Source organism: Endothiovibrio diazotrophicus (genome assembly GCF_054657215.1).
In genome coordinates, this window is sequence record NZ_BAAHXB010000005.1 from 1 (window position 1) to 56,109 (window position 56,109).

A 56,109-nucleotide genomic window follows, 5' to 3' on the forward strand; every position below is an offset into this window, starting at 1 on the left:
GGCTTGCCGGACGTCGGTGCCGAGGTAGCGCTCGCCGGTGTCCGGGAGGGTCCCGTTCCATACCGTGGTGTCGAGCATCTCCGGGATGAAACCGGGGGCGGTGGAACGACAACGGGCCGCGCAAGCGGCCCGCTGAAATAGGCATCGTAATGAAGAAGGGGCCGCCGTGGCCCCTTCTTTCGTCAGCCTGCGTGGCTCTGAAGCATCGCGTAGAGCTTGTCCTTCAGCGAGACGCGCTTGAACTTCAGCTCTTCGGCGTGTTCGTCGGTGATCGGGGTGCCTTCCTGTTCGATCTTCAGGATCTCGGCGTCGAGGGCGGTGTATTCGTCCATCAGCGCGGCGAATTCCGCATTTTCTTCGTGCAGGCGGGTGATCAGCTCGGCGTGCTCCGGGAACTCGTGGGGCAGGTCGTGGCGCTCTCCAAACATGAATGCCTCCTAAGTGTGGCGGGGGGGAAACGGATTTTGCTATTTGGTGTATGGTCGTCGGGAATTTTTAAAAGCAAGTTTAGACCCTGACCGGTTACGATTGACAGCAGTTTCACCCCAACTTCCCATTTTTTCCGCCGTTCAACACGAGAAGGACTCATGCCCCGCTATACCTCCGATGCCATTCGCAATCTCTCCCTGGTCGGCCAGAGCGGCTGCGGCAAGACCTCCCTGGTGGAGGCGCTGCTCCACGCCGCCGGCGCCCTGTCCGCTGCCGGTTCGGTCGAGCGCGGCAACACCGTCTGCGACTTCGACCCGCTGGAGAAGCGCTACCAGCACTCGCTCTCCGCCGCGGTGGTCGGTTTCGACCACGACAACATCCACGTCAACCTGATCGACACCCCCGGCATGGCGGACTTCATCGGCCAGGCGATCGCCACCTTCCCGGCGGTGGAGACCGTGGCGGTGGTGATCAACGCCCAGTCCGGCATCGAGCCGGTGACCCGGCGGATGCTGGAGTGGGCGGCGGCGCGCAAGCTCTGCCGGATGATCATCGTCAACCGCATCGACGCCGAGGGCGTCGACCTGCCGGCACTGGTTGCCGCGATCCGCGAGGAGTTCGGCGCCGAGTGCCTGCCGATCAACCTTCCCGCCGATAGCGGTTCGCGGGTGGTCGATTGTTTCTACAACCCGGAGGGGGAGGCCGACTTCTCCTCGGTCAGTGATGCCCACGGCCAGATCCTCGATCAGGTGGTGGAGGTGGACGAGGCGATGATGGAACTCTACCTGGAGCAGGGGCAGTCGCTCTCTCCCGAGCAACTCCACGACCCCTTCGAGCAGGCGCTGCGCGAGGGGCACCTGGTACCGGTCTGCTTCACCTCGGCGCGCAGCGGCGCCGGCATCAAGGAGCTGCTCTCGCTCTGCGAGCGGCTGATGCCCAACCCGCTGGAGGGCAACCCGCGCCCCTTCCTCAAGGGCGAGGGGAGCGCCGCCGAGGCCTTCACCGCCGAGCCCGACCCGCAGAAGCACGTGGTCGCCCACGTCTTCAAGGTGACCGCCGACCCCTTCGTCGGCAAGTTGGGCATTTTCCGCATCCATCAGGGGACGGTGACCAAGGAGAGCCAACTCTTCGTCGGCGACGGGCGCAAGCCGTTCAAGGTGGGCCATCTGTTCAAGCTCCAGGGCAAGGAGCAGATCGAGGTGGACGCCGGCATCCCCGGCGACATCTGCGCGGTGGCCAAGGTCGACGAGCTGCACTTCGACGCGGTGCTCCACGACTCCCACGACGAGGACTTCATCCACCTCAAGCCGCTGCCCTTCCCGGTGCCGGTGTTCGGCTTGGCGGTGGAGGGGGGCTCGCGGGGCGACGAGCAGCGCCTCTCCGGTTCGCTGGAGCGGCTGGTGGACGAGGACCCCTGTCTGGTGCTGGAGCACGACGTGCAGCAGAACGAGCTGGTGCTGCGCGGCTTGGGCGAGCTGCACCTGCGGGTCGCCCTGGAGCAGATGAAGGAGCGCTTCAAGGTGGAGGCCTCCACCCGCCCGCCGCGCATCCCCTACCGCGAGACCATCGCCGCCGCAGCCGAGGGGCAGTACCGCCACAAGAAGCAGACCGGCGGTGCCGGCCAGTTCGGCGAGGTGTCGCTGAAGATCGCACCGCTCGAGCGCGGCGCCGGCTTCGTCTTCAAGGACGAGGTGAAGGGCGGCACCATCCCCGGCCAGTTCATCCCGGCGGTGGAGAAGGGGGTGCGTCAGGCAATGGCCGATGGCGCGGTGGCCGGTTACCCGATGCAGGACATCGAGGTGACGGTGCTCGACGGCAAGCACCACTCGGTGGACTCCAAGGAGGTGGCCTTCGTCGCCGCCGGCAAGCACGCCTTCCTCAGCGCGGTGGCCAACGCCAAGCCGCTGGTGCTGGAGCCGGTGGTGAGCCTGGAGCTGGTGGTGCCGCCGGATGCGATGGGTTCGGTGTCGGGGGACCTCACCGGTCGGCGCGGCCAGGTGTTGGGCACCCGCGCGCTGCCCGGCGGCGATCTCACCATCGAGGCGCAGGCGCCGTTGAGTGAGCTGGCCGACTACGCCGGCAAGCTGAAGTCGATGACCGGCGGCCACGGCAGCTACACGTTGGAGTTCAGCCACTACCAGCCGGCGCCGCACACGGTGCAGCAGGAGCTGGCGGCGCAGTGGAAGCCGCGGGAAGAGGAAGATTGACGAAAACAGGCCGGCGCCGCTCTTGGGGAGCGGCGCCGGCCTGTTTTCGTGTGTGGGCATAGAAGGGCGGGCCGTGCCCGCCGCGGCGTTGAATCCCGGTTCAGCGTCGGTGCCGACGGAGAGGCCGCGGTGGGCGCGGCCCACCCTATAAAGCGAGGGTTCTTGGGTAGGGTGTGCCGACGTCAGGAGGCGCACCGGTCGGAAAGAACTTCGCGAATAGGCCGGTACAAGCCTTCAACGATGCGGGCTCCGGTCACCGTGGCGCGCACGGCGCGCCCTATAGGGCGGCCCGTGGCCGCCATGCGGAACGGGGGCACTTCGCGACAAGGCCGTACCCGTTGAGAAATGTCGCAACAGCTGACTCAGACATGGCTTTGCAAAAGCCGTTGCCACGCGGGATGATCGGCGATCCGCCCCAGCGCCTCTTCCAGCAACCCCTTGCCCGGCTCGGTGCGGTGCCAGGTGGAGGCCCCGGAGGGATGGGGCAGGGGGATCATGTCAGCGCTGAACCCTTCCAGATCGACCACGTGACGTGCCCCGATCACCTCGGTCAGCTTTTTGAACGCCACGAACCGCCCGATCGCCAGCTTCCCTACCGGGATGATCAGCTGCGGCTTCAGTATCGCCAACTCCGCCGCCATCCAACGGGCACAGCGGGCGATCTCCTCCTCGTCCGGCACCCGATCCCCGCCCTTCGGCTTCTTGCCGGGAAAACAGCGGCAGACCGCCGCCATGTAGACCCGCGAGCGGAACGCCTCCTCGTCCAGGCCGATCCCGGCGAACCATTTGAACAGCGTCTTCCCCGCGGTCCAGGCGAAGGGACGGCCGAACGCCCCCTCCTTCGGTCCCGGTGCCTGGCCGATCAGCATCACCTTGGAGACCACCGGCCGGCCGGTGACCACCGGGCCGATCATCGCCGGGCAGGCGGTGCAGGCGCGGAGGGCGGATTGGTGTGTTTCGAGTTGTTGGATGGTGGGCAAAATAGGTCCTTATCCTCGGTGTGTCGGGTGTCTTCGGTCACTTGTAGAAGCGGCCCCAAGGCCGCGATGTTCGGGAAGAATCGCGGCCTTGGGGCCGCTCCTACAGGGTGGCTACGATTAACGGCACGGTCATTTCCGCCTCGCTGGTTCCGCCGTGGACGCCCACATGGTGGAACGCCTTCTCGCCGGCCAGTTGATCCTTGATCACCCAGTTCTCCTTCATCATCAAGGTGTAGTGGCCGACCCGCTGCCACAGTCGCGGGTGTGGCTCGCCGAGGCCGAACCACCCCTCATCGATCAGCCGTTCACTCGCCACCGCCTCGCAGCAGTGGTCGAAGTGCTCACCCACGTAATCGAGAAAGCGCTTCTCCCGGCCCGGGTGGAGATAGCAGTAGGCGGCGCGCGGCTCCCCGCACAGCGGCAGGGCCAGGCAGTCGGCCAGCGTGGGATGGTCGGCGAGGTGGACCACCCGCTCCCGAGTGGTGTCGATGAAGCCGTGGTCGGCGGTGGCGATCACCACCGTGTCGGTGCCGGCCAAGGATTTCAGCAAGGCACCGAAGCCGCGGTCCAGCGCTTCGAACTGTTCGGCCACCTGCCGGCTCTGCGTGCCGTGCTCGTGGGCCAGGGCGTCGTACTCCGGCCAGTAGCCGTAGACGTACTTGCGTCCGCCACCGCCGCGCACCGCCCGCGTGACCTCGCGGAAGAAGCCGCCCATGGAGTTGAAGCGATGGAGCTTCGCCCTGCCCTGGTGGGCGCGGTTGAAGGGGGAGTCGGCGATCCAGCGCGGCACCACGCTGTGGCACTCCACTGCCAGGCGATCCATCAGCGGGGTGTGGCCGAAAAAGGCGGCGGGTTCGATCCCGTGGTCGGCGTAGCTGGTCTTGCGCGTCACCCGCGGCTGATAGGGGAGCACCGCCGCCACCCCGCCCAGCTCCTTGAAGTGGACGAACCAGCCGGTCAGCCCATGCTGCTGCGGCGCCTCGCCGGTGAGGAAGGTGGTGATCGCCGAGGCGGTGGTGGGGGGGAAGACCGAGTTCATGGCGCCGACGCAGCACTGCGCCAGGTTGCTCGCCGCCCGCTCGCGCAGCCAGTGGTAGCCGAGGCCGTCGAGCACCAGCAGCACCACGTTGCGGGTGCAGGCCAGCCGCTCCGACGGCAGTGCCGTCAGCGGCGCGTAGATCCCCTCGTCGCCGCCCAGGGCGGAGGTGAGGGAGGCCATCAGATTGACGATGGAGCGGCTGTGGTAGTCAGGAGGTGTCATTCCGGTTTCCTTCGAAGCTCGATTCCGGCCAACCCTTCGAAATCCGCATCCTGAGTCCATACGGTGGCGTGGTGAAGCCGACCGGCGTCCTCGCCCCGCCGTCGTCGCAGCCATTTGTGGACTTCGAGGATGCAGAGGGCGAGCCCTTAGGGCTCGCGAAAGAATAACTTCCTGTCTTGGGACGCCGATCCATTCCCTCCGGCGGCGTTGCACAAAGGGTTGCATACAACGAGCATGCGCCCCTTTGCGCGCCTTGCCGGAGGGGCGTCTCGACGCCCCAAGACAGGAAGTTATTCCTTCGCGAGCCCTTACAGTAGCACCTGTTCGATTCCGCCGCCGTTCACCCGGTTGATGAACGCGTTCTGCCGATTCTCCCCCATCAACCGCATGGCCAGCTCAATCACCACATAATCAGGGGTGAGTCCGCCCTCGTCCCGACAACGCGACAATCCTTGCAGACAGGCCAGGCAGGTGGTGAGCGGTTTCACCTCGGGCATCTCTTCGGCGTTGCCGTGCAGCGCATGGATCCCATTGGCGATCTCGCGGGCCTTGCGGTGACGCACCTGACTGGCGACGTCCGGCCGTGAGACGGCGAACGTGCCGGCCTCGCCGCAGCAGCGTTCGTACCGCACGGGAGCGCTCGCGGGGCGGTGAAGGTGGGATTTTTCGAGGGGCCTCGTCGGTCTTGTATGACGGCGTCATATTGCCTACGATTGCGGTGCGTACAGTGCCGGGAGGAGACGCCCCATGCGGATCAACGCACGGCTCGACGACGAGCATGCCGACAAGCTTACCTATCTGCTGGATACCGGCCACGGCAAGGTGACCGACGTGGTGAAGCGGGGCATCGACCTCTATTACGACGAGGTACGGCGACGGGAAGGCGCGGGTGTCCGCCGCCTGCTAGAGAGCGACTTCGTCGGCTGTGCCGAAGGGGATGAAGCGCTTTCCAGCCGTTACAAGGACGAACTCTCCGGCCAGCTCGGCGACAAGCATGGTCATCGCTGATACCGGCTTTTTCCTGGCGCTGGCCAACCGACGGGATCGGCACCATCCGGCAGCGGTCGAAGCCCTTGCCTCTCTGCGCGAACCCCTCATCACCACTTGGCCGGTCGTCACCGAGACGTGCCACCTGCTCGCCAACCGACTGGACGTTCGTGCCGAACAGCGCTTCCTGGCGCTGTTGGCCGACGGTGACGTTCAGCTCTTCGCGCTGGAACAAGGCGACATTCCCCACATCAACGCGCTGATCGAAAAGTATGCCGACCTGCCGATGGACCTCGCGGACGCATCGCTGGTCCTGCTGGCGGAGAATCTCGGGCACGGGCGCATCCTCTCCACCGACCAGCGGGACTTCATGGCCTATCGCTGGAAGAACCGCGAACCGTTCCGGAACCTGCTGCTTAGTGAGGAGAGATCAGGGTAACCGTAGGAAAGTGCCCTCGTACTCGTCGGGTGTCCCGCGTCAACAGCGGAAGACCGGTCACAGCGGCGTGGGCAGCGATGAAAAAGTCGGGTAGCGGTGCCCGTTTCTGCCCCTTGTCGCGACGGTAATCGAGGAAGACCTTGCCGGCGAGGAACAGCGCCTCTCTCGGCATTGCCAAGTGCTCAAGCCCGAATCCTCGGATGGTCGCCTCGACCTCTTCGATGGTCGCGAAGCCGATGGAGAGCTCACTGTAGACCATGTCGTTGTAGAACAGCGGCGCTCGCTCGGCCGCGGATTCGAGCTGGGAAAGGCTCCAATCCAACCAGTTCGCATCACCCTGCACCACATCCCGCAGGACGCAGGTATCGACCAGCGTCCCGCTCACTCCTCGCCTCGGGTGAGTTGCATGATCTCGTCGGTGGTCATGCGCACCGAGGCGCTCCCCACCAGATGGTGGAACCGGGTGGGGCGGCGATCTCCTCGTTTGACCAAAACCACCTTGTCGCCCTCCTCGATGAAGTCCACTTCACTGTGGGCGGTGATGCCGAGTCGCTCGCGGATCGCCTGGGGAATGGTGACCTGGCCTTTGCTGGTGACGCGCATGATGGTGCCTCAATGGAACGGTACGACAGTAAGAGTAATACTCTTACCAGTTGGTAGCCATTTCGCGACAAAATGGCCGACTTTCGGAGCTATCGACCGCGATGCCGCCCGAAAGGGGCCGACGCGGAAGTCCAACGGAAGGTACGCCTGGGCGACCGTCCACGGTTGACACCTCCTTGATCTTATCGTGGCGTCTTGTTGGTATGGCATATATTGCCAACCGGGCTACAATGGAATCTCCTTCAACCTCTACTGGAGCTGCTTTCCATGCCGACTCGCAACGTGGTGATCACCGACCAACAGGCGGAGATGGTTGAACGACTCGTCGCCTCGGGGCGCTACCAGAATGCCAGCGAAGTGTTGCGGGACGGGCTGCGCCTGCTGCAGAGCCGCGAGCAGCGGGAGGCGGCCCGGTTGGAGGCCCTGCGCACCGCCCTCGACGAAGCGGAGGCCGCCGTTGCCGCCGATGACCTGTACGACTACACCCCGTCACTGCTTGAGGAGATCGAGCACGAATCCTCCCTTTCGGCACAGGGGGCATAGGGTTGGGCCACGTGCGCCTCACCGGCCCGGCCCGTCGGGATATCGCACGGATACTTCAATGGAGTGGGACCCGGTTCGGAGAGTCCTCCCTGCTGCGTTACCGGCATCTGATCGATCACGCCTTGCAGGATCTGGCCGCAGACGCGGCGCGGGTCGGTGTTCGACCCATCGACGATATCCGTGCCGGATACTTCGTCTACCACCTGAAATGGAGTCGAAACCGCGCCGGCTATCCTCCGGTACGTCATCCCCGCCACCTCATCGCGTTTTTCATTGACCGGTCGGGCGTGGTGATCGTCGCCCGCCTTTTCCACGAACGCCAGATGCTCGAAGAGCATCTGATGGATGAGCCGCCGGGATGAGCGACAACCTTTCGAACCGCTTTCCATGCCGGCTCGTGACTCGGCCTTCGACCTCGCGGTGGATCACCGCCTACAGATTTTGGGCGCGCTCATCCTCTCGGTCACCGCCGAGAGCGGCTGCCGCCTGCTGTTGAACGAAAGACCTTCAAGAGGGATTCGTGTGGCGCGGAGTCACTGTGGTGAATCCCTTTTCCGAGGGGGACCATCCGTTGATTCAAACCCTCCTTGCCGACCGCTGATCCGGGTTGTAAGCATGTTGGGCTTCGTCCTGAAATTCATGACAGATCGGCGGCGACGAGTTCCGGTATGCTTAACGCAAACCGTTTCCGAGTCTCCATCCCGCGGACAAGACCCGTGCCCGACGCTCAGCGCAAAATCGAACACCGAATCCTCGCCCAGCACCGGGTGATTGCCGAGCGTCTGCGCAGCGATCCCGGTGCGGTGATCGCTCGTGCCCGCGCCAATCTCGATCGCTGGGCGAAAAAATACGGCGACGACGAGCGTCCGCGTTGGATGAGGGAGTGGATGGCCCTGCTCGACGGTCCGGTCGATGCCATTCTGGAGCTACTCACTTCCCGCGCCGAGCGGGCCGTTCGACTGCGCTCCTCCTCTCCGTTCGCCGGCGTGATCAGCGCTCGGGAGCGGTGGCGAATTCTCAAGGAGGCGGATCGTGAAGCGTCATGAGCTGGAACACCTGATCCGCGCCGCCGGCGCCGTCGCCGACGAACTGGAGGTCATCGTCGTTGGTAGCCAGGCCATCCTCGGCCAGTTTCCCAACGCCCCCGCCGATGCCTTGCTCTCCATGGAGGCGGATTTGATCCCGGTGCTCCACCCGGAACGGTGGAACCTGATCGACGGTGTTCTCGGCGAGGGGTCGCCGTTTCATGAGGAGTATGGTTACTACGCCGATGGTGTGGAAACCACCACCGCGGTTCTTCCCCGAGGCTGGAAGAAACGATTGATCCCTATCCGGAATGAAAACACGCGAGGCGTGACCGGGCTTTGCCTGGAGGTGCATGATCTGCTGGTTTCCAAATATGTGGCCGGCCGGGAGAAGGACCTGGAGTTCTGCTCACTGGTGGTGAGGAGTGGTATGGCGGACGTCCAAACGCTGTTGGCGCGGGTGGAGGCTACGGAGCTTGATCGGGAAAGGCTCGAAGTGGTCAAGGGGAGGGTTCGGCGGGATGGGGGGTGAGTCCTGCTGGCAACGTGAAAGACTTGACCCCATGGCTCGGTCGACGGCAGGCTGGCCAACGCCACCGGTGAATTGCTCTACGAGCTGCTGCGCGATACCGATACGGTGCTGCGAGAGTATCAGCGGCGCTGTCCTTGACCCCAACACAACTTCGGGGAGGCATAGGCCTCCCCTCTTTATATTTCGGCATAACGAATAAGGTTAGATCGCGCTCTTTGCAATGGGTGTCCCGCTAATTCCTTAGTGGGTCAATTGGTGGATGACAAAGTCCGAAATCTGCCCCAAGATGCGTATTGTTTGAATAATCATAAACACTGCCACCAGCAAGCTGTATACGTTGCGTTTCAGCCAATCAACTGCGATCTCCAGCTTAGTTTGGTCATCGTTGACAATTGGAATGTCCGACACCTCCAACAACTGATGACGTATGGGCGCGCGATTAACGAGCATGCGATATAGTTGCTGGGAAACGAGCATTACCCAACTAGAACTAGCCGCAGCAAGAAAGAGAGCAAAAATACCAAGATGCATTCCTGTGGCAGACTCTGTTTGTCCCCGGAAAATGTAAAGCACCGCAAGGAGCGAGAAAAGAAACATGCCGCACTCCCTCATGACCAGCGTCTTTTCGATGAATTTTAGATGCTGCACAGTATCTTGTTGCGTGTCCATTCCTTTTATGATTTGCCGACGCTCGCTTAGCCGCTTCAACCACAAAGAAGAAAACAGGCGGCGTCCAATCAGCGCCGTTGCCCCATAAAACAGCACCAGCGCATACGTGATAGCTGACCAGATTCCGTGACTATCCATTCCCGGCGAAATGGACTCCATCGCCGCGTGGGTGGATCCGGCAACCAAAAGGCTGTATATGTGAGGCTCGACACCGGTAGCTCCGGCGATATAGGTAGCGGTTTCTATATTTTCGGATTTGACGCTAGAGTTTGTGTTGGTTCGTGCAGAAACGAGAACAACTTCCTTTCGATTGATCCACGCCCACGCGACGAATGCCGAAAAAAGAACTCCAAAAACAATCCATCCTTGTAGCTCGCTCACATTCTGGGAAATCATATATGGCGTTCCCTGTAATAAAAAACAATATGCAAGCCAGACAGCCATAAGAGATAAGCCAGAATAATTCTCTACGTTGAAAGCGATGGACTGCCCGATGCGGGAGACAATTATTGCAGAGGCAAAGAAAAGAATCTGCCCAGAGATAGAAAAAAAATTGCCTCCCGACCATGCCCATGGCGTGACCAACAGAGAAATGGCGATCTGGGGTATAAGAATGAAAGAGTATCCTGTGATATACAAAGAGTCTATATGGAACCGATTTCGAAAAATTAAGTGCGAAATAACAAACATTGCAACCATGCTGGAAAATGTTGCAGCAGTAACAGGGGCGATATCTAGCAAACCACCAAAAGCAAGGAGGTCGACCATTATTAACCAGCCGTCGGTATGTACAGGTCGTCCTGTAGGGCCGTAGTATGTCAGCAGCATAAAAGCCGCCAGGAAAATACCACTGCTAAGCAGCGCCAGCCCGGTTCGCCTTTCCAATATGGCATTCTTAATATTTTTCGCAAACGCTAGCGCGCGAGTTCTCCAAACGGGAAGTGGGCCAACCAATTGACGCTCTCGCAGGAACAGCAAAAAAAGACGAATCCACCGATGATTTATCTTTTGACGAGATTCAGCCACTCCTTCTGCCCGCTCTAGGTCCCTCCATCGCCCGATGGCCGTATAAATTCGATCCGGAGTCTGTAATGTGTGCAGTGGCGCTTCATTTAGAAAGCGTGTTAGCAAATGGACAAGACTGTCTGGCCCAAAACTTTCCTCTGTATGAATATTTGAATGCCCTCCGAACTCACTAATGAGAGAGTTTATGGTGCGCGCCGAACTTCGTTCTGCAGAAGAAAGATTCAAATGGCTCGCATCCCATTCAAAGTTAGATTTTGGTTTGGTTTCTGTTGTTATAGAGAAATCTTCGTATATAAATAGATAGTTTAGACGTTCCGCGCTCTCGGCTAGTAGGAGGTGGCGTATAGTGAATGCTGGCAATGCGGATTCCACTTTGTCCCAGGCATTCAGGATGCGATCAGTAATCATTCTATACTGTTCCATCGCGCTGTCTTCCTGCTGTTTGACGCGGTGAATAATTCGCGCCCTTTCTTCGATAAATTCAGACCAAGGTAAAAATATACACCAATGAGCAATATCTCGTGGTCGACGCGACAGGCGAAGAAGATATCTGCAAAAACACCCGGAATCTATGCGCTCCATCACATTGGCCATAGCCGATCCCAAGGTTATCAGTAACGACGTAAATAGAATATCGTCGAAACAATTTCGACTGCGAATTATTTGGCGAAGTTCCACTAGAATGCTAGATAGCGTGTTTTGAATGGCCAGAACGGAATCGCTATCAGATGGGTCGGATTTTAATTTTTCTATATGCGTTCGAATTTGGGAAGCGAGCTGCTTTGTGGTTGGGCCATCCAGCCCATGAATTTGTTCTGCAAGTTGCTCAACATCCTCCAGTAGACGATCATGAGTTTTTTTGGCTCTGACAAATGCCTTCAGCCAGACGCAATATTGTTTCGATGCGCGATTCAGCACCGAGGTAAGTCGTTCAGTGATCCATTCCGAAAGAACACTGTGTGCTGTTTTGGGGGTTCGGCCCTCAATTTCTAGACTTGCATGGCGGGCATCTTCGTATGAAATGCCTATAGTATCAGATAGAATTCGCGCGACTTGAATGCCATCTTTGGCTCGAACCTCCGAGTAAGCGTCGAGTAGAGTTTTTAGTTCTTTATCTATATATCGCAGAACCAACCACTGAATAAAGGAGCGGGAAAGGCCATATTCAAGGTCGCCCAGAGTGTCTTCGCTGGTTTTTCCACGCAGTTGAACGAATTCCATCCACTCACCTATTTGTGGATTAATTTGCTCTTCGACATAAGACAACAGGCTTCTGTGCTGACGATATGAGAAGTTGTAAAAATGTATTTTGTCCTGGGCATGTTTTATCGATTTTGTTACCCATGGGTGCGAGATAGCCTCATTCTCTTTTATGCCCAGCGTTTGCATAAATTGGGATACTCGATCAGACGCGAATATCTTGACCACACGATCTTCTAGGGAAGAGATAAAAATTGCAGTATAGGGATCACCTTGCCTGCCGGCACGTCCGAGAAATTGACGGTCGTAACGAGGCTCAAACGCATGCCCTAGACACACTAAATGCATTCCTCCGCTTTGGCGCGCCGATTCACTCAAACGTATATCCACGCCGCGACCAGCTAACTGGGTCGCAACTACGACCACATCAGTCTCTCCCGCAGTTTTGAAAACTTCAGCGATATCACTGTCGTTTTTTCCAGACACCAGAAATAGGCGTTTGTCGCTCGGTAGTTGAGAGGAAAGAATGTTGTGAACATGTGTTGCGTGAGCTATTTCCTGGGTGCCTATGAGCACTGGTCGCCCATCTTTTGCAGCAGTCAACGCCTCGTTAATAGTGGCGCTTACGGCTTCGGGAAATGTCAAATATACGAGATCCTCTTTCAAACCATCGACCCGTTGTCGACGAGGCGGAATAACCAACGTGGGCAACCTATAATCCACAAAATACTCTAACGCATCCGTATCCAGCGTGCCTGACACACCTGATATATGACAGAAGCGGGAAAGCAACTGTTTCGGATTCATGGAGTGGATCGAGACTGCTTCCCCTCGCGGGTCAAAACCCAGATGCTGCTCTAGGGCAACCACCCAATCTAGAGTTGACGAGAATTCCAGCTGTCCGGTTATGCGGCTAATAGGAACAACGGTTCTTTCGTGAATAACGTAATCACGATCTTCCTGTACAATTCTTGTGGCAATGAACATGCGTTCGACAGCCTGTCGTATCAACAGATATCGGCTGGAGTCGGCTTTGCGCTGAGATAAGCTCTGTTTTAACTTCTCCTCTCCCAGTGGCGTTAAGCAGGCGGTCAACGACAATAGATCGACTTTTATATCGTCTTCGGGAACAAGGTTTTTAGCTAATATCGAGCTATCGGACCAGTCGAATGCTTCGGTTTTCAGAGATACGGTGATATTGTAATTGTTAGAAGATTGGTCCAGCAGTATAGAGTCTACTTCATCCAAAATAGCCGCTGTAAAACTGATGGGATAAGAGGGAGTGATGTATTCCGCACCGTCATTTAGCGCGCGGAACATAAGTTGCTCCAGCGTAGTATAAACCACTCGATGGCTCCACTCTTCCGAATCGGTAGTGAGAGCAAGGCCAACAGAAAGCCCCACGTAGTTCCAATAGTTTCGTGTTCGTCCGGCATCACGCCACGCAAGATATTTGTTTGCACAAACAATATAAACTTGATGATGTTTGCACGCAAGAGCGAAAGCCGCTGGAAGCAAAGCATAGGTCTTTCCTTCCCCGGTATCCATTTGTATCAAAACTTGTCCGCACAGAGAGACAGCGGCGCGAACTTGTTCTCTATATAAAAACGAGCCCGCGGGCAAATCCGCAGGCACACGACGGAATGCCTCAATGCCCAGCGCCAAGTTTTCAGTTGTTCTCGTATCCAGGCTCTCGCCGAGGAACGATAATCCCCGCAAAAAGGATAGAAGCCGATCCCAGGCATTGGAAGCCCCGAAGCGAGGCTCCCCTTCTCCAGCCAGGGCGGCTCCACATCGCGAACGAAGGTCGAAATCGCTGATGCTACGCAGCATGGCAGTTTGTTTGTCTACCGAACGTGTGCGGGTTTGAACAGTGCGCTCACCTATCAGTCGTGCGATACGATTACTCAAGTCGAAAAGATTCATTGGGATTGCATCTCTAGAAGTTGTGCTTTATATGGCGAGCATTTCTCAATATCACATCTCTTCCCATGCTGCCTGTTAATCATGTAAAAGAAAATTTGTTTCCTCGATAAAGAAATACAGGACAAATGCGTCTCTTGTTATTTTACTGGAGCGAAAAATCCAGTTTGCCTCTCCAGCAACTTAAAAGATATCGGGTATGTGCTCCAGGGTGCCAATATTCATCGCTCCGACAAAATGTCGATTGATGCGTAACATGATATTCCTGTTCCATCGTTCAACTGCTTAAGGAGCTACCGGAACCGCGGTGCTCTCCACCACACGCCGCAATACGAAGCTGGAGTGTACCTCCGTCACTCCATCGATTCGGGTGATCTTTTCCAGCAGCAGATGCTGAAAGGCATCCATATCCCGCACCACCACCTTGAGCTGGTAGTCGGCGTCCTGGCCGGTGATCAGCAGGCACTCCAGCACCTCCGGCAGTTCGGCGACCTTCTCCTCGAAGTTGGTGAAGGGCGCGCGGGGTCAGGTCTTGCAATTTGCATCCAGCCACTCGAGGCGGGATGGGGGGGGGCGTGATGCGCGACTGAAAGGAGGGAGATTGTGTCCTCGCCTTCCCCTTTCGCACTTCCCGACTCTTACACCCAGTTTTCAAGCCGCACCCCTTTGACCCGCTCAAATTCACGAGGGTTGTTGCTGACCAATACAAGACCCCGGCGACGGGCCTGACCGGCGATTTGGAGGTCATAAGGCCCAGTCAGTTGGCCGGATTCCGCTAGCGTGGCGCGGATCTGACCGGCCTCCAACGCATCTGTATTGTCGAAGGCGAGGATCGAAAGCGTTCCGCCTTCGATTGGAGCCTGACCCAGTTGGAGGCGGCGGCTGAACGAGGGCCGCTGATCTACCGCGCTCGACCTTCCGCTCCTCACCCGTGACACCAACAGGGGCCTCGGGCATTTTTCCGCCGTCACGTCGATTTCACCGCACTGACGAATCGCTACCGTCTCGGTGGTGAAATTTGGCTAAGCCGCCTTCAGATGCATATCCACATGGATATCCGCGTAGGGGCAGAGCAGCTTGCCCTGGTCGTCTTTTTCGATAAGGCCCAGTTCGAGGAGTACGCCCACGTCGTCATGGACACGACGGACGTCGCGCTCCACCCGGCGGGCCAGTTCGCGTACGCCGACCACCCCGTCTCGTTGCAGCACCCGCACCAGCTCCCAGCGCCGCTCGGTGAGTTTACCGAAGAATAGACCGGGGGTGGCGAAACCCAGGCGTTCGCCCTGGTAGCCCCCCGCGGCGGCTTGCTTGGCGGCACGGCGGAGGTCGGATTGCCAGTCGTCGTCGATGGTGATGGTCAGGGTTCGCTTCATGGGGCTCTCCGTTTGGCCACTTCAGACAGAAAATCTTCGACAAGCGCCTCGATGGAGGTGAATACGTAGGGACGTTCCTCGCCGTCCAGGTGACAGTGGTCGCCCTTACCCCGCTCGTTGTCATAGCCGACGATCCTTTCGCCGGCGACGATATAGACCAATCGGTATTTGATCAGGTGCTCCGATGGATCGACGGGCGCGGGGACTTCCCAGATCACCATCTCGACCCTTTCGGTCTCGGATAGGATCTCCTTCCTTCGGGTGATCAGGCGCGCGTCCATGTTGGCAAGCGTGGCAACAATAACGAGCGTTGTCAAATTTGACAACGACTACGGCTCGCCGCCCCGCGCGACCGTTTACGCCGCCGCTCGCGGCGGCCGCGCGCGCGTGCGCGGCGCGCGCGTGAGGTCTTTCCTTTTGCATTAAGGTCAGGTTCTTGACTCCGGTTTTTCTGAGCTGGAACTCCTGATCCGTGCCGCCGTCGCCGACGAACTGGAGGTCATCGGTGCCAGTCCATCCTCGGCCAGTTTCTCAGCGCCCCCCGATGATGCGCTGCTTTCCATGGAGACGGATTGGATCCCGGTGCTTCACCCGGAACGGTTGAACCTGATCGACGGCGTTCTCGGCGAGGGGGCGCTGAGCAGTAGCATGATGCCGACGAAGCCGGTGATGGAGGCGATGTAGATGCCGTGGACGGGGTCGAGGTCCAGCGCCAGGGCGAAGGCGAAGGTTCCGCCGCCGCCGAGGAAGATCAGCTTGGCGAGGTCGAACTCCAGACGGCGGTGGACCAAGCGGCAATGGTTTGGTGGCACGTCGGAGCCGTTACCGTATCAGCCCCGGCTTGGTGTTGGTTCGGTTCTCGGGGTCAACGGATGGGATGGGTAGGATGCGTTGGCGTCGGGCGGTTCAATGGGGAGGGGGCATTCGGGCGGGAGCCGTCAAGTGGCGGTCCCGCCCACGGGTCGAGGGCCTGGGCCCTCTACAACTGCTCGTCCAGTCGCTTGAGGACGTTGAGGATCTCCTCGGAGAGGGTCCACAGCGCCCAGGCAAACTCATGGACTTCGTCGGCTTCCAGGCTGGCGCCGTGGCGGCCGATGGCGCCCTGGGCCAGGACGTAGCTGAGGCCGCGGGAGCGGCGGATCCGGTTCTCCAGGAAGGCGCTCAGATCGAGGCGCGACAGGCCGGGCTTGAGCTGGGTCCAGGGGTCCAGCTCTACGGGCGGGGCGGCTTCGGCCGCTGTGGTAGACTTTTCTTGGTTCATGGGATTCGGTTCCGTGGAAAGAGTTGATCCCGTGGGCCCCGTCCGGTGTTTGCGCACCGGGCGGTCATACCCTTCGTCGATGGCCGCGTTCGCGGCCGGTTTTGTCGTTTTTCCTTGTGATGAATTGCTGGGTCGGGCGCCTCCTTGGTGTGGTTATGATCATGCCTATAGGTTAGTGTTTATGACGGGGTGGCGCAAGGGGTTTCGGGTTGAAAATCGATATAAAACAGTGTGTAAGAATAGTATGATCGATTCGTGGGCGGGGTGGTGAATGGGTCGGTCGTCAGTGAGAGTGATGGTTTCGGGGAGGGCGGCGATTTTCCGGGGGCTTGCGTGTCCGGGGCGTTGGGGGGACTGGGGTGGGCTTTGTCGGGCGTTTCAGGACGCAGAGCCTCCTTGCGCCGATGGGGTGCGGTGCGTGGCGTCGTGACCCGCGGGTGGACGGTCGGTGCCGGCGGAGAGGTTGCGGCGGGCGCGGCCCGCCCTATAGGGCGGCCTGCGACCGCCGGGCGCGGGGATTGGGCCGGTGCGCCTCCCGGCGTCGGCACACCCTACCCGGGGTTCGGGGTGCTTCGGCGGGTGTGGGGGCGTATCCTTGCGCCTTTTCGTGATCAACGATTTGGATCGATTCCCATGGCAAGAAAACGAAGTGGCGGCAAGGTGTCGGCCAAGGCGGCTCCGCGTCCCGAGCAGCTCAAGGCGGTGGAGCGGCTGTTGGATGCGGGGGCGTACCGGGAGGCGGAGGAGCGGCTGCGGGGATTGATCCGTCGGTTCCCCGGGCACGGCAGCCTGCGTGGGCTGCTGGTGGATGCGTTGGCGTTGGATGAGCAGGAGGCGGCGGCGGCGCTGGCGGCCTTCACCTGGGCGTGGGAGCGGCCCAACAGTCTTCCCGCCCAGCAGGCGTTGCTCGATTTCGCCTCTGCGCAGGGGCATCTGCTGCTCGCTTCCCGCACCGCCGGGCGGGTGCGGGAGCTGGGCGGCGATACGCCGGGCTTCCCGATGCCGGAGGAGACGGTGCGGGCGATATGCACGCAGCCGGACGGCTCGCGGGTCGATGAGGAGGTGTTGCTGCGTTTCGACATCGGCAAGCTCCATCTGGAGGGGCAGGATTTCGCCGGCGCGGCCGAGTGGCTGGCGGGGGTGGAGCTCTCCCATGCGCGCAACAACCACGCCCTGGCACTGTTTCACCTGGGGCGGGTCGACGAGGCGCGGGAGGCGTTCCTCGAGGCCTGGGCGCGTTCCCCGGAGAACCTCTTCGCGCTGGCTTGGTCGCTGCGTTTGCGCTTGCTGGGTGGGGACGAGGCCGGGGCGGAGGCGCTCGCCGTCACGCTGGCCGAGGCGCTGCCGAGCCGGCTGGACGATGCTCTGCCGCAGTTGGAGAGCCTGCTCCTGCTTGGGTGGAACGAGGCGGCGTGGGGCCGCTTCGAGGCGGTGACTCGGGCGGAGTGGTTCGCCTCCACGCCCGATCAATCGCCGTTCGCCGGGTTGTTTCATCACTACGGTGCGGGCGCGGCGGCGCGTCTGGGGCGGATCGCGCTGGCGTTGCGGGGGTGGGAGGCGGCGCTGGAGCTGGCGCCGCAGTTCGAGGTGGCGACCGCGAATCTCCGCCACTTCGAAAGGGGTGGGGGTGGCGCCGTTGAGCCCGAACTGTTTTCGCTCGCGCCGCTGCTCCCGCTCGGTTGGCTGGAGGCGGCGAGGCGGGATGGTGGGACTGTCTCCCACATCACCGCGCCCAACCGCTATCTGGATCGGATCTATCGGGCGGGTGACGAGCAGGTGCGGATGCTGGCCGTTCTATGCCTGGAGGTGCGTGCCGGTGAGGAGGGGGATGGCGAGGCGCTGGCGCTGCTGCGGGAGTATCCCCGGTTGGCGGTGGGGAACAACCGCGAGCGTTTGGAGATTGTCAACTTTCTGCGCCGGCGGGGGTTCGTCCCGGAGGAGGAGCCGGTCGAGTTCTGGGATGGCCGGCGGGTGACCTCGGTGCGCCTCTTCGGCGGGCTGATTCATCGGGAGGCGGTGCCGAGCGGCCTTTCCAAGGGAGGCCATCGGCGTTTAGGCGAAGCGCTTGAAGATTTCCGTGAGGGGCGGGCGGCGGAGGCGGAGGTGATACTCCGGGAGATCCTGCGCGGCCATCCCGGCAACCCGGTGGTGATGGGCAATCTGGCGGCGGCCTACTTCAAGCTGGACCGCGACGAGGAGGCGGTGGCGCTGCTCGCCGAGGTGGTCGAGCGGCATCCCGACTACCTCTTCGCCCGCAGCAACCTCGCCAAGGTGCGCATCGACGAGGGGCGGATCGAGGAGGCGGAGCGGCTGCTCGGGGAGGTCGCGCCGCGGGAGCGGATGCATGTTCAGGAGGCGTTTGCGTTCTTCGGTGCCCTGGCCGCGTTGCACCATGCCCGGGGGCGGGAGGAGGAGGTCGACTCGCTGCTGGCGATGCTGGAGGCGATGGTGGAGGACGAGGATGACGAGCGCCGGTTGCGGGAGGTGAAGCGGATGGTTGGGCGGGGTGGGATGGCCGATTGGTTTGCCCGGCATCGTGGTGCGTGAAAGGTCAGCGCGACCCGCTTCCCGATAGACCAACAAGCTCTTAACGGTATATCCCGCTCAATGACTCCTTTTTCCTCTCCACGGCGCTTCCGTTTCTCAGGCGTTCGGGGGAAAAAGGAGTTCGTCGTCGAACACCGCTTCCAGGCGGGGGGCGTCGAGCAGGCGGTCGGCCCACCGTTCCAACTGTTCCGGGGTGGCGTCGGCGAGGTGTGCGCAGGCCCATTCGGGGAGTGGTCCGAAGCGTCGTGACAGGAGGCGTTCGATTAGGGTGCTCTCGCCTTTGAGGATTCCCTGCTGCATCCCCTGCTGCATCCCCTGCTGCATCCCCTGCTGAATGCCCTTCTGAATGCCCTTCTGAATGCCTTCTTGAATCCACTGCTCGGCAATGGTGGCCATAATCCCGTGCTCCTCGCGGTAACGCTCGTTGACCGTCTCCCGCAGCCGTTCCGGTTCCAGTTCGCGGGCTGCGATGATCAGGTAATTCAGTAGGGTACGAATGTACTCCAAGCCGCCGGGTTCTTCATCCATGGCGCGCAGGCAGGCGACGATCTCCCGCACCCGTTCGCGCATCTCCGGCCGGTGGATGTACTTCAGGGCCAAGAAGGCGGCGCGGGAGACCGCGCCTGCCGGTAGCCGGTCGTCGGCCACGGTGGAGAGGTCGAGCAGTTCGAAGCGGAAACGCGGGCGGTAGCGGGTCAGCGGTTCCGGTCCTGCCACCAGGTCGGCGAATTCCTGTGGGGCCTTCCATCGCTCCTCGCCGTGGTAGAGGACCATCGGAACCAGGGGTGGTAGCCGCTTCTCGCCTCTCCCCGGCCCCTTGCGCCAGTGGCGCCACGCTTCGATGGCGTAGCGCAGCAGGTCCAGGGCTACCCAGTGTTCCGGATGGCTTTTGTGTTCTACCAGCAGATAGATCAAGGTAGGGGCGCCATCGGCGCAGGCCGCTTCGAAGAGCAGGTCGCTGTAGTGGCCGCGAAGACGGGGATCGATGAAGCTGGCCTTGGTCGGCTTCACTGAACCGAGGTCCAGCGTTGCGATCACCTCTTCCGGCAACGCCTGGCGGAGCAGTTCCACCGTGGTATCCGGGCGGGTGAAGGCGGCCTTGAAGAAGTGGTCGTGGGGGCTGGCGGATTGGGGCATGGGGCCAGTCTAGCCCAATGAATCATTTTTTATGAATTTATTGAATCGTCGATATGTGTTTGCATTCGGGTGAGGCATGCTGAAATGCCTTCCACCGGATGAGGCAGCCCTCTTACGCATGGTTTTCTGTGGCAAATGGTGGGGGTGACGGTAACGCACCGGGGCAAGTCTGTGATTGCTCGGCGTTCGTGAACTCTTCGTGCGTAGGGAGGAAAAGGACGAAGGGGCAGGGTGTGCCTGTTATGGCGGTGGGGCTTGTGGGGGGGAGGTGCCGGCGGAGAGGTTGTGGCGGGCGCGGCCCGCCCTATAGGGCGGCCTGTGGCCGCCGTGGTTCGGGAGGGTGCCGGCGCCTGTTTCACGCAGTACCGTAATTGGGCTGGTGCGCCTCCTGTCGTCGGCACACCCTACCCGGTATCCCGCTTCACATCCTACATTCTCCTTTTTCCCCTCTCCGGCCTTTCCGTTTCTCCGGCATCCGGGGGAAAAAGGAGTGTCAGAGGAGGATTTGTTCGATTCCGCCGGCCTTCACCCGGTCGATGAAGGCACTCTGCCATTCCTCCCCCATCAACCGCTTGGCCAACTCGATCACCACGTAATCGGGGGTAAGCCCGCTCTCCTCCCGATAACGCGACAGCCCCTGTAAACAGGCCGGGCAGGTGGTGAGCAGTTTTACCTCGGGCATCTCCTCGGCCTCGCCGTGCAGCGCATGGATACCGTTGGCGATCTCACGCGACTTGCGGTGGCGCACCTGACTGGCGATGTCCGGGCGGGAGACGGCAAAGGTGCCGGCCTCGCCGCAGCAGCGTTCGGTCTGGCGGGTTTCGCCGCCGGTGAGGGTCTGCACCACGCTCAGCGGGTTGTGCGCCTTCATCGGGGTGTGGCAGGGGTCGTGGTAGAGGTATTTGGTGCCGTTGTCCTCCAGGCGCACGCCGCGTTCCATCAGGTATTCGTGGATGTCGAGCAGGCGGCAGCCGGGGAAGATCTGGTCGAAGCGGTATTCGAGCAGTTGGTCCATGCAGGTGCCGCAGGAGACCACCACGGTCTTGATGTCGAGGTAGTTCAGCGTGTTGGCGACGCGGTGGAAGAGCACTCGGTTCTGGGTGGTGATGTGGCGCCCCTGTTCGATGTCGCCGGCGGAGGTCTGCGGGTAGCCGCAGCAGAGGTAGCCGGGGGGCAGCACGGTCTGTACGCCCTGTTCGTAGAGCATGGCCAGCGTGGCCATCCCCACCTGACTAAACAGCCGCTCGGAGCCGCAGCCGGGGAAGTAGAAGACCGCCTCGGTGTCGTCGCCGAGCTTCTCCGGGTCGCGCAGGATCGGGATCTGTTTCGGGTCCTCCAGGCCGAAGATGGCGCGCAACGGCTTGGCCGGGACGTGGGGCAGCGGCTTCTTCAGCAGGTGGATCACCTGTTCCACCACCTTGGGTCGGCCGGTGGTGGCGGCTGGGCGGCGGGCGTCGTCGAGCAGGTTCGCGCCCTTGGCGACGGCGTGGGCGGTGCGCTGGCCGAAGTAGCCGATCCTCAGCGCCTGGCGGCTCCAGTCGATCGCCTTGGCGCTGGTCAGGTTGAGGAAGCCCATGGCGGCCCGGGCGCCGGGGGCGGTGCGCTTCTTGCCGTAGCGTTTGAGGATCGCGCGCAGTTGGATGGTGACGTCGCCGAAGTCGATGTCCACCGGGCAGGGGGCGAGGCACTTGTGGCAGACGGTGCAGTGGTCGGCGAGGTCGTTCATCTCTTCGAAGTGGCGCAGCGAGAGGCCGCGGCGGGTCTGGTCCTCGTAGAGGAACGCCTCGATGATCAGCCCGGCGGCGAGGATCTTGTTGCGCGGCGGGTAGAGCAGGTTGGCCTCGGGCACCTGGGTGTTGCAGACCCGTTTGCACTTGCCGCAGCGCAGGCAGTTGCGGATGGCGTCGTTCAGATCGCCCAGCTCGCTCTCCTCGAGGATCAGCGCCTCCTGGGCGAGCAGCCGTAGCGACGGGGTGTAGGCGCGCTCCAGGCCGCCGCGGCCGGCGATCAGTTTGCCGGGGTTGAAGTGGCCGGCGGGGTCCACCTCCTGCTTGTAGGCGGCGAAGGCCTCGATGGTGTGGGGCTGGAGGTATTGGAACTTGGTGATGCCGATGCCGTGTTCGCCGGAGATCACACCGCCGAGGCCGGTGGCCAGCTCCATGATCCGGTCGACGATCCGCTCGGCCTCGTGGAGCATGGCGTAGTCGTTGGAGTTGACCGGGATGTTGGTGTGGACGTTGCCGTCGCCCGCGTGCATGTGGGTGGCGACGAACAGCCGCGAGGAGCGGGCGGTGGCGTGGAGCTGGTCGAAGCGTTCGCGTACCCGCTCCAGTTCGCGGCCGGCGAAGATCTCCTTCAGCGGGCGCTCGACCATGCGGCGGTAGGAGACGCGCAGGGCGCCGCGCAGCAGCAGGGCGAGCAGGGGCTCGCCGGGCTCCAGCCGCTCCTGGGCCTGCGCGTCGAGAAGGTGGCGCTTGGCCTCGGCGGGGCCGTCGAGGTGCTCCAGGATGCCGCTCCAGCAGTCGCGGATGCGCGCCAGGTGGTCGCGGGCGGCGTCGATCTTGCGCGTCAGGATCTCGCGGTTCTCCTCGCTCTGCTCGAACTCCTCGCCGTAGGCCAGATCGTTGGGCAGGTCGGGGAGGTAGGCCTCGATGGCGTCGACGGTGGCCAGCTTGTTCTTGATCGACTGCTCGATGTTGATCCGCTCGATCCCCTCGCTGTAGTCGGCCAGCCGGTCCAGCGGGATCACCACGTCCTCGTTGATCTTGAAGGCGTTGGTGTGTTTGGCGATCGCCGCGGTGCGCGCGCGATCCGACCAGAAGCGGCGGCGTGCCTCGGGGGTGACGGCGACGAAGCCCTCGCCGTCGCGCTGCTGGGCCATGCGCACCACGGTGTCGGCGGCCTCCGCCACGGCTGCCTCGTCGTCGCCGGAGATGTCGGCCAGCAGCACCATCTTCGGCAGCTCGCCGCGGGACGCCTTGGTGGCGTAGTTGACCGCCTTGATGTAGCGGTCGTCGAGGTGTTCCAGGCCGGAGAGCAGGACGTGTTCGTTGGCGTCCAGGTAGTCCTTGGTCTCGACGATCGCCGGCACCGCGCGGCGCAGGCTGGTGCCGAAGAACTCCATGCACACCGTGCGGGTGAACTTGGGCAGGCGGTGGAGGACGAAGCGCGCCGAGGTGATCAGTCCGTCGCACCCCTCCTTCTGCACGCCGGGGATGCCGTGGAGGAACTTGTCGGTGACGTCCTTGCCGAGGCCGCCCTTGCGCAGCGAGGCGCCAGGCATGGTGAGGGTGCGCGGCTCGCCCACCGGGGTCTCGCCGTCGGCGGCCAATGTCGTCAAGCGGAAGCGGACCGTCTCCTGCTCGTGGATCTTGCCCAGGTTGTGGTCGAGTCGCTCGATCTCCAGCCAGTGGCCGTCGGGGGTGACCATGCGCCAGGAGGCGAGGTTGTCCAGGGTGGTGCCCCACATCACCGCCTTCTTGCCGCCGGCGTTCATGGCGATGTTGCCGCCGATGGTAGAGGCGTCCTGGGAGGTGGGGTCGACGGCGAAGACGCGGCCGGCGGCCTCGGCGTGCTCGGCCAGGTCACGGGTGATCACGCCGGCCTCGGCGCGGGCCACGAACACCTCGCCGTCGACGCCGGGGAGCGCGACCGCCTCCACCGCGCCGATGGCGTTGAGCTTCTCCACGTTGATCACCGCCACCTTGTCGGCCAGCGGCACCGCCGCGCCGGTGTAGCCGGTGCCGCCGCCGCGGGGGATCAGCGACAGGCCCAGCTCGATGCACGCCTGCACCACCGGGGCGACCTCCGCCTCGCTGTCGGGGGTGATCACCACGAAGGGGAACTCGACGCGCCAGTCGGTGGCGTCGGTGGCGTGGCTGACCCGCGCCATGCCGCTGAAGTCGATGTTGTCGGCGCGGGTGATGCGACTGATGCGGGCGCGGGTCGCCTGGCGCAGGCTGCGCTGGGCGGGGAACCAGGCGGCGAAGTCGTCGACCGCCTTGCGTGCCGCCTCGGCCAGGCCGATGGCGCGCTCGTTGTGGTCGGCGCGCGCCTCGATCTGGTCGAGGCGGTGGTGCATCGCCGCCACCAGCTTGTCGCGGCGCTCCTCGCTGTCGATCAGGTCGTCCTGCAGGAAGGGGTTGCGCACCACCACCCACAGGTCCCCCAGCACCTCGAAGAGCATTCGCGCCGAGCGGCCTGTTACACGCTCTTCTCGGAGTCGCACGATCACCTCCCACATCGCCTCGCCGAGGAAGCGGATGACGATCTCGCGGTCGGTGAAGGAGGTGTAGTTGTAGGGGATCTCGCGGATCCGCGACGGGGTGGCGTGGGTCATGATCCGGTGTCTGGGGGGTAGGGGAGGGGCCGGCCATTTTATCACGGCCATGGCGGGCTCAATGGAATGCACCCCCTGCCGGAACCAATAGTCGGCGAAAAAATTTCAATTCAACGGGGATCGGCGGACGGTGAGTAGGGGGCGACGCCGCCGGAGGGACCCGCGGAGCGGGAGCGGCGTGGCGTGCTGTTCGCCGGCAGCTACGAGGATCCGGAGGGGGGGATGGCCGGTTGGCGCCGCCACTTCTCCGCCGACCTGGCGGAGCTGCTCCAGCTGATGACCGCCCACGCCGTGGCCAATTCGCAGCCGCCGCTGCTCGCCGCGGTGGAGGAGGCCTTCGCCGCCAACGACTTCCCCGAGGGGGAGGAGCTGCTGCGCCGCTTCGTCCCCGCCGCCTACGCCGTGGTGGAGCGGGAGCTGCTCGGCTACTCCTTGGGGGGGCGTTGGCGCGGCCGCCCGAGGAGCTGGCGATGCTGCTGGAGAACCCTGTCCGTTGCCGGGCGATGGCCGAGCGGGGACGGCACAAGGTGCTGGCCGGGCACACTTGGCGCCGTCGGGCGCGGGCGTTGTTGGTGCAGATGGCGGAGTTGCGGGCGGTGGCTTGAACCGGCGCCTCTTGATAGGGCGGTGCCGTGCGCGCCGTGGTGGGCGGGGCTGGTGCCGTCGACGGTTTCTCCCGGGGTTTGGGCGGAGCGCCTGCGTTTGACGCGGCGGCCACGGGCCGCCCGATGCCGAGCGTGGTGGCCTATCCCGGAGGATCTGGAGGGTTTCCTGCCCCTGCCGCCGCCGCCGGTGAATTGGTAGACTACGGGTTTCCCCGTCCCTTCCCCCGCGAGGCGACCGCCCATGCAGATCTCCATCATCGCCGCCATGGCCAACGACCGGGTGATCGGTGTCGACAACGCTCTGCCGTGGCGGATGCCCGCCGACCTTCGCCACTTCAGGCAGGTGACCCTGGGCAAGCCGGTGTTGATGGGGAGGAAGACCTACGAGTCGATCGGCCGGCCGCTGCCGGGGCGGACCAATGTGGTGGTGAGCCGCAACGATGCCTATCAGCCGGAGGGGGTGATCAAGGCCCACTCCATCTGCGAGGCGTTCGCCCAGGTGATCGCCTTCGATGAGGTGATGATCGTCGGCGGCGCCTCTTTCTACGAGCAGATGCTGCCCTTCGCCAACCGCCTCTATCTCACCCTGATCCACGCCGATTTCGCCGGCGACGCCTTCTTCCCCGACTACGATCCCGCCGACTGGCGTGAGGCCGCACGCAGCGACCATCCGGCCGACGACACCAATCCCTATCCCTACAGCTTCCTGGTCCTGGAACGGGTCCGCGAACCCGACTTCTTCCCCACCTGCGAGATCGATCCCGATTAGTTCTTTCCGGCTTGGGATGTAAAACGCGGAGAACGCAAAGACGCGGAGAACGCGGAGAACGCAAAGACGCGGAGAACGCGGAGAAGAGAATCAATGTGTGTGCGCGAAGCGCATAAATATCTCTTCTCTTTCCGTTCTCTGCGTCTTTGCGTCCTCCGCGTTATCGGTGCCCAAGCCGGGTAAGGACTACGCCGCAGCGGCCGGGGGCACGCCGTCGGGGTACATGTAGCGGCGGCGCTTGGACTCCTTGATCTTCGCCACCTCCACCAGGATGAAACCGTCGAGGCAGTTTTCGAAGTCGGGATCGATGCCGAATTCGAGGAAGCGCACGCCCCCCTCCTCGCACAGTTCGCTGTACTGCTTGTAGAGGGTCGGCACCGTGGCGCCCATCTGCGCCAGGTGCTTCTTCAGGGCGCGGAAGTCGGCGGCGTACTCCGCGCCGCCGATCACCTGGCCGCACTCCTCCAGCTCCCGCCGTCCGAGGCGGAAGGGGTGGTTGGAGGTGACCACCCCCTCCTCGCCGCCGAAGTGGCTGCGGTAGAAGTGGACCAGCAGCTCCTGGGCCTGTTGGGAGTAGCTGTTGGAGATGCTCACCGGGCCGAACATGTAGCGGATGTGGGGGCGGCTGCGCAGGTAGACGCCGATCCCCTGCCACAGATATTCCAGCGCCCGCGAGCCCCAGTAGCGGGGCTGGACGAAGCTGCGCCCCAGCTCGATGGAGTCGCGCAGGTAGGGGCGGAAGCCGTCGCTGAAGCGGAACAGCGAGCGGGTGTAGAAGCCCTCCTCGCCGAAGCGCTCGATCAGCGCGTTGGACTCGCCCAGGCGGTAGGCGCCGACCACCTCCAGCTCCTCGTCGTCCCACAGCACCAGGTGGCGGTAGTGGGGGTCGTAGCGGTCGAGATCGCGCTTGCGCCCGCTCCCCTCGCCGACGGCGCGGAAGGTGACCTCGCGCAGGCGGCCGATCTCGCGCATCAGTGCCGAGTCGGCGCCGGCGTCGCAGAGGTAGATCTTTTTCCGGTCGGAGGTCTCGCCGAGCAGTTCGGCGCGCTTCAGCTCGCGTTTGAGCAACTGCCGCTCCTCCGGGTGGGCCACCGGGGTCTCGGTCTTGAGCAGCCCGCGCTTGCCCTTGGCAACGCGGTAGAAGTGGTCGCGCAGCAGTTTGATGCGGCCGCGGTCGGTGAGCCCCGGCAGGCTGAAGGCGTGGTGGGGGATCGGCTCGCCGACGCGGAAGCGCACCATCTTCGAGTGCTGCTTGAACATCTCGTGGACCAGCAGCGCGGTGGAAAGCGGCTTGTAGAGCATCGACAGGCCGTAGAAGAGGGCCGAATTACGCGCGTCGATGTGCACCGGCAGGATCGGCGCGCGCCGCTTCTGGGCGAACTTGAGGAAGCCCGGCTTCCACTTGCCGTCCTTGATTCCGGTGGGGTGGGCGCGCGAGACCTCGCCGGCGGGGAAGACGATCACCGCTTCCTCGCGATCGAGCGACTCCAGGATCCGCTGCACCCCCTCGCGGCGGGTGCGCCCGGCGAGGTTGTCCACCGGCAGCAGCAGCGGGCGCATCGGCGGCAGGTGCATCAGCAGGTCGTTGGCCAGCACCTTCACGTCGCGCCGCACCCGGCTCACCATCTGGATCAGCGCCAGCGCGTCGAGCGCGCCGAGGGGGTGGTTGGCGACGATCACCACCCGCCCCTCGGCCGGGATCCGCTCCAGGTCCAGGTTGGGGATGGCGTAGCCGAAATTGAACCGCTCCAGCACCTTCTCGACGAACTCGAAGGCGCCCATCCCCTGGTGCTCCTCCAGGAAGTGGTTGATCTCCCGCTCGTGGAAGAGCAGCCGCAGGAACTTGATCAGCGGCGAGGTGAGCAGCCGGGGACCGTGGTCGAGGGCGGGGAATTTGGCGGTCAACGCCCGTTCTACGCTGAGCACGCGGAACTCCTCCAATAGGAATGGTTCGAATCGCGTGCCAGCCTACGGCCGGCCTGTTACGCCACCGATGCGGTTCGATGACGGAACGGTTTCCGGGAGATTTCAGTAGGGTTGCCGGGAGGTCTCCCGGGCTTGGGACGTTCAACGCGGAGAACGCAGAGGCGCGGAGGCGCAGAGAGAAGAGCCCTTGTTCTTCTCCGCGTCTCTGCGCCTCTGCGTTCTCCGCGTTACTTGTGCCGCTGTCAGGAAGAACAGGAGACGCTGACGAGGTCGCGCTGGCCGTCGTCGGTAAGGCGCAGGGCGGTGAGGCGGGCGCCCCACACGCAGCCGCTGTCGAGCGCGGTGACGCCGGCGCCTTCGTGGACGCCCAGGGCGGCCCAGTGGCCGAACAGGATGTGGGTGTCGGTGGCGCGGCGGCCGGGGTGGTCGAACCACGGGAACCAGCCCGCGGGCTGGCCCCCCGGGGCGCCCTTGTACTTCATGTCCAGGTGGCCCTGGAGGTCGCACATGCGCATCCGGGTGAAGGCGTTGGTGATCGCCCGCAGCCGATCGATGCCGCCGTGGCTGTCGGCCCAGTGGCCGGGGGTGTCGCCGTACATCTCTTCGAAGTACTCGAAGGCGTCGTCGCCGCGCAGCACCGTCTCCAGCTCGGCGGCGTAGACCCGCGCCTGTTCCAGAGTCCACAGCGGGTGGACGCCGGCGTGGACCAGGGTGAGGTTGCGCGGTTCGTCGAAGTGGAGCAGCGGGCGGTGGAGCAGCCAGCGCAGCAGGGTCTCGCGGTCGTGGGCCTCGAGGATGGCGTCGAGGGTGTCCTTCTTCTTCAGCTTGTGGGGACCGTAGGCCACCGCCAGCAGGTGCAGGTCGTGGTTGCCGAGGACGGTCAGCGCGTTGCGGCCCATCCCCTTGACGAAGCGCAGCGCCTCCAGGGAGTGGGGGCCGCGGTTGATCAGATCTCCGGTGAGCCAGAGGGTGTCGGCGGCGGGGTCGAAGCGGACGGTGTCGAGCAGGCGTTTCAGCGGTTCCAGGCAACCTTGCAGGTCGCCGACGACGTAGAGGGCCATGGGTCTTTATCGCTTGGGTGGTTCGGTTGGACGCCCAGTTTTAACACGAAGAGCGTCTATAGGGCGTGCCGTGCACGCCGTGTCGAACGAAAGCAGCGTTCCGTACGGGCGGAGGATAATCGATCCGGCCGGTGGCTTCGTCGGGCGCGGCGCGCACGGCACGCCCTATACGGGAAGCACCGAGCCATTCAGTGCAGCGAGTGGGGCCGGCTGAGGGTGAAGGCGGGGATCTCCGCCTCGAAGTGGATGCCGTCGTCGTCCACCAGCCGGTAGCTGCCATGCATGCTCCCCACCGGGGTCTCCAGCATGGCGCCGCTGGTGTAGTGAAACTTCTCGCCCGGTTGCAGGTAGGGTTGTTCGCCGACCACCCCGTCGCCCTCCACCTCCTGGATATGGCCGTTGGCGTCGGTGATGATCCAGTGGCGGGAGATCAGCTTGGCCGGCGTCGAGCCCTCGTTGCGGATCGAGACGTTGTAGGCGAAGACGTAGCGGCCGATGATCGGGTCGGACTGCTCCGGGATGTAGAAGCTCTCGACCTGAACGCGGATGTCGTGTTGGATGATCTTGTTGTCCATGGTTTGTGTTTAGTTGATCGACCAGGGATGCGCAAGGGGGGATTTCATCCCCCTTGACGGCGACGAAATAGGATCTATGAAGGCTCGAATTGGGATTGCGAAGTCAACCGGCCGGGCCGCCGCCACCGCCCCTTTCCGTTCCTCCTTCAGCCTCTTTCCGGCGCATCAGAAGCGCCAGTTGAGCTGCGCGCTGAGGATCTCCACCGAGGCCGCGTAGCTCCCCACCAGGGAGCCGCGGAAGGTGTTCTCGTCGAGGGTGGGCAGGGCGGTGAGCTTGTCGATCTGCGGGTCGTCCACCCACAGATGGGCGTAGCCCACGTCGAAGCTGAAATGGTCGCTCACCCGGTAGCCGAAGCCCAGGGCGACCCAGCGGCGGTCGTTGCCGGGGATGCGCGGGGTGCGCTTTTCCGCGTTGGGGATCGGCGTCTCGTCGTAGGCCAGCCCCGCGCGCCAGATCCAGCGCGGGTTCGGGGTGTAGCTCACCCCCACCGAGTAGCGCCAGACGTCGTTCCAGTGGAGGGTGGTCACCGAGTCGGCGGCGCCGCTGTCGAAACGGATGCGCAGCTCGTCCAGGTTGTCCCAGCCGGTGCGGGAGAGGTCGGCCATGATCGCCCAGCGCTCGTCGAGCTGGTGGAACAGGCTGAGCGAGAGCACGTCCGGGGTGGTCAGGTCGGCGCTCGCCTCGCCGTCCACCTGGCCGAGGGCGGCGGCGAGGGGCAGCGCCGCGGCCGGGGTGCTGAAGTCGACGTTGCCGCGCAGGTGGTAGTCGATCGACGAGCGGTAGTGGAGGCCGAGGCGGGTCCGCTTGGTGAGATCGACCAGCGCGCCGACGTTCCAGCCCCAGGCGAGGTCGTTGCCGGTCATTTCGGCATAGCCGTCGCTCGCCCCCGGGGTGAGGCCGAAGGCGCCGCCGGCGGCCAGGGCGTCGAGGGTGCCGTAGTCGATCGCATTGCTCAGGGTCGCCTCCATGTGCTGGATGTCGATGCCGACGCCGAGGGCGACGCGTTGGTTGAGCCGCCAGGCGAGGCTGGGGCTGACGTTGATCGCCAGCACCTCCGAATCCACTGCGTGGTAGCGGCCGATCCAGTCGCGGTCGTAGTGGGTGGAGAGGGCGAAGGGGGCGTTCACCGCCAGGCCGAACTTGTAGCCGCCGCCCAGGTCGGTGACCAGGTAGGCGTTGGGCACCGCCTCGACGCTGCCGGCGTCGCCGCCGGTGTGACTGCCCAGCGAGGTGCCCAACACGGTGCGCGAACCGCCGTCGCGAAATTTCGCCGAGGGGACCACGACGTGGTTGCCGGCCACCGCCAGGGTCCCCTCCAGGCGGGTCATGCCGGCGGGGTTGAAGAATACCGTGGCGGCATCCTGCGCCTCGGCGGCGCCGCCGGCGAAGGCAGTGCCGAGCCCGCTCACCCCCTGCTCCATGATGGCGAAGCCGGAGGCCGCCGCCCCCTGGGATACCACCGCCAGCCCCCCGGCCACGGCCGCCGCCGCAATGGATCGTCTCATCACTATCCGCTCCCTACTCTTCGATTAATTTGCTGCCGACCAATGGTACTACGACGGGCATCTTCGGCGGATCGCAAGCGGATGGCTGCACCGCAATTGTGCGCTGTCGCGGTCTATCTCCGAAAATTGCGCACCTCGGTGGTGCATGCACCGTTATGGGGTTTCCGGGGAGGGGGCTCAAGCCGTTGAAAAGCCCCTCGAATCGGCGCTTGGTACGGCGCTTGCTCCCCTCTGGCCGGACACGCCAAAGCAACAACGTAACCACTCGCCCTGCTGGGTGAACCGTAGATCCACGCAGATTTCCGCCGACTGGGCCGAGCGTTCATCTGCGAAAATCTGCGCTTGATTTTCTTGGTGGGGCGAGTGGTTACGCAACAACAAAGGGGACGAAAGACGATGAAGAGACTCTCTCTGCGCATGAAATCCACCCTCCTCGGGGTAACCACCGCCGCGGCGCTCACCGCATCCACCTTTGCCACCGCCGCCGACACCATCAAGGTCGGCATCCTCCACTCCCTCTCCGGCACCATGGCGATCAGCGAGACCACGCTGAAGGACACCATGCTGATGCTGATCGACGAGCAGAACAAGAAGGGCGGGCTGCTCGGCAAGCAGTTGGAGCCGGTGGTGGTCGACCCCGCCTCCAACTGGCCGCTGTTCGCCGAGAAGGCGCGCGAGCTGATCGAGCAGCAGAAGGTCTCGGCGGTCTTCGGCTGCTGGACCTCGGTGTCGCGCAAGTCGGTGCTGCCGGTATTCGAGGAGCTCAACGGACTGCTCTTCTACCCGGTGCAGTACGAGGGTGAGGAGTCCTCGAAGAACGTCTTCTACACCGGTGCGGCGCCCAACCAGCAGGCGATCCCGGCGGTGGACTACCTGATGAACGACCTCGGCGTGAAGCGCTGGGTGCTGGCCGGCACCGACTACGTCTACCCGCGCACCACCAACAAGATCCTCGAGGCCTACCTCAAGGCGAAGGGTGTCGAAGACGCCGACATCATGATCAACTACACCCCCTTCGGTCACTCCGACTGGCAGTCGATCGTCGCCGAGATCAAGAAATTCGGCTCCGCCGGCAAGAAGACCGCGGTGGTCTCGACCATCAACGGTGATGCCAACGTCCCCTTCTACAAGGAGCTGGGCAACCAGGGGATCAGCGCCGAGAACATCCCGGTGGTCGCCTTCTCGGTGGGTGAGGAGGAGCTCTCCGGCATCGACACCAAGCCGCTGGTGGGGCACCTGGCCGCCTGGAACTACTTCATGAGCGTCGACTCCGAGGCCAACCAGCAATTCATCGATGCCTGGCACGCCTTCATCAAGAACGACAAGCGGGTCACCAACGACCCCATGGAGGCCCACTACATCGGCTTCAACATGTGGGTGAAGGCGGTGGAGAAGGCCGGCACCACCGACCCTTCGGCGGTGGAGGACGCGCTGATCGGCGTCACCGTGCCCAACCTCTCCGGCGGCTACTCGGCGATGATGCCCAACCACCACATCACCAAGCCGGTGTTGATCGGCGAGATCCAGGACGACGGCCAGTTCCAGGTGGTGTGGGAGACCTCCGGTCTGGTGCCTGGCGATGCCTGGTCCGACTACCTGCCCGGCTCCAAGGACCTGATCTCCGATTGGCGCGCGCCGCTCTCCTGCGGCAACTACAACGTCAAGACCGGCAAGTGCTCGGGCCAGAACTTCTAAGGGAAATTCTGGCGAATTTCCCTCAATTTGAAGTGAGGGCTTGAGGGGCCCGGTGATGTTGGTTTTGGGTAGGGCGGATTAGCGACCGCGTAATCCGCCGGAACGGGGGCACCGCCGCTGTGATCGGCTCCGATTTCACCGAGTGGATCGGGTCCGTTCGGCGAGTGCGGCGGGCGCCTTCGCCGACGGCAGCTTCGATGCGGCGGATTACGCTGCGCTAATCCGCCCTACCTACTAGCCACAGTATCGCTCCCCGAGTACGGGCGGACGGTGAAAATCGTCCGCCCGCCGCGACCCGCGGTTGCGGCACGAAGTGGGTTGCGCCCACCCAGCGGAACGAAATCCCATGACTCCAAGAATTCTATGGCTGCTGGCGCTGCTCCTGCCGGGGTGGCTGCTCGGCCCGTCGGCGGCGTTCGCCGGCGAGCCGGAGCTGGTTGAGGCGTTGACGCTGCTCCAGCAGAAGAGCTTCACGGTGAAGCAGCAGGCGGTAGGCAGGATCGCCGCCAGCGACGATCCGCGCGCCCGCGGCCTGCTTCAGGCGCTGCTCGATGGTGAGCTCTATCACCTCAAGCGCGACCGCCGGTTGGTGGTCGCTCCCGAGGTCGACGGGGCGTATCAGGCGCGGGATGCCCTCAGCGGCGAACCGATTACCGAGATTGCCAAACGTGACCTGAAGAAGATCCCCATCAACAACCGCATGCGCGGTGCGCTCAAGGGGGCGATCGCCGCCCTCAGCCTGGGCAACCGGGATGCCGCGGTGCGCCTCGATGCGGTACGCCAGATGATGCGCAGGCTCGATGCCGAGGACGGCGAGCTGCTGCGCGGCTACCTGGAAAAGGAGCACGACGACGACGTACGCGGTGCGATGGAGGAGGCGCTGGCGCTGCTCGACCTCGGCGCCGACGACGAGAAGGTGCGGCTCGCCGCGGTCGAACACCTCGCCGGCTCGTTGGAGCCCGCCGCGCGCAACCGGCTGGTGCAACTGGCCGACCACGACCCGGCCGCCGCGGTGAAGCGCGCCGCCGTCAAGGCGGTGCAGAACATCGACGGCAAGCGCGACCTCTACGGTCTGGTCGAGACCCTCTTCTTCGGCCTCAGTCTCGGTTCGGTGCTGGTGCTGGCGGCGATCGGCCTGGCGATCACCTTCGGCGTGATGGGGGTGATCAACATGGCCCACGGCGAGCTGATCATGATCGGCGCCTACACCACCTACGTGGTGCAGCTGATGATGCCCAACCACATCGGCGTCTCCCTGCTGGTGGCGGTGCCCGCCGCCTTCATCGTCTCGGGGCTGTTCGGCATCGCCATCGAACGCGGGGTGATCCGCTTCCTCTACGGCCGCCCGCTGGAGACCCTGCTCGCCACCTTCGGCATCAGTCTGGTGCTGCAACAGTTGGTGCGCAGCGTCTTCTCGCCGCTCAACCGTTCGGTGGCGACCCCCGACTGGATGTCCGGCTCGATCCAGCTCAATAGCGTCCTCTCGCTGACGCTGAACCGCCTCTACATCGTCGCCTTCTGCCTGCTGGTCTTCGCCGCGCTGTTCTACGTGCTGCGCCGCACCCCGCTCGGCCTGCAGGTGCGCGCGGTGTCGCAGAACCGGGCGATGGCCCGCGCCATGGGGGTGCGCGCCTCCTGGGTCGACGCGATGACCTTCGGCCTCGGCTCCGGCATCGCCGGCGTCGCCGGGGTGGCGCTCAGTCAGCTCACCAACGTCGGCCCCAACCTGGGGCAGGCCTACATCATCGATTCGTTCATGGTGGTGGTGTTCGGCGGCGTCGGCAATCTGTGGGGCACCCTGGTGGCGGGGCTTTCGCTGGGGGTGGCCAACAAGGTGATGGAGCCGTGGGCCGGCGCGGTGCTGGCCAAGATCCTGGTGCTGGTCTTCATCATCCTCTTCATCCAGAAACGGCCCCGCGGACTCTTCCCGCAGAAGGGTCGGGCGGCGGAGGGCTGAGCCATGTTCAACACCTCGCTACGTGATCTGATCATGAGTGACCGCGGCGGTTCGGTGATGCTGGCGCTGCTCGCCGCCGTCGCGGTGCTGGTGCCGCTGCTCAACCTGGCGGTGCCCGAGGGGAGCGCGCTGCACCTCTCCACCTTCACCGTGACGCTGCTCGGCAAGTACCTCTGCTACGCCCTGCTGGCGGTGGCGGTGGATCTGGTGTGGGGCTATCTGGGCATCCTCAGCCTCGGCCACGGCGCCTTCTTCGCGCTGGGCGGCTACGCCATGGGCATGTACCTGATGCGCCAGATCGGCGACCGCGGAGTCTACGGCAACCCGGAGCTGCCCGACTTCATGGTCTTCCTCAACTGGCACGAGCTGCCCTGGTTCTGGCACGGCTTCGATCAGTTCTGGTTCGCCGCATTGATGGTGATGGCGGTGCCCGGGCTGCTTGCCTTCGTCTTCGGCTGGCTCGCCTTCCGCTCGCGGGTCACCGGGGTCTATCTCTCGATCATCACCCAGGCGCTCACCTACGCCCTGATGCTCGCCTTCTACCGCAACGAGATGGGCTTCGGCGGCAACAACGGGCTGACCGACTTCAAGGACCTGCTCGGCTTCAGCCTGCAGTCGGACGCCACCCGCTGCGCGCTGTTCGTCGCCTCCGCGCTGGCCCTGGCGCTGGGCTACCTCGCCTGTCGCCGGGTGGTGCGCTCGCGCCTCGGCCGGGTGGCGGTGGCGATCCGCGACGCCGAGTCGCGCACCCGCTTCATCGGCTACCGGGTGGAGCGGGTGAAGCTGTGGATCTTCGTCTTCTCGGCGGTGCTCGCCGGGGTCGCCGGCGCCCTCTATGTGCCGCAGGTGGGGATCATCAACCCCAACGAGTTCTCGCCGCTCAACTCCATCGAGATCGTCATCTGGGTGGCGGTGGGCGGGCGGGCGACGCTCTTTGGCGCGGCGGCCGGTGCGCTGATGGTCAACTACGCCAAGACCGAGCTGACCGGGTTGATGCCCGAGGCGTGGCTGTTTGCCCTGGGCGCGCTGTTCGTGCTGGTCACCCTGTTCCTGCCCCGCGGTGTGGTGGGGCTGCTGCGCAAGGAGGAGAAGTGATGGCGATCCTCGACGCACCCCGCGGGTTCCTGCGCCGGGACCGGGTCTTCGAGACCATGATCCCCGCCTACAGCCCGCGCCTCGACATCAGCCACGGCACCATCCTCTATCTGGAGGGGGTGTCGGTGAGCTTTGACGGCTTCCGCGCGATCAACGATCTGAATCTCTACATCGACGACGGCGAGCTGCGCTGCATCATCGGCCCCAACGGCGCCGGCAAGACCACCATGATGGACATCATCACCGGCAAGACCCGGCCCGACACGGGGACGGTCTACTTCGGCCAGAACCTCAACCTGCTCAAGCTGAGCGAGCCGGAGATCGCCGAGGCGGGGATCGGCCGCAAGTTCCAGAAGCCGACGGTGTTCGAGTTCCATACCGTGTTCGAAAACCTGGAGCTGGCGATGCGCGGCGACAAGGGGGTGTGGGCCACCTTCACCGCCAAGTTGAACGGTGAACAGCGCGACGCCATCGATCAGGTGCTCGACACCATCGGCCTCAGCGACCAGCGTTCCATGCGCGCCGGCTCGCTCTCCCATGGCCAGAAGCAGTGGTTGGAGATCGGCATGCTGCTGATGCAGCGGCCGCGGCTGCTGCTGGTGGACGAGCCGGTGGCGGGGATGACCCACCAGGAGATGGATCGCACCGCCGAGCTGCTGACGGGACTCGCCGGCGACCACTCGGTGGTGGTGGTGGAGCACGACATGGAGTTCGTCCGCTCGATCGCCAACAAGGTCACCGTACTCCACCAGGGGAGCGTGCTGGCCGAGGGGAGCATGGATCAGGTGCAGAGCGATCCGCGGGTGGTTGAAGTCTACCTGGGCGGCGATTGAGGAAAGGCAAACCGCGAAGCTGGAACGAAGAGGTAGGGCGGATTAGCGCCAGCGTAATCCGCCGGAACGGAGGCACCGCCGCTGTAATCCCGTGTCGCCCTTCGCGAGCGATACGGACCTATCCGGCGAGCGAGCCGCGCCCCTTCGGCGAAGGCAGCTTCGAGGCGGCGGATTACGCTATCGCTAATCCGCCCTACGCAAGACGACCGGGAGTGGAAAAGTCAGATGCTGAAGGTCGAACAACTGAATCAGTTTTATGGTGAGAGCCACACCCTTTGGGACTTGGAACTTGATGTCCCGGAAGGCCAATGCACCTGCCTGATGGGCCGCAACGGCGTGGGCAAGACCACGCTGCTCAACGCGGTGATGGGCCTGCTGCCGGTGCGCTCCGGGGCGATCCGTTTCGACGGCGGCGACCTGCTCGCCCACTCCGCAGAAAAGCGCGCCGGCCTCGGCATCGGCTACGTCCCCCAGGGGCGGCAGATCTTCCCGCTGCTCACCGTCGAGGAGAATCTGCGGGTGGGCCTGCCGGCACGGCGTGACAAGGTGCGCGAGGTGCCGCCGTTCATCTTCGAGCTCTTCCCGGTGCTGAAGGAGATGCTCGGCCGCCGCGGCGGCGACCTCTCCGGCGGCCAGCAGCAGCAGCTCGCCATCGGCCGCGCCCTGGTGCTCGATCCGAAAATGCTGATCCTCGACGAGCCCACCGAGGGTATCCAGCCCAACATCGTCGCCGAGATCGGCGAGATCATCCGCCGGCTCAACCACGAGATCGGCCTCACCGTGCTGCTGGTGGAGCAGAAGCTCCCCTTCGCCCGCAAGGTGGCCGATCGCTTCTGTATCCTCGACCGGGGGCGCTCGGTGGCGACCGGGGAGATCGGTTCGTTGGACGACGAGCTGGTGAAGAAGTATCTGACGGTGTGAAGAGGAAGATTTTGTCCGCAAATGAACGCGAATGAACGCAAAATAGGAAGCATGTTTTCTTCTCTTATTTGCGTTCATTCGCGTTCATTTGCGGACCCTCTTCTTCTTGGGGCTGCCGGATGAGTGGTGGCGAGGGGTGGAAGGCGGAGCTGCGGTTGGGGTTCGCCGCGCGCGGCGGGCGGACGGTGCTCGCCTCGCGCAGGCAGCGCGGGCCGCTGGTGGTGCAGCGACCGTTCCATCCCGAGGGGGCGGTCTGCCATACCTACCTGCTCCATCCCCCCGGCGGGGTGGTGGGTGGCGACCGGCTGGAGATCGAGGTGGGCGTGGCGGCGGGCGCCCACGCGCTGATCACCACGCCCGGCGCGACCAAGTTCTATCGCAGCGCGGGGGCCGTCGCCCATCAGTCGCAACGCCTGCGGGTGGCGGCCGGTGGTGCGTTGGAGTGGCTGCCTCAAGAGAACATCTTTTTCCCCGGTGCCGATGCCTCGGTGGAGGGCCGTGTCGAGCTGGGGGAGGGCGCTCGCTTCATCGGTTGGGAGATCCTCTGTCTCGGCCGGCCGACGATCGAGGAGCGGTTCGAGCACGGTTCTGCGCGGCTTGGGCTTCAGGTCTGGCAGGATGGTCGGCCGTTGCTGATGGAGCGTCTGCGGGTGGATGGGGCGGAGGCACTGGCGCGGCCGGCGGGATTGAACGGCCGGCCGGTCAGTGCGACGCTGGTGATTACTCCCGCCGACGATGCGATGTTGGCGGCGGCCCGCGCCGCCCTGCCCGAATCGGTGGTCGGGGTGGTGGGCGCCACCCTGGTGGACGGCCTGCTGCTGGTGCGCTTCCTCGGCGAGCAGGCCGAGGAGGCGCGGCGCTGCTTCATTCCGGTGTGGCAGGCGGTGCGTCCGATGCTTCTGGACCGTGAGGCGTGTCCACCCCGCATCTGGGCCACCTGAGCGGTCTCCGGGCATTGTAGGAGCGGCCCCAAGGCCGCGATGGTGCGGAGTGTTGCGTCGGGTTTGATTTGCGGGTCGGCGGACATTCGAACGCCGTGCCCGAGCAGAGCGTGTGGGAGATGCCGGTCGCGCGCCATCGCGGCCTAAGGGCCGCTCCCACAGGATACTTCTGAGGTTTTAGAAAAAGGGGGGATCGTGGAACTGACACCGCGTGAGAAGGACAAGCTGCTGCTCTTCACCGCAGGCCTGGTGGCCGAGCGGCGCAAGGGGCGGGGGCTCAAGCTCAACTACCCGGAGGCGATGGCCTACATCAGCTGCGCGATCCTCGAAGGGGCGCGCGACGGGCGCAGCGTCGCCGAGCTGATGGACCACGGCCGCACCCTGCTCACCACCGCAGACGTCATGGACGGCGTGGCCGGGATGATCCACGAGGTGCAGGTGGAGGCGACCTTCCCCGACGGCACCAAGCTGGTCACCGTCCACGACCCGATCGTCCCCGCCGAGTCCGCCGCCGAGACGGGCTTGGTCCCCGGCGAGCTGGCCGCCGAGGAGGGCGAGCTGGAGCTCAACCTCGGTCGTGCGGTGCTCACCCTGAAGGTGGCCAACACCGGCGACCGGCCGATCCAGGTGGGCTCCCACTACCACTTCTACGAGACCAACCCCGCGCTGCGCTTCGACCGCAAGTCGACCCGCGGCTTCCGCCTCAACATCCCCGCCGGCACCGCGGTGCGCTTCGAGCCGGGGCAGACCCGTGAGGTGGAGCTGGTAGCGTTTGCCGGCGACCGGGTGGTCTACGGCTTCAACGGCGCGGTCAACGGCCCGCTGGACGGGGGGAACTGAATCATGGCGACGATCAACCGGCGGGCCTACGCCGAGATGTACGGCCCCACCACCGGCGACCGGGTGCGCCTCGGCGACTCCGAGCTGTGGATCGAGGTGGAGCGCGACCACACCCGCTACGGCGACGAGGTGAAGTTCGGCGGCGGTAAGGTGATCCGCGACGGCATGGGACAGGGCCAGCGCACCTCCGCCGAGGCGGTCGACGTGGTGATCACCAACGCGCTGATCCTCGACCACTGGGGCATCGTCAAGGCGGACGTCGGCATCAAGGACGGCCGTATCGCCGGCATCGGCAAGGCGGGCAACCCGGACATCCAGCCCGGCGTCGAGATCATCGTCGGCCCCGGCACCGAGGCGATCGCCGGCGAGGGGCAGATCCTCACCGCCGGCGGCATCGACGCCCACATCCACTTCATCTGTCCGCAGCAGGTGGAGGAGGCGCTGATGTCGGGCATCACCACCATGCTCGGCGGCGGCACCGGCCCGGCCACCGGCACCAATGCGACGACCTGCACCCCGGGGCCGTGGAACATCCACCGCATGCTGGAGGCGGCCGACGGCCTGCCGATGAACCTCGGCTTCCTCGGCAAGGGCAACGCCAGCCTGCCGGCGGCGCTGGAGGAGCAGCTGCGCGCCGGGGCCATGGGGCTCAAGCTGCACGAGGACTGGGGCACCACCCCGGCGGCGATCGACAACTGCCTGTCGGTGGCCGAACGGTTCGACGTGCAGGTGGCGATCCACACCGACACCCTCAACGAGTCGGGCTTCGTCGAGCAGACCCTCGGCGCCTTCAAGGGGCGCACCATCCACACCTACCACACCGAGGGCGCCGGCGGCGGCCACGCCCCCGACATCATCAAGGCGTGCGCGCTGGCCAACGTGCTGCCGTCGAGTACCAACCCGACCCGCCCCTATACCGTCAACACGGTGGACGAGCATCTCGACATGCTGATGGTCTGCCACCACCTCGACCCCAACATCGCCGAGGACGTGGCCTTCGCCGAGAGCCGCATCCGCCGCGAGACCATCGCCGCCGAGGACATCCTCCACGATCTGGGCGCCTTCTCGATGATCTCCTCCGACTCCCAGGCGATGGGCCGGGTGGGCGAGGTGATCATCCGCACCTGGCAGACCGCCCACAAGATGAAGGTGCAGCGCGGCGCGCTGGCGGGCGATCCGGCGCGCAACGACAACGGGCGGGCCAAGCGCTACGTGGCGAAATACACCATCAACCCCGCGATCGCCCACGGCATCGGCCATGAGGTGGGTTCGGTGGAGGTGGGCAAGCTGGCCGATCTGGTGTTGTGGCGGCCCGCCTTTTTCGGCACCAAGCCGAGCCTGATCCTGAAGGGCGGGATGATCGCCGCCGCGCCGATGGGCGATGCCAATGCCTCGATCCCGACACCGCAGCCGGTCCACTACCGGCCGATGTTCGGTGCGTTGGGCGGGGCGCTGCACACCACCTCGCTCACCTTTCTCTCCCAGGCGGGGGCGGAGGCGGGGATCGCCGGTGAACTGGGGCTGAAGAGCCGCATCGCGGTGGTGCGCGACACCCGCTCGGTGACCAAGGCGAGCATGGTCCACAACGGCTGGCAGCCGGAGATCGAGGTGGACCCGCAGACCTATCAGGTGCGTGCCGATGGTGAGCTGCTGGTGTGCGAGCCGGCGGCGGTGCTGCCGATGGCGCAGCGCTACTTCCTTTTCTGAGGCGCGGGGGGTGAGGTAGGGCGGATTAGCGACAGCGTAATCCGCCGGAACGGGGGCACCTTCGCTGTGGCTTGCCGCGATCGAACCGGATCGGGTGGACTTTTTCGGCAATGGCGGTGGAGGCCCTTCAGCCGAGGCAGCTTCGAGGCGGCGGATTACGCTATCGCTAATCCGCCCTACGGTGATGGACGGTGAGGTATCGATGATTCGACTGGTGGAGAAAGCCGAGGCGGGCGAGGCGCAGACGACCCTGACCCTGCCCTACGAGCAGCGGATCAAGAGCCGCCTGCGGGTGACCCTGGACGACGGGCGCGAGGCGGGGTTGTTCCTGCCGCGCGGAACGACCATGAAAGAAGGAGAGCTGTTGGCGGGAGAGAACGGCGAAAGGGTGCGGGTGGTGGCCGCCGCGGAGACGCTCTCCATCGCCCGCTGCGACGACCCGCATCTCTTTGCCCGCGCCTGCTACCACCTCGGCAACCGTCATGTGCCGTTGCAGATCGGCGAGGGGATGCTCGCCTATCTCCACGATCACGTGCTGGATGATCTGCTGCGCGGCCTCGGCGTCGAGGTGGCGGTGGAGCAGGCGCCCTTCGAGCCGGAGCCGGGGGCCTATGGCGGCTCGGCCGGCGGTCACCACCACCATTGAAGGGTGCCGGGATGCCCGTAGGAGCGGCCCCTAGGCCGCGATCGGTGCGGAGTGCCACGGTTACCGGCTTGGTGGGCGGTGGATACGGCGTCATCGCGGCCTAGGAGCCTGTCGGACTATGGATGAATCGGCCGCGAAAGCGGGATGACGGCCCCACTTTTCCGAAAATTTTCGTCAAATAGCTCGCTATTCTCCTCAAATTCTCGAAAAATTGGTGCCGCCCTCCCACTCCCGCGGCTCGATCCCCCATAGTCCGACAGGCTCCTAGGGGCCGCTCCTACAGTCACCGACACGACCCATCGGAATCATGGACCCATCAACCCCTCTTGCCGCACTCCCGCTGCTGCGCCTGATGCAACTGGTCAGCCCCTCGCTGCCGATCGGTGCCTTCACCTGGTCCCAGGGCCTGGAGTGGGCAGTGGAGCGGGGCTGGGTGAGCGATGAGGCCTCCCTGGAGCGTTGGCTGGCGGGGCTGCTGGAGGAGACCCTGACGGCAGTGGATCTGCCGCTGCTTGCCCGCCTGCTGGCCGCGGTGGAGGTGGGCGACGGCGTAGCACTCGCCCGCTGGAGCGACTGGCTGCTGGCCGCCCGCGAGACCCGCGAGCTGCGTCTGGAGGAGCGCGCCCGCGGCCGCGCCCTGGTCTCCCTGCTGCGCGACCTCGGCGTCGAGCGCGCGGTCAGCTGGCGCGAGCCGTTGGAGGGCTGCGCCCTGGCCGGTTTCGCGGTGGCCGCCGTCGCGTGGTCGATCCCGCCCCGCGAGGCGGCCCTCGGTTACGCCTGGGGCTGGCTGGAGAACCTGGTGCTGGCCGGGGTGAAGCTGATCCCGCTGGGCCAGACCGCCGGCCAGCGGCTGTTGTCGCGGCTGGCCGAGCGGCTGCCCGCGGCGGTGGAGCGGGGGCTGGCGGCCGCAGACGGCGAGATCGGCGGTTCCGCCCCCGCCGCCGCCATCGCCTCCAGCCTCCACGAGACCCAATACACCCGACTGTTCCGTTCCTGAGAGGCAATCATTACCAACCGCAGATTAACGCAGATTGGCGCAGATCCAAGATGGCGAGAATCTGCGTCAATCTGCGTTAATCTGCGGTTCATATGTTCTTAGTGAGCGGGCGAGTTTCCCCGAAAGAAGGTTCTTGAGATGAGTGATCAGCGACAACCCCTGCGGGTCGGCGTCGGCGGCCCGGTGGGCTCCGGCAAGACCGCGCTGCTGGAGGTGCTGTGCAAACGGCTGCGTAACCACTACGACATCGCCGTGGTGACCAACGACATCTACACCCAAGAGGATGCGCAGTTCCTGATCCGCGCCGAGGCGCTGGAGGAGGCGCGCATCGTCGGCGTCGAGACCGGCGGCTGTCCGCACACCGCGATCCGCGAGGACGCCTCCATGAACCTCGCCGCGGTGGAGGACCTCTCGCGCCGCTTCTCCGCCCTCCAGGTGGTGTTCGTCGAGAGCGGCGGCGACAACCTCTCGGCCACCTTCAGCCCGGAGTTGGCCGATCTCACGGTCTACGTCATCGACGTCGCCGAGGGGGAGAAGATCCCGCGCAAGGGTGGTCCCGGCATCACCCGCTCCGATCTGTTGGTGATCAACAAGATCGACCTCGCCCCCTACGTCGGCGCCTCGCTGGAGGTGATGGAGCGTGATGCCCGGCGGATGCGTGGCGAGCGCCCCTTCGTCTTCACCAACCTGAAGAGCGGCGAGGGGGTCGAGACGGTGATCGATTTCATCGTCCGCGAGGGGATGTTGTAGCCGTGTTGCGGGAGATCACGGCGGTTCGGCAGATCCCGGGCGAACCGCGCCGCCGCTGGTTCCAGGACGAGGCGATGGACCTCTTCGTCTGGTTCGAGGGGGAGACCATCGTCGGTTTTCAGCTGAGCTACGACAAGCCGGATCGCGAACGGACCCTCACCTGGCGCCGCGAGCGCGGTTACGACCACGCCCGTACCGACGACGGCAGCCGTCCGGGCCGCCATCCGGCCACCCCGATCCTGGTGGCCGATGGGGTTTTCGATGTCGCCCGCGTTGCCGTTGAGTTCGCGCGGCGGGCGGCCGGGATCGACGGGGCGGTCGAGGGATTCGTCGTGGAGCGAATTCGGCGGGCGTCCGGCGAGGGGTAGCGCGCCGAACTTCCGGTGCCTCCGTTCGGCGTGACGCGGAGCGTGGAAACGGGAGGGGGTGTGGATGTCGGATCGGTTTGCGGCATCATCCTTCCGCCGTGACGGGGCGTGCTCCCTCTGGATGGTGGTGAGAAATGCAGGTTATGCGGCCTCATCCCCCCTCCCCGATGATCCGCGCGGTGTCGAGCGTCACCGGGATGGCGTTGATCCCCTCGCGTTCCTGGAACGCCGTGGCGGCGCGGTTGGCGGTCTGCTTATCCGGGTAGCGGCCGATGCGTACCGTCTGCCACAGCGGTCCGTCCCCCTCCTGCCACGGGTAGCGGGCGGCGTCGTCGTAGCCGCGCGCGCGCCACCTGCGCACCTCGATCTCGGCGTCGCGCGGTTCGATGAAGGTGGCGACCTGGATGGCATGCACCACGCGTTCCGCTGCGGTGCCCGCCGGCGCCTCCGGTTCGGTCGTTTCGGTCAGCGCGGCTGATTCGCTCGTTGCGTCCGGCGCCTCCGCTTCGGGCGTTTCGGCCGGTTTCTCCTCGACCTGCGCGGCGACGGCGGGCGCCCTGCCGATCGGTGTCGCGTCGCTCTCCACGCCGGGGAGGGCGCACCGCTCCCAGCCGGCGAACGCCTGCTCCAGGCGCGAGGCCAGATCGTCCACCGCGTCGAGCGGATAGTCGTCGGGCACCGGGTCGAGTCCCAGGCTGAGCACCAGATTGCCGTAGGCGTTCTGGGTCTCGGCGTAGGAGCGCATGCGGCCCATCGACGAGCGCAGGGCGCGCACCCCGCTCTGGATGCGCGACAGGCCGGTGGCCGCGGTGTGTGCCTCGGCGTTGAGTGTGGTGACGTCGCGGTCCACCGCCTCCCGCTCGGCGGCGCGGTGCAGGCGGGTGAGGCTGTTGCGGTAGTCCTGCCAGGCGAGGTGGAGCTTGGCGATGATCGCCATGTCGGTGGCGAGGCGGCGAGCGGCGGTGAGCTGCTCGCGCGCTTCGTCGTGCGCTTTGATCTCGTCGCTGTCGAGCAGGCGGAAGAGGTTCCGGCTGACGCGCATCGCGGCCAGCCCCCAGGCCTCGTTGATCCGGTCGCGGTTGCTGTCGTAGCTGGCCCCGTAGGAAAACTCCAGTCCGGGGAGCAGGCGCAGCAGCGCCTTGCGCGCCTTCTTCTGGTCGATGCGCGCGATGCGGCGTTCGGTGACGTTCTGCGACGAGTCGGTCAGCGCGAGCAGCTCCATCTCCTCCAACGCGTCGGGTACCGCCGGCGGGGCGGGAAGCGCCTCGGGCAGGGTGAATTCGATGGGCCTCCCGGGACGCTCGTTGATCAGCGTAGCCAGCTCCCCCCGGGCGTTGTTCACCGTCTGCTGCATCTGTTCGAGCTGCCGCACCACCTCGAGCAGGGCGCGCAGGTCCTGCAGCGCGGCGACCGCCGGGCTGCGCTGTCGGTCGTGGACCCGCAGCAGGTCCGCGAAGGTGTGCTTGGCGTCTTCGAGCAACGCCTCGACCTTCCCCTCCAGGCGCTGCATCACCGCCGCGCGCCAGTAGGCCGCGCGGGTCTCGCGCAGCAGCTTGAGCGTGATCTCCCGCCGCCCCGGTTTGGCGGCCTTTTGGCGCTCCGCCGCCTGTTCCGCCTGCAGGTGGCTGATCCCGAAGTCGAGCATGTTCCAGGTCAGGCGGATGTCGGCGGCCCCCCAACCCCGATCCTGTTCGTCCGTGTTGCTGCGGCTGTAGAGCGCGGCGGAGGCGGCGAGCACCGGCAGCACGTCCATCTTCACCCGCTCGAAGTGCCTCTCGGAGGGTGCCTGTGGCATCCGCCGGAGACGGTTGTCGAGGTTGTACTTGAGCGCCCGCGCCATCGCCTCGGAGAGGGTGAGCGGGTCCTGCACCGCCGCCGCGTCGGCCTGCGCCGCGGAGCAGCGTTCATCGCTGTTCAGGGGAGGAGGGGGGAACTTGCAGCCGCCGGACACGGCGATCGCGCCGCTGATCGCGGCGGCCAGCAGCATGCGTCGGTTCCTGTTGCCAAACATCAAGATATCTCCGACAAGTGTGATTCGCTTCTCTGGCAACGTTGTCGATCGGCGGCCGGTGTTTGGATCGGGCAGGGGGGGATGGGGCCGCGCGATCGGTGTCACGGGCCGGCGGCGCACGCTTGCGGCGACGCGGCGAAGCCGGGACGGTTCGGGGTCTCCTCCCACTCATGCAGGGTCTCGATGCTGAGCCGGTAGCCGAAGCGGGGGACGGTGACGATGACCTGGTTCTCGGCGCCGTCGATCACCTGCGCGAGCTTGCGGCGCAGCCGATAGATCAGCACGGCGATCGATTCGGGGCTGCTCCCTTCGAATTCGCGGCCCACCCGTTCGGCAAGGCGCAGGCGGCTGACGATCTCTCCCCGCGCCTGCATCAGCACCGCGAGCAGGTCGAATTCCGAGGCGGTCAGGTTGAGCGCGCCGGCGGGGGTGACGGTCACTTCGCGGCGGCGGTGGTCGAGGGTCAGCGGGCCGATCTTGATCACCTTCGGCTGCTGCTCCTGGCGGCTGTGCAGCAGGCGCTTCAGGCGCAGTAGCAGCTCGCGCTCGAAGTAGGGCCGGGGTACGAAGTCGTCGGCGCCGAGCTCGAAGGCGGCGACGCGCCGCGCTTCGTCGTGGAGCGAGGAGACGATGATCACCGGCAGGTCCGACCAGTCGCGCAGCTTGCGCAGGAGGGCCAGTCCGTCCTCGTCGCACAGCTCCAGTTCGAGCAGCACGGCGTCGTACTGGTGCAGGGAGCGCATCAGGGCGATCAGGTGGGCGCCCTCATGCACCTCTTCGACGACGTAGCCGTGGTTGGCAAGGGGGGTGGCGAGGCGGCGGCGCTGCGGCTCGTTGCTGTCCACCAGCAGGATTCGTTGGGGTTGAAGTCTGTCCACGTCTCTCTCCCTAGGTAGCGGTAGTGGCCGGCCTACAAGGTATTCAGAGCGCGTTCAACTTTCATTCACGCTTCATTTCGCTTCACTCACGAAATGCTCACGTAATAGTAAGAAAACGGGTCGGGAGAAGTGAGTTCAGCTCTTCGGCGAGAAGGCGAAGCCGACGCCGCGCACCGCCTTCAGCGGTAGCGGTGCGCCGGCCGCTTCGAGCACTTTGCGGCGCAGGCGGCCGACGAGCATGTCGAGGCGGTGGGGAAGGTAGTAGTCGCTGCTGTGGCCGAGGGCCTCGATGAGGGTGTCGCGGGAGAGGGGTAGCCCCGGTTCGGCCATCAGTGCGCGCAGCAGGCTGCGCTCCTGGGCGGAAAGGGTGATGTGGATGCCGCCGGGGGCGGTGAGCTGCCAGTCGTCGAGGGTCAGTCGCCACTCGGTCTCCCGCTCACCGCCGGTTGCGCCGGGCGGGGCGCCGAGGCGGCGCGCCAGCGCCTCCAGGGTGGCGATCAGTTCGCGCGGTTCCACCGGCTTCACCAGATAGGCGTCGGCCCCTTGGGTCAGGCCGTGGACGCGGTCGTCGGTGGCGCCGCAGGCGGTGAGCATGACGATGCCCATGTCGCTGCGCTGGCGCAGGTTGGCGGCGATGCTGAAGCCGTCCTCGCCGGGCAGGGTCACGTCGAGGATGGCGATGTGGCAGGGCTGCTCGATCAGCGCGAGGTAGAACTCGTGGGAGCCGGAGAAGGCGTGTACGTCGAAGCCGTGCTCGCCGAGGGTGGCGGCGATGCCCTCGCGCTGGTCGGCGTCGTCCTCGACGTAGTAGATGCGTAGGGGGGCTGCGTCGTTCATGGGATGGATCCGCTGCATCCTGGATGATCAGGTAGCCGGCGCACTGGCGTGCGCCGGCTCGCGCGCCTTCGGGAGGCGGAGGGTGAAACGGCTCCCCGCGCCGGGGGTCGATGCGACTTCCACCGATCCGCCGTGGCGCTCGGCGACCGCGCGCACCATGCGCAGTCCGAGGCCGACGCCGCCGACGCGCCGGTTCTCCTCCGTGGGCAGGCGCGAGAAGGGGAGAAACAGGCGCGCCTGCAGCTCGTCGGAGATGCCGATGCCGCTGTCGCGCACATGGATCACCCAGTGCTCCGCGCTCGCCTCCAGGGCGATGTCGACCCGCCCGTCGGGTGGCGTGTATTTCACCGCGTTGGTCAGCAGGTTGGCCAGCGCGCGGGTCAGCAGGTCGCTCTCGCCGCGCACCAGCGGGGGCGCCTCCTCTTCCCCGCTCAACGGCGGGGTGGTGAGGGTGATCCCCTTTTCGCGGGCGGTGTCCCACACCTCCTCCACGGCGTCCTGGATCAGCGCTTCGAGCGCCAGGGTCTGCAGGTCGGTCGCCTTGATGTTTTCGGCGCGCACCATGCGGAAGAGGTCGTCGAGCAGGCGCAGGGCGGAACGGGTGCGCCGCTCCAGCCGCTGCGGGGCGTCGTGCGGCGGGGCGGGGTTGGTGAGCAGGGAGAGGATCGCGGTCAGCGGGGTGCGCAGGTCGTGAGAGAGGAAGTAGAGGGTCTCCTCGCGGCTGCGCTGCGCTGCGCGCACCGCGGTGATCTCCATCAGTCCCACCAGGGTGCCCAGCCGGCGGCCGTCTTCGGCAGGTAGCGGTGCGCCGCTGAGCAGCAGCGTGCGGCCGTCGGGCAGCTCGACCTCGCGCTGCTCGGCGTCGCCGAGGGCGTGGGCCTGCGCGATGTCGGGCTCCAGCCTGGCGAGCGCCTTGCGTACCTGTAGCGGGTTGCGGGTGGCGAGGAGCTGATGGGCCTCGCGGTTGGCGAGGCGCACCACGCCGTCCGGATCGAGCACCACGCAGCCCACCGGCAGGCCGTCGAGCACCTGGGCGATGAAGCGCTGCAGGACGCGGCGGCTGCTGGCGGCGTTGCGCACCGCGGCGATGCGCGCGCCGAAGCGGTCCGGGGTGGCTCGTTCCTCCTCTTCGGGGGCGGGGAGCCCGAAGGGGGCGTCGGCGCTGCGCAGCAGTTGCAGCTCGGCGTCGAGATGGCGCCCGGCGCTCTCCAGGCGCCGCCAGCTCCACAGCGGGTAGGCGAGCAGGCAGGCGAGGGCGGTGCTCACCGGCGGGAACCAGTAGAGGCCGGCCAGGAGCAGGAGCATCGCGCCGAGCAGGGAGAGGGCGGCGGCGGAGAAGGCGGCGAGGAGGGCGACGCGGGGGGTGGCGCGCAGCATGACCAGCATCAGCCCGGTGACCGCCAGCAGCGCCGCGGATGCGGCGAGAAGGTCGGGCAGGGGATGGATCGCGGTGCCTTCGCGCAGCGCATTGAAGATGGTCGCGTGGACCTCCACCCCGGGCATCGGGCGGGCGTGCCCCGAGGTCGGGGTGGGCACCGTGTCGCCCATGCCGGTGGCGGTGGCGCCGACCAGCACCACCGCGTCGCGCAGCCGCTCCGGCGGCACCTCGTTACGCAGCACGTCGACGTAGGATACGTAGCGGAAGGTGCCCGGCGGGCCGACGAACGGGATGCGCAGCGGCGCGGCGCGGCGCCAGCCCGGCCCGTCGGGAGGGAACACAAGGTCGAGGTAGGGGGCGGCGCGCTGCGGGGCGCTCAGTCCGAGCAACGCCAGTGCCAGTTGCGGTCGGCGCGGGGTGCGGAATCCCTCCCACAGGTAGACCCCGCGGGCGATGCCGTCGGGGTCGAGCTCGATGTGGATGTGGCCGACCGCGGCGGCGGCGGCGGCCAACCGCGGCAGCGGGGGCGCCTCGCCGTCGCCGCGGGCGCCGTAGGCGGCGTGGATCACCGGCAGCACCACCTTGCCGTGGGCGGCGATCGCCGCGGCGAGGACGGCGTCCCCGTCGCCGTCGGACGGCTCGCTGAGGATGATGTCGAGCGCCACCGCGGCGCTCCCCGCCTCGGTCAGGCGCTGGAGGAGCAGCGCGTGGACCGCGCGGTTCCACGGCCAACGGCCGATCTCCTCCAGGCTGCGGTCGTCGATGGCGACGATCACCACGTCCCGCGGCGCGGGCTGATCGCGCTGCAGCAGGAAGGAGTCGTAGAACACCTGGTCGAGCCGCCACAGCCAGCCCTGGGCGGTGGCGGCGGCGGCGAATCCCGCGCAGAGCGCGGTCACCGCCAGCCATTCGACCACCGTCCGCGTCGAGCCGGGCGCTCCGGGCCTCACCGCGCGGGCCTCACAGGGCGAACAGCAGCGTCAGCACCAGCCACCATTCGAAATCGGAGGGGACGATGCTCTTCTGGGCCCCGGACCAGGGACTGGTGAAGCCGTCGGGGTCGATACTGCGCACCCGCAGCCAGTAGGCGCCGGCAACGGGCAGCGGCAGGGTGACGCGCGGCTGCGCCACCTCGCCTTCGGCCACCACGTTGGCGAAGTGGCGGTCGTCGGCGAGCTGGTACTCGAACCGTTGCTGCGCCTCGCCGTTCCAGCGGAAGTGCATCGAATCCTCGTCGAGCACCGCGGCCTGCGGCGCGTCGGGGAGCGGGCGCACGATGAAGCGCGCGGTGGGCGACCACGGTCCGACGTCGCCGTCGTCGCGGACCGAGGCCATGCGCCAGTAGTAGGTGCCGGGGGGAAGGTCGGCGTCGTAGTCGGTGCGGGTCAGTGCGTCCTCTGCCACCTGCGGTGTGGCGAGCGATTCGTCGGTGCCGATGCGCAGCCGGTAGCGGGCCGCCTCCGGGGCGCCGGTCCAGCGCAGGCGGGAGGCGCCGGTGTTGACCTTGGCGCCGTCCACCGGCGCCGAGAGGAAGGGGGGCTCGGGGCGTGCCTTGAGGCGGAACGGGTGGGTGGCGTCGTGCCCCTCCAGTCCGTGGGTGTCGATGCCGCGGATGAGCAGCAGATAGTCGCCGTCCTCCAGGCCGGCGATGCGGATCGGCTGTTCGCGGGTGAACGGGCGGTCCGCCAGCACCGGCGCGTCGGGACGGTCGACGGTGACCTGGACCCGCCACCCCTCGGCCCCCTCCAGCGGCGGCGGCGTGAAACTGACCACCGGCTGCTGGAAAAGCGTCGGGAGCCCCTCGGTGGCGGGGGCGGGGAGCAGCTTGACGGGGGTCGGCGGGACCTCGCCGGCGGCGCTCACCACCAGTCCGTAGCCGGCGTCCACCGCCGTCGCCGCGGCGCGCCGCCCGGTTCCGCTCACCGCGACCCGCCCCTTGGTCACCTCCGCCCGGCTGGCGCCGTCGCGCCCATCGGTGGCGACGCGGAAGCCGGTGCCGCGCACCCCGATCACCGCGGTGGGGGTGTCGACCCGGTAGCGGGCGCCGGAGCGGTTCTGGGGCTGCACCTGCGACTCGACGCGGCCGCGCTCGAGGCCGATCCCGACCTCGGTTCCCTCCATCCCGCGGTAGCCGCGCAGACGCTCCATCCGCGCCTCGGAGCGGGCCGGCAGGACCAGCTTCGAACCGTCGGGCAGGCGCAGGATCACGTGTCCCTCGCCGGTGTGGAGCCGGTCGCCCTCGCCGAGAAGGGTGCCGGGGGCGGCCGGCTGGCCGTTCACCTCGCTCTCGCCGGTGCTCGTTACCACCCGGGCGGTGCGCCGCTCGGTATTCAGCATCTCCTCGGGAATGCGCAGCGTGCTGCCCACCGGGATGCGGTAGGGGTCCTTGATCCGGTTGATGCGGCGGACCTCGCGCCAATCGCCGGGATCGCGCAGCAGGCGGTAGCCGAGGCCGATCAGGGTGTCGCCGGGCTTCATGTGGTAACGCACCTCCTCTCCCCGGGCGGAGGGGGGGGAGGTCATCAGCAGGGTCGCCGCGATGGCTAGGACGGCGGTCGAAAAGGCGCTGTTTCTCACGTCTGCTTCTGCTCCATTCGGACGTCAGGTGTCAGGCATCGGGTGGAGAATCCGTCTCCGGTGCGAGGAAGCCTCCGGCGCCGCCGCTGCCGCGGGTTCGTCGGGCGTGGACGGGGTGGACTCGAGGTCCGGAGACGGTTCCGCCGAAGCGCAACGGTTTCGTTAAGAGAAAGTCATTATGGGGTAAAGGGTGGGGTTTTGTCTTGAATCGCTTATTAACGTCAACGTTATTTCATGGGGTGCTCGTTGCCCCTTCCGCGTGGTCGCATTTCGCCCACGCTCCAGGTGTACAATATCGCCCCGCGATCCGCGAGGACGCCTCGATGAACCTCGCGGCGGTGGAGAACCTATCGAGTCGCTTCCCCGCCCTCCAGGTGGTATTCGTCGAGAGCGGCGGCGACAACCTCTCGGCCACCTTCAGTCCGGAGTTGGCCGATCTCACCGTCTACGTCATCGACGTCGTCGAGGGGGAGAAGATCCCGCGCAAGGGGGCCCCGGCATCACCCGCTCCGATCTGCTGGTGATCAACGAGATCGATCTCGCCCCTTAATGTCGGCGCCTCGCGGGAGGTGATGGAACGCGACGCGAGGCGGGTGGTGGCGACCCCGCTCACGTCGCCGCGGGAGGCTTGGAGGCGCTCTCCTACAACATCCCCAGCACCGCGGCCTTGACCGCCGCGGCGAGTTTGTTGGCGGTGCCCAGTTTCTCCACGGCGTTGTTGATATGGAAATTGACGGTCCGTTCGCTGATGTTGAGGATTTCGGCGATGTCGCTGGAGGTTTTACCGTCAGCGGTCCAGCGCAACACGGTGAGCTCCCGGTCGGTGAGGTGGGGGCTCACGTCGGGCAGCAGTTTGGGGGTGATGCAGCGCGACATGCCGATGTGGGCGAGCTGCGTGAGCCAGATCATCCGCGGGGCCTTGGTACGCAGTTCCTGTTCCGTGAGCGGCCCGTCGGAGCGTGCCAGGGTCAACAGTCCGCCCACCCCGGAGGCGTCGCGGCTCGACTGCGCCCAGCCGTAGCGCAGGCCGAAGGAGTGGGCGTCCTCCCACAGCGCGCGGGCCGAGGCGAAGGTGTCATCGGTCCATAGCAGCGGGAGCGACGAACGCATTCCGTGAACGACGGTCGGATCGATGGAGAGGTAGCCCATCTCCTGGTAGCGGCTCTGCCATTCCGTGGGGTAGTTGTTGAGCAGTACGACCCGCGGTCGGGATGCAGGTAGCGGCGTACGCAGTCCGTAGGCGCAGTACTCGAAGCCGAGGCCGTGGGCCAGCCGGGTGAGCACATCGAACAGCTCCTGTTCGTCAGCAAGGGTCAGCAGCGCGTGGAGCTGCTCTTCTCGCCAGCCTTCCATCGGATTCTTCCTTGACACGACACGGGGTGGATGGCACGTCCACCCTGATAGATTTTACACTACTCCCGACGAAGACTCTTCGGTACCTTCCCCGGAGGGTTAACCGGCGGGATGACACCATGCTTACCGTATCGGAAGACGGCTATATAAGATTATCGCTTACCGAGGTGCGGAGTACACTTTTGGTCCATGCGCTCTCCGGGCTGGACGAGGAGGGGCCGAACCTCGCACTCGGGGTGGATCGGCGGTGTGAGATCTCCGGTTATACCGAATGGGTGAGTCTCACCAAACCGGCCATTTCGTTGGGTTGGGACTGGCGGCTGTCGCTGGCTGATGAGCGGGCGCGTTATGAGCGCGTCGGGGCGCCGCGAAGCAACGTGATGCTGCTCGATGCCCTTCAGCGCGATATCGGCCAGCTCGCCAGCGATACGTTGATCGAATCGATCATCGATTCCATCGAGTGGCAGGCGGAGACCGCCGAAGCGATCCGCGCCCGTTATTCCTAGCACACCGCCGAATTTTCCCGCAACCTGACAAGACTGACAGTTACATAAAGACTTTATCTCCACTGGAATAACCCCACGTTTTTCTCCAACAAACAGGGGTTGACCATGGACATGGTATCCGGGGCCCGGACGGGCCTGCCACATGGGGTTTATTCTCAAGTTTCCCGTTATCGCCGCGAGTTGTTCGTCGAACGTCTCGGTTGGAAACTGCATGTGGAGAACGGGGAGGAGCTGGATCAGTTCGATCGGCCCGATACCGTCTACGTCGTCGCACGCGACGACGAGCAGCGGGTGATCGGTTGCGCGAGACTGCTGCCGACCACCCGACCCTATCTGCCCGGGGAGGTCTTCCCTGTGCTGCTCAACGGCGCTCCGCCGCCCTGTTCCCCGGAGGTGTGGGAACTCTCCCGTTTCGCCGCGGCCGACCTGTATAACGCACCCGTCTCTCCCGCCGGCCAGTTCTCCTCGCCGATCGCCGTCAGCCTGCTGCGCGAGGCGATCGCGTGCGCGGCCGCCCGCGGCGCCAAGCGTCTGATCACCGTCTCCCCCATCGGGGTGGAGCGGCTGTTGCGACGAGCCGGCTTCCGCGCCCACCGTGCGGGCCCGCCGATGGTGGTCGATGGTCACCCGCTTGTCGCCTGCATGATCGAGACGGTCTGATGGAGGTGGACATGGACGATGTGGCGGAGATGCAGGCGCCGGAGAAGTGAATCCTTTACAGCACCTGCGACGAGGACTCCAACTCCGAACTCCAGGCCCTCTCGGTGGGCGAAGGCGACGAGGTGTTGAGCGTGACCGGCAGCGGTTGCCGGTCGTTGAGCCTGTTGGTGGCGAACCCCGGGCGGTTGACCTCCGTCGATTTCTCGCCGGGACAGAGCTATCTGCTGGAGCTGAAGCTCGCCGCGATACGCGCCCTGGACTACGACAAGGGGCTGGCGTTTTTCGGGGTCGATGCGTGCGCGGAGCGCTGGGCCATTTTCGATGAATTGAAGGGGGAGCTGACGCCGCGGGCAGCGGCCTACTTCGAGCGGCATCGCAAGGCGATCGAGGCGGGCGTGCTGTTCGCCGGGCGCCACGAGCAGTTCTACGTGCGCTTCGCCGCCCCGATGCTGCGCCTGCTGTACGGGCGCGCGTTCCGGCGGATCTTCGCGGCGACCACCCTGGCCGAACAGCGCCGGATCTACGCCTCGTCGATCAACGGCTGGTTGTGGCGCGCGCTATCGCATTCCGAGCGCGATGGGTCACCGGATGTCGCGGGACGGGACGATGAGCGACCGTCTCACCCACAACGACATCTCATTTGTCTACACGCTGGAAGTCGCGTCGGTGGGCGCTTGAGCAAAGGAAAAAAGGAAGGTGGAGATGAATTTTCTGAAACGGGAGCGGGACACCCTCGAGGCGTTGATGCCGGGCTTCGATGCGCGGTTGCGGGAGATCCCCCTGCTGGAGATGGAGTCGAAAGGGAATCCGGGGATCGCGCTGTTCCGGGAGTTCGGCGGCCCCGCTCTGCTGGTGTCCGCGGAGTACGGAGGAAAACAGGCCAACCAGTTGCAGATGGTGCGGTTGCAGCGGGCGATGGCGAGCCGCTCGCCGTCGTTGGCCCTGGCGACCAACATGCACAGCTGTACCGTCGCCGCGGTCCCCCCCTGCGAGGCCACCGCGGAGTTGCTCAAGAGCATCGCCGAAAACGGACTCTATCTGGCCTCCGGGTTTGCCGACGGGCAGCCGCGCAAGAGCATCCTCCGCCCGTCGATGGAGATCGAGCGCGCCGAGGGCGGGTGGCTGCTGAGCGGCCGAAAGAAGCCGGTCAGCCTCTCGGAGTCGATGGATTTTCTCACCGCCAGCGTGTTGCTGCCGGCCAAGGAGGGCGGCGGGGAGGAGCTGGCGCTGGTCACCATTCCCGCCGACACCCCCGGGATCACCGTCCTGGAATACGGCAACGATCAGATCCTGATGGGGGCGGAGAACAACGAGGTGGTGCTCGAGCGGGTCTTCGTCGGTGACGAATACATCTCCTACTTCGGTGGCCCGGACCAGTTGAACGAGGCCCTGTCGACCGCCTTTCTGTGGTTCGAGTGTTTCGTCTCCTCCGCCTATCTGGGGGCGGCGAGCGCGCTGGTCGAGCGGGTGCTGCAGCACAATCGCGGCAACGAGACCGAGCGGATGGCGCTGATCACCCAGACCGAGTCGACGATGATGGCGATCGAGGGGGTCGCCACCTCCATCATGGGAGGCCATGACGAGGAGATCGACGTGGCGCGCGCGCTCTACGTGCGCTACGGCACCCAGCAGGCGATCGAGCGGATCACCCAGCACGCCGCCGAGCTGCTCGGCGGGGTGAGCTATCTGGAGTCCAACGAGGTGAGCACCCTGTTGTCGGCGTGCCGCGCGCTGGCCTTCCACCCGCCGTCGCGGTTCAGCATCACCCCCGCGCTGGATGCCTTCATGCTGGGTGAGCCGTTGATCATTCCTTAGGGAACAGGGAACAAGTGAATAGGGAGGATGGGTCATGAATGAGATGGATACCTGGGTCGACGTGCTGCGCGGCAACGCGCTACGGATTCCCGCGCAACGGGCGTTCACCTTTCTGCACAACGGCGAGGAGGAGCTGGAGAGCGTCACCTTCGGCGAGCTGGACCGGCGCGCGCGGGCGGTGGCGGCGGCGCTCGTCCGGGTGGCCACTCCGGGGGAGCGTGCGCTGCTGCTCTACCCGCAGGGGGTCGACTACGTCGTGGCGTTTTTCGCCTGCCTCTATGCGGGGGTGATCGCCGTGCCCCTATACTCGCCGCAGAACCGGCGCAAGATCGCGATGATCGGCAAGGTGGCGCGGGATTGCGGCGCGCGCTGGGCGCTCTCCACCCGGCCGGTGATCGACAAGTACCGGGACAGCTGGTCG

General features: G+C 65.2%; 50 protein-coding genes and 3 pseudogenes (1 of these 53 only partly in view). 28 read left to right on the top strand and 25 right to left on the bottom strand.

Going from position 1 to position 56,109, the window contains the following annotated elements; translation table 11 throughout:
- Positions 1-182: 182 nt before the first annotated feature.
- Positions 183-428 carry an HP1242/YdcH family protein gene (locus ACYQ2W_RS02370; protein ID WP_459862988.1) on the bottom strand — a complete coding sequence of 82 codons (246 nt, stop codon included), beginning with the start codon at positions 426-428 and terminating at the stop codon, positions 183-185.
- 159 nt (positions 429-587) lie between these two features.
- Here ACYQ2W_RS02370 and fusA point away from each other — a divergent pair, with 159 nt between their 5' ends.
- Positions 588-2,636 (top strand): elongation factor G, encoded by a 2,049-nt coding sequence (gene fusA, locus ACYQ2W_RS02375; protein ID WP_459862989.1) that lies wholly within the window; start codon positions 588-590, stop codon positions 2,634-2,636.
- Between the two features lie 362 nt (positions 2,637-2,998).
- Here fusA and ACYQ2W_RS02380 read toward each other — a convergent pair whose 3' ends face one another.
- The 3 genes from ACYQ2W_RS02380 to ACYQ2W_RS02390 all read right to left on the bottom strand — a co-directional run bounded on the left by ACYQ2W_RS02380 (position 2,999) and on the right by ACYQ2W_RS02390 (position 5,509).
- Positions 2,999-3,616 carry a uracil-DNA glycosylase family protein gene (locus ACYQ2W_RS02380; RefSeq protein WP_459862990.1) on the bottom strand — a complete coding sequence of 206 codons (618 nt, stop codon included), beginning with the start codon at positions 3,614-3,616 and terminating at the stop codon, positions 2,999-3,001.
- 100 nt (positions 3,617-3,716) lie between these two features.
- Positions 3,717-4,877, bottom strand: coding sequence for an alkaline phosphatase family protein (locus tag ACYQ2W_RS02385; RefSeq protein ID WP_459862991.1), 1,161 nt, complete (start codon positions 4,875-4,877; stop codon positions 3,717-3,719).
- A 308-nt stretch (positions 4,878-5,185) separates the two neighbouring features.
- Positions 5,186-5,509 (bottom strand): DUF3400 domain-containing protein, encoded by a 324-nt coding sequence (locus ACYQ2W_RS02390; RefSeq protein WP_459862992.1) that lies wholly within the window; start codon positions 5,507-5,509, stop codon positions 5,186-5,188.
- Positions 5,510-5,624: 115 nt separating this feature from the next.
- Here ACYQ2W_RS02390 and ACYQ2W_RS02395 point away from each other — a divergent pair, with 115 nt between their 5' ends.
- Together ACYQ2W_RS02395 and ACYQ2W_RS02400 are read left to right on the top strand one after the other, a co-directional pair.
- On the top strand, positions 5,625-5,885 hold the full coding sequence (locus ACYQ2W_RS02395) for a hypothetical protein (protein ID WP_459862993.1): 261 nt from the start codon (positions 5,625-5,627) through the stop codon (positions 5,883-5,885).
- The gene (locus ACYQ2W_RS02400; protein WP_459862994.1) at positions 5,872-6,303 is read left to right on the top strand and encodes a type II toxin-antitoxin system VapC family toxin; all 432 of its coding nucleotides are present in this window, start codon (positions 5,872-5,874) and stop codon (positions 6,301-6,303) included. Before ACYQ2W_RS02395 ends, ACYQ2W_RS02400 begins: the two co-directional genes overlap by 14 nt.
- Here ACYQ2W_RS02400 and ACYQ2W_RS02405 read toward each other — a convergent pair.
- Together ACYQ2W_RS02405 and ACYQ2W_RS02410 are read right to left on the bottom strand one after the other, a co-directional pair.
- Complete coding sequence (locus ACYQ2W_RS02405; protein ID WP_459862995.1) at positions 6,281-6,688, bottom strand: type II toxin-antitoxin system VapC family toxin; 408 nt, start codon at positions 6,686-6,688, stop codon at positions 6,281-6,283. The two genes, ACYQ2W_RS02400 and ACYQ2W_RS02405, sit on opposite strands and share 23 nt — an antisense overlap.
- Positions 6,685-6,906, bottom strand: a complete 222-nt coding sequence (locus ACYQ2W_RS02410) for an AbrB/MazE/SpoVT family DNA-binding domain-containing protein (RefSeq protein ID WP_459862997.1) — start codon at positions 6,904-6,906, stop codon at positions 6,685-6,687. The genes ACYQ2W_RS02405 and ACYQ2W_RS02410 overlap by 4 nt, the downstream gene beginning before the upstream one ends.
- 267 nt (positions 6,907-7,173) lie before the next feature.
- Here ACYQ2W_RS02410 and ACYQ2W_RS02415 point away from each other — a divergent pair, with 267 nt between their 5' ends.
- The 4 genes from ACYQ2W_RS02415 to ACYQ2W_RS02430 all read left to right on the top strand — a co-directional run bounded on the left by ACYQ2W_RS02415 (position 7,174) and on the right by ACYQ2W_RS02430 (position 9,006).
- Positions 7,174-7,449 (top strand): type II toxin-antitoxin system ParD family antitoxin, encoded by a 276-nt coding sequence (locus tag ACYQ2W_RS02415; RefSeq protein WP_459862998.1) that lies wholly within the window; start codon positions 7,174-7,176, stop codon positions 7,447-7,449.
- Positions 7,450-7,460: 11 nt separating this feature from the next.
- Positions 7,461-7,811, top strand: coding sequence for a type II toxin-antitoxin system RelE/ParE family toxin (locus tag ACYQ2W_RS02420; protein ID WP_459863080.1), 351 nt, complete (start codon positions 7,461-7,463; stop codon positions 7,809-7,811).
- Between the two features lie 354 nt (positions 7,812-8,165).
- A complete protein-coding gene (locus ACYQ2W_RS02425; RefSeq protein ID WP_459862999.1) occupies positions 8,166-8,495 on the top strand; it encodes a hypothetical protein in 330 nt (109 codons plus the stop codon).
- On the top strand, positions 8,482-9,006 hold the full coding sequence (locus tag ACYQ2W_RS02430; protein ID WP_459863000.1) for a DUF6036 family nucleotidyltransferase: 525 nt from the start codon (positions 8,482-8,484) through the stop codon (positions 9,004-9,006). The genes ACYQ2W_RS02425 and ACYQ2W_RS02430 overlap by 14 nt, the downstream gene beginning before the upstream one ends.
- A gap of 240 nt (positions 9,007-9,246) precedes the next feature.
- Here the strand turns inward: ACYQ2W_RS02430 and ACYQ2W_RS02435 are convergent, their stop codons facing one another.
- The 7 genes and pseudogenes from ACYQ2W_RS02435 to ACYQ2W_RS02465 form a co-directional block, all read right to left on the bottom strand.
- Entirely contained in the window at positions 9,247-13,827 is a 4,581-nt protein-coding gene (locus tag ACYQ2W_RS02435) for a preprotein translocase subunit SecA (RefSeq protein ID WP_459863001.1), read from the bottom strand.
- Between the two features lie 282 nt (positions 13,828-14,109).
- Positions 14,110-14,337, bottom strand: a pseudogene (locus ACYQ2W_RS02440) (Lrp/AsnC ligand binding domain-containing protein); the annotation flags it as partial.
- A 125-nt stretch (positions 14,338-14,462) separates the two neighbouring features.
- Positions 14,463-14,795 (bottom strand): PIN domain-containing protein, encoded by a 333-nt coding sequence (locus ACYQ2W_RS02445; protein WP_459863002.1) that lies wholly within the window; start codon positions 14,793-14,795, stop codon positions 14,463-14,465.
- Between the two features lie 51 nt (positions 14,796-14,846).
- Entirely contained in the window at positions 14,847-15,197 is a 351-nt protein-coding gene (locus ACYQ2W_RS02450; RefSeq protein WP_459863003.1) for an HVO_A0114 family putative DNA-binding protein, read from the bottom strand.
- A complete protein-coding gene (locus ACYQ2W_RS02455) occupies positions 15,194-15,478 on the bottom strand; it encodes a toxin-antitoxin system TumE family protein (RefSeq protein WP_459863004.1) in 285 nt (94 codons plus the stop codon). Before ACYQ2W_RS02455 ends, ACYQ2W_RS02450 begins: the two co-directional genes overlap by 4 nt.
- Before the next feature lie 306 nt (positions 15,479-15,784).
- The gene (locus tag ACYQ2W_RS02460; RefSeq protein ID WP_459863005.1) at positions 15,785-16,009 is read right to left on the bottom strand and encodes a hypothetical protein; all 225 of its coding nucleotides are present in this window, start codon (positions 16,007-16,009) and stop codon (positions 15,785-15,787) included.
- Positions 16,010-16,176: 167 nt separating this feature from the next.
- Complete coding sequence (locus ACYQ2W_RS02465; RefSeq protein WP_459863006.1) at positions 16,177-16,458, bottom strand: hypothetical protein; 282 nt, start codon at positions 16,456-16,458, stop codon at positions 16,177-16,179.
- 633 nt (positions 16,459-17,091) lie between these two features.
- Here ACYQ2W_RS02465 and ACYQ2W_RS02470 point away from each other — a divergent pair.
- A complete protein-coding gene (locus tag ACYQ2W_RS02470) occupies positions 17,092-19,005 on the top strand; it encodes a tetratricopeptide repeat protein (RefSeq protein ID WP_459863007.1) in 1,914 nt (637 codons plus the stop codon).
- 96 nt (positions 19,006-19,101) lie between these two features.
- On the opposite strand, the gene ACYQ2W_RS02475 is transcribed toward ACYQ2W_RS02470, so the two are convergent.
- A complete protein-coding gene (locus tag ACYQ2W_RS02475; RefSeq protein WP_459863008.1) occupies positions 19,102-20,142 on the bottom strand; it encodes an Rpn family recombination-promoting nuclease/putative transposase in 1,041 nt (346 codons plus the stop codon).
- 493 nt (positions 20,143-20,635) lie between these two features.
- On the bottom strand, positions 20,636-24,481 hold the full coding sequence (locus ACYQ2W_RS02480; RefSeq protein ID WP_459863009.1) for a DUF3683 domain-containing protein: 3,846 nt from the start codon (positions 24,479-24,481) through the stop codon (positions 20,636-20,638).
- Between the two features lie 503 nt (positions 24,482-24,984).
- Between ACYQ2W_RS02480 and ACYQ2W_RS02485 the strand changes: the two genes are divergently transcribed.
- Together ACYQ2W_RS02485 and folA are read left to right on the top strand one after the other, a co-directional pair.
- Positions 24,985-25,086, top strand: coding sequence for a hypothetical protein (locus tag ACYQ2W_RS02485; protein ID WP_459863081.1), 102 nt, complete (start codon positions 24,985-24,987; stop codon positions 25,084-25,086).
- 241 nt (positions 25,087-25,327) lie between these two features.
- Positions 25,328-25,855, top strand: a complete 528-nt coding sequence (gene folA, locus ACYQ2W_RS02490; RefSeq protein ID WP_459863010.1) for a type 3 dihydrofolate reductase — start codon at positions 25,328-25,330, stop codon at positions 25,853-25,855.
- Positions 25,856-26,041: 186 nt separating this feature from the next.
- Here the strand turns inward: folA and olsF are convergent, their stop codons facing one another.
- The 4 genes from olsF to ACYQ2W_RS02510 form a co-directional block, all read right to left on the bottom strand.
- Positions 26,042-27,781: a bifunctional ornithine lipid synthase OlsF gene (gene olsF, locus ACYQ2W_RS02495; protein ID WP_459863011.1), complete on the bottom strand. Its 1,740-nt coding sequence runs from the start codon at positions 27,779-27,781 to the stop codon at positions 26,042-26,044.
- A 242-nt stretch (positions 27,782-28,023) separates the two neighbouring features.
- Positions 28,024-28,842 carry a symmetrical bis(5'-nucleosyl)-tetraphosphatase gene (locus ACYQ2W_RS02500; RefSeq protein ID WP_459863012.1) on the bottom strand — a complete coding sequence of 273 codons (819 nt, stop codon included), beginning with the start codon at positions 28,840-28,842 and terminating at the stop codon, positions 28,024-28,026.
- Between the two features lie 188 nt (positions 28,843-29,030).
- Positions 29,031-29,417 carry a Co2+/Mg2+ efflux protein ApaG gene (gene apaG / locus ACYQ2W_RS02505; protein ID WP_459863013.1) on the bottom strand — a complete coding sequence of 129 codons (387 nt, stop codon included), beginning with the start codon at positions 29,415-29,417 and terminating at the stop codon, positions 29,031-29,033.
- 165 nt (positions 29,418-29,582) lie between these two features.
- On the bottom strand, positions 29,583-30,923 hold the full coding sequence (locus ACYQ2W_RS02510; protein WP_459863014.1) for an OmpP1/FadL family transporter: 1,341 nt from the start codon (positions 30,921-30,923) through the stop codon (positions 29,583-29,585).
- A 396-nt stretch (positions 30,924-31,319) separates the two neighbouring features.
- Here ACYQ2W_RS02510 and urtA point away from each other — a divergent pair, with 396 nt between their 5' ends.
- The 12 genes from urtA to ACYQ2W_RS02570 all read left to right on the top strand — a co-directional run bounded on the left by urtA (position 31,320) and on the right by ACYQ2W_RS02570 (position 43,673).
- A complete protein-coding gene (gene urtA, locus ACYQ2W_RS02515) occupies positions 31,320-32,618 on the top strand; it encodes an urea ABC transporter substrate-binding protein (RefSeq protein WP_459863015.1) in 1,299 nt (432 codons plus the stop codon).
- A gap of 346 nt (positions 32,619-32,964) precedes the next feature.
- Positions 32,965-34,575 (top strand): urea ABC transporter permease subunit UrtB, encoded by a 1,611-nt coding sequence (gene urtB / locus ACYQ2W_RS02520; RefSeq protein ID WP_459863016.1) that lies wholly within the window; start codon positions 32,965-32,967, stop codon positions 34,573-34,575.
- Between the two features lie 3 nt (positions 34,576-34,578).
- Positions 34,579-35,670, top strand: coding sequence for an urea ABC transporter permease subunit UrtC (gene urtC, locus ACYQ2W_RS02525; RefSeq protein WP_459863017.1), 1,092 nt, complete (start codon positions 34,579-34,581; stop codon positions 35,668-35,670).
- Positions 35,670-36,503 carry an urea ABC transporter ATP-binding protein UrtD gene (gene urtD / locus ACYQ2W_RS02530; RefSeq protein WP_459863018.1) on the top strand — a complete coding sequence of 278 codons (834 nt, stop codon included), beginning with the start codon at positions 35,670-35,672 and terminating at the stop codon, positions 36,501-36,503. The genes urtC and urtD overlap by 1 nt, the downstream gene beginning before the upstream one ends.
- Positions 36,504-36,728: 225 nt before the next feature.
- Positions 36,729-37,424 carry an urea ABC transporter ATP-binding subunit UrtE gene (gene urtE, locus ACYQ2W_RS02535; RefSeq protein ID WP_459863019.1) on the top strand — a complete coding sequence of 232 codons (696 nt, stop codon included), beginning with the start codon at positions 36,729-36,731 and terminating at the stop codon, positions 37,422-37,424.
- Positions 37,425-37,543: 119 nt separating this feature from the next.
- Positions 37,544-38,365, top strand: coding sequence for an urease accessory protein UreD (locus ACYQ2W_RS02540; protein WP_459863020.1), 822 nt, complete (start codon positions 37,544-37,546; stop codon positions 38,363-38,365).
- Positions 38,366-38,560: 195 nt separating this feature from the next.
- Positions 38,561-39,205 carry an urease subunit gamma gene (gene ureA, locus ACYQ2W_RS02545; RefSeq protein WP_459863021.1) on the top strand — a complete coding sequence of 215 codons (645 nt, stop codon included), beginning with the start codon at positions 38,561-38,563 and terminating at the stop codon, positions 39,203-39,205.
- A gap of 3 nt (positions 39,206-39,208) precedes the next feature.
- Positions 39,209-40,912 carry an urease subunit alpha gene (gene ureC, locus ACYQ2W_RS02550; protein ID WP_459863022.1) on the top strand — a complete coding sequence of 568 codons (1,704 nt, stop codon included), beginning with the start codon at positions 39,209-39,211 and terminating at the stop codon, positions 40,910-40,912.
- A 202-nt stretch (positions 40,913-41,114) separates the two neighbouring features.
- The gene (ureE, locus tag ACYQ2W_RS02555) at positions 41,115-41,558 is read left to right on the top strand and encodes an urease accessory protein UreE (protein ID WP_459863023.1); all 444 of its coding nucleotides are present in this window, start codon (positions 41,115-41,117) and stop codon (positions 41,556-41,558) included.
- 307 nt (positions 41,559-41,865) lie between these two features.
- The gene (locus tag ACYQ2W_RS02560) at positions 41,866-42,555 is read left to right on the top strand and encodes an urease accessory protein UreF (RefSeq protein ID WP_459863024.1); all 690 of its coding nucleotides are present in this window, start codon (positions 41,866-41,868) and stop codon (positions 42,553-42,555) included.
- Between the two features lie 138 nt (positions 42,556-42,693).
- Positions 42,694-43,305: an urease accessory protein UreG gene (ureG, locus tag ACYQ2W_RS02565; protein WP_459863025.1), complete on the top strand. Its 612-nt coding sequence runs from the start codon at positions 42,694-42,696 to the stop codon at positions 43,303-43,305.
- Between the two features lie 2 nt (positions 43,306-43,307).
- Positions 43,308-43,673, top strand: coding sequence for a hypothetical protein (locus ACYQ2W_RS02570; protein ID WP_459863026.1), 366 nt, complete (start codon positions 43,308-43,310; stop codon positions 43,671-43,673).
- Positions 43,674-43,824: 151 nt separating this feature from the next.
- Here ACYQ2W_RS02570 and ACYQ2W_RS02575 read toward each other — a convergent pair whose 3' ends face one another.
- The 5 genes from ACYQ2W_RS02575 to ACYQ2W_RS02595 form a co-directional block, all read right to left on the bottom strand.
- Positions 43,825-45,684 (bottom strand): SPOR domain-containing protein, encoded by a 1,860-nt coding sequence (locus ACYQ2W_RS02575; RefSeq protein ID WP_459863027.1) that lies wholly within the window; start codon positions 45,682-45,684, stop codon positions 43,825-43,827.
- A gap of 101 nt (positions 45,685-45,785) precedes the next feature.
- Positions 45,786-46,562, bottom strand: a complete 777-nt coding sequence (locus tag ACYQ2W_RS02580; protein ID WP_459863029.1) for a response regulator transcription factor — start codon at positions 46,560-46,562, stop codon at positions 45,786-45,788.
- A 135-nt stretch (positions 46,563-46,697) separates the two neighbouring features.
- On the bottom strand, positions 46,698-47,399 hold the full coding sequence (locus ACYQ2W_RS02585) for a response regulator transcription factor (protein ID WP_459863030.1): 702 nt from the start codon (positions 47,397-47,399) through the stop codon (positions 46,698-46,700).
- 27 nt (positions 47,400-47,426) lie between these two features.
- Positions 47,427-49,694, bottom strand: coding sequence for a CHASE2 domain-containing protein (locus tag ACYQ2W_RS02590; protein ID WP_459863031.1), 2,268 nt, complete (start codon positions 49,692-49,694; stop codon positions 47,427-47,429).
- Between the two features lie 43 nt (positions 49,695-49,737).
- The gene (locus ACYQ2W_RS02595) at positions 49,738-51,354 is read right to left on the bottom strand and encodes a FecR family protein (RefSeq protein ID WP_459863032.1); all 1,617 of its coding nucleotides are present in this window, start codon (positions 51,352-51,354) and stop codon (positions 49,738-49,740) included.
- Positions 51,355-51,656: 302 nt separating this feature from the next.
- Here ACYQ2W_RS02595 and ACYQ2W_RS02600 point away from each other — a divergent pair.
- A pseudogene (locus tag ACYQ2W_RS02600) lies at positions 51,657-51,950 on the top strand (GTP-binding protein); the annotation flags it as partial.
- Positions 51,951-51,996: 46 nt separating this feature from the next.
- On the opposite strand, the gene ACYQ2W_RS02605 reads toward ACYQ2W_RS02600, so the two are convergent.
- Complete coding sequence (locus ACYQ2W_RS02605) at positions 51,997-52,707, bottom strand: LuxR family transcriptional regulator (protein WP_459863033.1); 711 nt, start codon at positions 52,705-52,707, stop codon at positions 51,997-51,999.
- 119 nt (positions 52,708-52,826) lie between these two features.
- Between ACYQ2W_RS02605 and ACYQ2W_RS02610 the strand changes: the two genes are divergently transcribed.
- The 5 genes and pseudogenes from ACYQ2W_RS02610 to ACYQ2W_RS02630 form a co-directional block, all read left to right on the top strand.
- Positions 52,827-53,213, top strand: a complete 387-nt coding sequence (locus ACYQ2W_RS02610) for a DUF4902 domain-containing protein (protein WP_459863034.1) — start codon at positions 52,827-52,829, stop codon at positions 53,211-53,213.
- 111 nt (positions 53,214-53,324) lie between these two features.
- On the top strand, positions 53,325-53,873 hold the full coding sequence (locus ACYQ2W_RS02615; protein ID WP_459863082.1) for an acyl-homoserine-lactone synthase: 549 nt from the start codon (positions 53,325-53,327) through the stop codon (positions 53,871-53,873).
- A gap of 50 nt (positions 53,874-53,923) precedes the next feature.
- Positions 53,924-54,418, top strand: a pseudogene (locus tag ACYQ2W_RS02620) (DUF3419 family protein); the annotation flags it as partial.
- A 157-nt stretch (positions 54,419-54,575) separates the two neighbouring features.
- On the top strand, positions 54,576-55,688 hold the full coding sequence (locus ACYQ2W_RS02625) for a hypothetical protein (RefSeq protein WP_459863035.1): 1,113 nt from the start codon (positions 54,576-54,578) through the stop codon (positions 55,686-55,688).
- Between the two features lie 34 nt (positions 55,689-55,722).
- On the top strand, positions 55,723-56,109 hold the 5' end (the start) of the coding sequence (locus ACYQ2W_RS02630; RefSeq protein WP_459863036.1) for a non-ribosomal peptide synthetase. 975 nt of this gene lie beyond the right edge of the window; 387 of the gene's 1,362 nt are visible here — the first part of the coding sequence; the start codon lies at positions 55,723-55,725; its stop codon lies beyond the right edge, outside the window.

Bases quoted from the DNA above. Each gene is read 5' to 3' on its own strand.
- ACYQ2W_RS02370 (WP_459862988.1), bottom strand. From the start codon at position 428: ATGTTTGGAGAGCGCCACGACCTGCCCCACGAGTTCCCGGAGCACGCC.
- fusA (WP_459862989.1), top strand. From the start codon at position 588: ATGCCCCGCTATACCTCCGATGCCATTCGCAATCTCTCCCTGGTCGGC.
- ACYQ2W_RS02385 (WP_459862991.1), bottom strand. From the start codon at position 4,877: ATGACACCTCCTGACTACCACAGCCGCTCCATCGTCAATCTGATGGCC.
- ACYQ2W_RS02395 (WP_459862993.1), top strand. From the start codon at position 5,625: ATGCGGATCAACGCACGGCTCGACGACGAGCATGCCGACAAGCTTACC.
- ACYQ2W_RS02400 (WP_459862994.1), top strand. From the start codon at position 5,872: ATGGTCATCGCTGATACCGGCTTTTTCCTGGCGCTGGCCAACCGACGG.
- ACYQ2W_RS02410 (WP_459862997.1), bottom strand. From the start codon at position 6,906: ATGCGCGTCACCAGCAAAGGCCAGGTCACCATTCCCCAGGCGATCCGC.
- ACYQ2W_RS02415 (WP_459862998.1), top strand. From the start codon at position 7,174: ATGCCGACTCGCAACGTGGTGATCACCGACCAACAGGCGGAGATGGTT.
- ACYQ2W_RS02435 (WP_459863001.1), bottom strand. From the start codon at position 13,827: ATGAATCTTTTCGACTTGAGTAATCGTATCGCACGACTGATAGGTGAG.
- ACYQ2W_RS02450 (WP_459863003.1), bottom strand. From the start codon at position 15,197: ATGAAGCGAACCCTGACCATCACCATCGACGACGACTGGCAATCCGAC.
- ACYQ2W_RS02455 (WP_459863004.1), bottom strand. From the start codon at position 15,478: ATGGACGCGCGCCTGATCACCCGAAGGAAGGAGATCCTATCCGAGACC.
- ACYQ2W_RS02465 (WP_459863006.1), bottom strand. From the start codon at position 16,458: ATGAACCAAGAAAAGTCTACCACAGCGGCCGAAGCCGCCCCGCCCGTA.
- ACYQ2W_RS02470 (WP_459863007.1), top strand. From the start codon at position 17,092: ATGGCAAGAAAACGAAGTGGCGGCAAGGTGTCGGCCAAGGCGGCTCCG.
- ACYQ2W_RS02475 (WP_459863008.1), bottom strand. From the start codon at position 20,142: ATGCCCCAATCCGCCAGCCCCCACGACCACTTCTTCAAGGCCGCCTTC.
- ACYQ2W_RS02480 (WP_459863009.1), bottom strand. From the start codon at position 24,481: ATGACCCACGCCACCCCGTCGCGGATCCGCGAGATCCCCTACAACTAC.
- ACYQ2W_RS02485 (WP_459863081.1), top strand. From the start codon at position 24,985: ATGGCCGAGCGGGGACGGCACAAGGTGCTGGCCGGGCACACTTGGCGC.
- folA (WP_459863010.1), top strand. From the start codon at position 25,328: ATGCAGATCTCCATCATCGCCGCCATGGCCAACGACCGGGTGATCGGT.
- ACYQ2W_RS02500 (WP_459863012.1), bottom strand. From the start codon at position 28,842: ATGGCCCTCTACGTCGTCGGCGACCTGCAAGGTTGCCTGGAACCGCTG.
- apaG (WP_459863013.1), bottom strand. From the start codon at position 29,417: ATGGACAACAAGATCATCCAACACGACATCCGCGTTCAGGTCGAGAGC.
- ACYQ2W_RS02510 (WP_459863014.1), bottom strand. From the start codon at position 30,923: ATGAGACGATCCATTGCGGCGGCGGCCGTGGCCGGGGGGCTGGCGGTG.
- urtA (WP_459863015.1), top strand. From the start codon at position 31,320: ATGAAGAGACTCTCTCTGCGCATGAAATCCACCCTCCTCGGGGTAACC.
- urtB (WP_459863016.1), top strand. From the start codon at position 32,965: ATGACTCCAAGAATTCTATGGCTGCTGGCGCTGCTCCTGCCGGGGTGG.
- urtC (WP_459863017.1), top strand. From the start codon at position 34,579: ATGTTCAACACCTCGCTACGTGATCTGATCATGAGTGACCGCGGCGGT.
- urtD (WP_459863018.1), top strand. From the start codon at position 35,670: ATGGCGATCCTCGACGCACCCCGCGGGTTCCTGCGCCGGGACCGGGTC.
- urtE (WP_459863019.1), top strand. From the start codon at position 36,729: ATGCTGAAGGTCGAACAACTGAATCAGTTTTATGGTGAGAGCCACACC.
- ACYQ2W_RS02540 (WP_459863020.1), top strand. From the start codon at position 37,544: ATGAGTGGTGGCGAGGGGTGGAAGGCGGAGCTGCGGTTGGGGTTCGCC.
- ureC (WP_459863022.1), top strand. From the start codon at position 39,209: ATGGCGACGATCAACCGGCGGGCCTACGCCGAGATGTACGGCCCCACC.
- ureE (WP_459863023.1), top strand. From the start codon at position 41,115: ATGATTCGACTGGTGGAGAAAGCCGAGGCGGGCGAGGCGCAGACGACC.
- ACYQ2W_RS02560 (WP_459863024.1), top strand. From the start codon at position 41,866: ATGGACCCATCAACCCCTCTTGCCGCACTCCCGCTGCTGCGCCTGATG.
- ureG (WP_459863025.1), top strand. From the start codon at position 42,694: ATGAGTGATCAGCGACAACCCCTGCGGGTCGGCGTCGGCGGCCCGGTG.
- ACYQ2W_RS02575 (WP_459863027.1), bottom strand. From the start codon at position 45,684: ATGTTTGGCAACAGGAACCGACGCATGCTGCTGGCCGCCGCGATCAGC.
- ACYQ2W_RS02585 (WP_459863030.1), bottom strand. From the start codon at position 47,399: ATGAACGACGCAGCCCCCCTACGCATCTACTACGTCGAGGACGACGCC.
- ACYQ2W_RS02605 (WP_459863033.1), bottom strand. From the start codon at position 52,707: ATGGAAGGCTGGCGAGAAGAGCAGCTCCACGCGCTGCTGACCCTTGCT.
- ACYQ2W_RS02610 (WP_459863034.1), top strand. From the start codon at position 52,827: ATGCTTACCGTATCGGAAGACGGCTATATAAGATTATCGCTTACCGAG.
- ACYQ2W_RS02615 (WP_459863082.1), top strand. From the start codon at position 53,325: ATGGTATCCGGGGCCCGGACGGGCCTGCCACATGGGGTTTATTCTCAA.
- ACYQ2W_RS02625 (WP_459863035.1), top strand. From the start codon at position 54,576: ATGAATTTTCTGAAACGGGAGCGGGACACCCTCGAGGCGTTGATGCCG.